The 45,501-nt window shown below is 38.1% G+C and carries 36 protein-coding genes; 21 read left to right on the forward strand and 15 right to left on the reverse strand.

Annotated elements, in window-relative coordinates; genetic code table 11:
- Positions 1-255 precede the first annotated feature (255 nt).
- From PHT93_RS08480 to rplT, 10 genes are all read left to right on the forward strand, one after another.
- A complete protein-coding gene (locus PHT93_RS08480) occupies positions 256-1,653 on the forward strand; it encodes an undecaprenyl-phosphate glucose phosphotransferase (protein ID WP_300241778.1) in 1,398 nt (465 codons plus the stop codon).
- 70 nt (positions 1,654-1,723) lie between these two features.
- Positions 1,724-2,152 carry a Holliday junction resolvase RuvX gene (gene ruvX / locus PHT93_RS08485; RefSeq protein ID WP_300241779.1) on the forward strand — a complete coding sequence of 143 codons (429 nt, stop codon included), beginning with the start codon at positions 1,724-1,726 and terminating at the stop codon, positions 2,150-2,152.
- Positions 2,149-2,706 carry a peptide deformylase gene (gene def / locus PHT93_RS08490; RefSeq protein WP_300241781.1) on the forward strand — a complete coding sequence of 186 codons (558 nt, stop codon included), beginning with the start codon at positions 2,149-2,151 and terminating at the stop codon, positions 2,704-2,706. The genes ruvX and def overlap by 4 nt, the downstream gene beginning before the upstream one ends.
- A 22-nt stretch (positions 2,707-2,728) precedes the next feature.
- Positions 2,729-4,276 carry an acyl-CoA carboxylase subunit beta gene (locus tag PHT93_RS08495; RefSeq protein WP_300241783.1) on the forward strand — a complete coding sequence of 516 codons (1,548 nt, stop codon included), beginning with the start codon at positions 2,729-2,731 and terminating at the stop codon, positions 4,274-4,276.
- Between the two features lie 20 nt (positions 4,277-4,296).
- Positions 4,297-4,623, forward strand: coding sequence for an acetyl-CoA carboxylase biotin carboxyl carrier protein subunit (locus tag PHT93_RS08500; RefSeq protein ID WP_300241786.1), 327 nt, complete (start codon positions 4,297-4,299; stop codon positions 4,621-4,623).
- Positions 4,624-4,663: 40 nt separating this feature from the next.
- On the forward strand, positions 4,664-6,766 hold the full coding sequence (locus PHT93_RS08505; protein ID WP_300241789.1) for a tetratricopeptide repeat protein: 2,103 nt from the start codon (positions 4,664-4,666) through the stop codon (positions 6,764-6,766).
- Between the two features lie 82 nt (positions 6,767-6,848).
- Positions 6,849-8,804 carry a threonine--tRNA ligase gene (gene thrS, locus PHT93_RS08510; RefSeq protein WP_300241792.1) on the forward strand — a complete coding sequence of 652 codons (1,956 nt, stop codon included), beginning with the start codon at positions 6,849-6,851 and terminating at the stop codon, positions 8,802-8,804.
- A 28-nt stretch (positions 8,805-8,832) separates the two neighbouring features.
- Entirely contained in the window at positions 8,833-9,444 is a 612-nt protein-coding gene (gene infC / locus PHT93_RS08515; protein ID WP_300241795.1) for a translation initiation factor IF-3, read from the forward strand.
- Between the two features lie 54 nt (positions 9,445-9,498).
- Positions 9,499-9,696: a 50S ribosomal protein L35 gene (gene rpmI / locus PHT93_RS08520; RefSeq protein WP_300241797.1), complete on the forward strand. Its 198-nt coding sequence runs from the start codon at positions 9,499-9,501 to the stop codon at positions 9,694-9,696.
- 99 nt (positions 9,697-9,795) lie between these two features.
- The gene (gene rplT / locus PHT93_RS08525; RefSeq protein WP_300241799.1) at positions 9,796-10,140 is read left to right on the forward strand and encodes a 50S ribosomal protein L20; all 345 of its coding nucleotides are present in this window, start codon (positions 9,796-9,798) and stop codon (positions 10,138-10,140) included.
- A gap of 83 nt (positions 10,141-10,223) precedes the next feature.
- Here the strand turns inward: rplT and PHT93_RS08530 are convergent, their stop codons facing one another.
- Positions 10,224-11,102, reverse strand: a complete 879-nt coding sequence (locus PHT93_RS08530) for a DUF4249 domain-containing protein (RefSeq protein WP_300241800.1) — start codon at positions 11,100-11,102, stop codon at positions 10,224-10,226.
- Between the two features lie 5 nt (positions 11,103-11,107).
- Entirely contained in the window at positions 11,108-13,360 is a 2,253-nt protein-coding gene (locus tag PHT93_RS08535) for a TonB-dependent receptor (RefSeq protein ID WP_300241802.1), read from the reverse strand.
- 312 nt (positions 13,361-13,672) lie between these two features.
- Between PHT93_RS08535 and PHT93_RS08540 the strand changes: the two genes are divergently transcribed.
- Together PHT93_RS08540 and PHT93_RS08545 are read left to right on the forward strand one after the other, a co-directional pair.
- Positions 13,673-13,885, forward strand: coding sequence for a hypothetical protein (locus tag PHT93_RS08540; RefSeq protein WP_300241804.1), 213 nt, complete (start codon positions 13,673-13,675; stop codon positions 13,883-13,885).
- A 105-nt stretch (positions 13,886-13,990) separates the two neighbouring features.
- Positions 13,991-15,259, forward strand: a complete 1,269-nt coding sequence (locus tag PHT93_RS08545; protein ID WP_300241806.1) for a mechanosensitive ion channel domain-containing protein — start codon at positions 13,991-13,993, stop codon at positions 15,257-15,259.
- Here PHT93_RS08545 and PHT93_RS08550 read toward each other — a convergent pair.
- From PHT93_RS08550 to PHT93_RS08560, 3 genes are all read right to left on the reverse strand, one after another.
- Positions 15,240-16,706 carry an MBOAT family O-acyltransferase gene (locus tag PHT93_RS08550; RefSeq protein ID WP_300241847.1) on the reverse strand — a complete coding sequence of 489 codons (1,467 nt, stop codon included), beginning with the start codon at positions 16,704-16,706 and terminating at the stop codon, positions 15,240-15,242. The genes PHT93_RS08545 and PHT93_RS08550 overlap by 20 nt on opposite strands.
- Before the next feature lie 92 nt (positions 16,707-16,798).
- The gene (locus PHT93_RS08555; protein WP_300241808.1) at positions 16,799-18,175 is read right to left on the reverse strand and encodes a GDSL-type esterase/lipase family protein; all 1,377 of its coding nucleotides are present in this window, start codon (positions 18,173-18,175) and stop codon (positions 16,799-16,801) included.
- Positions 18,147-19,589, reverse strand: a complete 1,443-nt coding sequence (locus tag PHT93_RS08560; protein WP_300241810.1) for a hypothetical protein — start codon at positions 19,587-19,589, stop codon at positions 18,147-18,149. The genes PHT93_RS08555 and PHT93_RS08560 overlap by 29 nt, the downstream gene beginning before the upstream one ends.
- Positions 19,590-19,715: 126 nt before the next feature.
- Between PHT93_RS08560 and PHT93_RS08565 the strand changes: the two genes are divergently transcribed.
- Entirely contained in the window at positions 19,716-20,366 is a 651-nt protein-coding gene (locus PHT93_RS08565; protein WP_300241812.1) for a superoxide dismutase, read from the forward strand.
- 112 nt (positions 20,367-20,478) lie between these two features.
- Here PHT93_RS08565 and PHT93_RS08570 read toward each other — a convergent pair whose 3' ends face one another.
- The 4 genes from PHT93_RS08570 to ald form a co-directional block, all read right to left on the reverse strand.
- Positions 20,479-21,798 carry a TldD/PmbA family protein gene (locus tag PHT93_RS08570; protein WP_300241814.1) on the reverse strand — a complete coding sequence of 440 codons (1,320 nt, stop codon included), beginning with the start codon at positions 21,796-21,798 and terminating at the stop codon, positions 20,479-20,481.
- Between the two features lies 1 nt (position 21,799).
- Entirely contained in the window at positions 21,800-23,332 is a 1,533-nt protein-coding gene (locus PHT93_RS08575) for a metallopeptidase TldD-related protein (protein WP_300241816.1), read from the reverse strand.
- A gap of 14 nt (positions 23,333-23,346) precedes the next feature.
- Complete coding sequence (locus tag PHT93_RS08580; protein ID WP_300241817.1) at positions 23,347-24,585, reverse strand: anaerobic sulfatase-maturation protein; 1,239 nt, start codon at positions 24,583-24,585, stop codon at positions 23,347-23,349.
- Positions 24,586-25,001: 416 nt separating this feature from the next.
- Positions 25,002-26,105, reverse strand: coding sequence for an alanine dehydrogenase (gene ald / locus PHT93_RS08585; protein WP_300241819.1), 1,104 nt, complete (start codon positions 26,103-26,105; stop codon positions 25,002-25,004).
- 184 nt (positions 26,106-26,289) lie between these two features.
- On the opposite strand from ald, the gene PHT93_RS08590 reads away from it, so the two are divergent.
- From PHT93_RS08590 to lipB, 7 genes are all read left to right on the forward strand, one after another.
- Complete coding sequence (locus tag PHT93_RS08590; protein WP_300241821.1) at positions 26,290-27,570, forward strand: hemolysin family protein; 1,281 nt, start codon at positions 26,290-26,292, stop codon at positions 27,568-27,570.
- Between the two features lie 169 nt (positions 27,571-27,739).
- Positions 27,740-28,477 carry an NUDIX domain-containing protein gene (locus PHT93_RS08595; RefSeq protein WP_300241823.1) on the forward strand — a complete coding sequence of 246 codons (738 nt, stop codon included), beginning with the start codon at positions 27,740-27,742 and terminating at the stop codon, positions 28,475-28,477.
- A gap of 20 nt (positions 28,478-28,497) precedes the next feature.
- Positions 28,498-30,003, forward strand: a complete 1,506-nt coding sequence (locus PHT93_RS08600) for an FGGY family carbohydrate kinase (protein ID WP_300241825.1) — start codon at positions 28,498-28,500, stop codon at positions 30,001-30,003.
- Positions 30,004-30,015: 12 nt separating this feature from the next.
- Positions 30,016-31,344, forward strand: coding sequence for a xylose isomerase (xylA, locus tag PHT93_RS08605; protein WP_300241827.1), 1,329 nt, complete (start codon positions 30,016-30,018; stop codon positions 31,342-31,344).
- A gap of 54 nt (positions 31,345-31,398) precedes the next feature.
- Positions 31,399-32,946: a D-xylose transporter XylE gene (gene xylE / locus PHT93_RS08610; protein ID WP_300241829.1), complete on the forward strand. Its 1,548-nt coding sequence runs from the start codon at positions 31,399-31,401 to the stop codon at positions 32,944-32,946.
- A 47-nt stretch (positions 32,947-32,993) separates the two neighbouring features.
- Positions 32,994-33,761, forward strand: coding sequence for a monofunctional biosynthetic peptidoglycan transglycosylase (mtgA, locus tag PHT93_RS08615; RefSeq protein ID WP_300241831.1), 768 nt, complete (start codon positions 32,994-32,996; stop codon positions 33,759-33,761).
- Positions 33,725-34,387 (forward strand): lipoyl(octanoyl) transferase LipB, encoded by a 663-nt coding sequence (gene lipB, locus PHT93_RS08620; RefSeq protein ID WP_300241833.1) that lies wholly within the window; start codon positions 33,725-33,727, stop codon positions 34,385-34,387. Before mtgA ends, lipB begins: the two co-directional genes overlap by 37 nt.
- On the opposite strand, the gene PHT93_RS08625 is transcribed toward lipB, so the two are convergent.
- The 6 genes from PHT93_RS08625 to PHT93_RS08650 all read right to left on the reverse strand — a co-directional run bounded on the left by PHT93_RS08625 (position 34,376) and on the right by PHT93_RS08650 (position 44,152).
- Entirely contained in the window at positions 34,376-38,533 is a 4,158-nt protein-coding gene (locus tag PHT93_RS08625; RefSeq protein ID WP_300241835.1) for a translocation/assembly module TamB domain-containing protein, read from the reverse strand. The two genes, lipB and PHT93_RS08625, sit on opposite strands and share 12 nt — an antisense overlap.
- A 539-nt stretch (positions 38,534-39,072) precedes the next feature.
- Entirely contained in the window at positions 39,073-40,242 is a 1,170-nt protein-coding gene (locus PHT93_RS08630) for an OmpA family protein (protein WP_300241837.1), read from the reverse strand.
- 109 nt (positions 40,243-40,351) lie between these two features.
- Positions 40,352-41,503, reverse strand: coding sequence for a GDP-mannose 4,6-dehydratase (gene gmd, locus PHT93_RS08635; RefSeq protein ID WP_300241839.1), 1,152 nt, complete (start codon positions 41,501-41,503; stop codon positions 40,352-40,354).
- A gap of 15 nt (positions 41,504-41,518) precedes the next feature.
- Entirely contained in the window at positions 41,519-42,601 is a 1,083-nt protein-coding gene (locus PHT93_RS08640) for a GDP-L-fucose synthase (RefSeq protein WP_300241841.1), read from the reverse strand.
- Positions 42,601-43,485 carry a glucose-1-phosphate thymidylyltransferase RfbA gene (rfbA, locus tag PHT93_RS08645; protein ID WP_300241843.1) on the reverse strand — a complete coding sequence of 295 codons (885 nt, stop codon included), beginning with the start codon at positions 43,483-43,485 and terminating at the stop codon, positions 42,601-42,603. The genes PHT93_RS08640 and rfbA overlap by 1 nt, the downstream gene beginning before the upstream one ends.
- 25 nt (positions 43,486-43,510) lie before the next feature.
- A complete protein-coding gene (locus PHT93_RS08650) occupies positions 43,511-44,152 on the reverse strand; it encodes a DedA family protein (protein WP_300241845.1) in 642 nt (213 codons plus the stop codon).
- Between the two features lie 110 nt (positions 44,153-44,262).
- On the opposite strand from PHT93_RS08650, the gene PHT93_RS08655 reads away from it, so the two are divergent.
- Positions 44,263-44,421, forward strand: coding sequence for a hypothetical protein (locus PHT93_RS08655; protein ID WP_300239172.1), 159 nt, complete (start codon positions 44,263-44,265; stop codon positions 44,419-44,421).
- Positions 44,422-45,501: the final 1,080 nt, after the last annotated feature.

Consider the following 45,501-nt stretch of genomic DNA (forward strand, 5'->3'; position numbering starts at 1 on the left):
GCCAACCTCTTCGGATTGACAGACGAGGATATCTATGATGCTATTATAAACAGGTCTGAAGAGATCAAGCATGTTTTTGATATTTACAAATTAAAACTGGCAAGTTGAACTTGCGAAACTTAAATTTGTATCTTGAAATGTGCTATTTAAAGATCATATTGGAATTGTCGTATTGTATAACGCTGTTTCTGGACGAGACACCTGTTCCGATTCAGATAAATTGATTATTTTTGTGTCGTTTTGACCCAAAGAAACATGGAGTGGAAAAAAAGGAATAGTTATTTTATTCAATGGTTTATAGGCATGGGGGACTTGATTGTAATCAACCTCATGTTTTTTGTTGTGTATTATTTGCTCGGAGAATCGTATGCCGGTGCAATAACTCCTGCTATGCGAGAAGTTGTATTGTTGCTAAATTTCTGCTATTTTTTCTCCTTGTATTTCGTGCCGATGCAATTGCACATGTCGGTTGTGTTTATTGATAAGATCGTACAACGTGCATTTCTGATGGTTACCTTTTTTATATTCTTCTTTGCTACCTGTCTGACTTTTCTGAATATTGGTGATCTACTTGCAACTTTTCTTATTGTCTATTATATAGCAACTGTTATTGTCTTTTCCTTTTGGCGCGTTTTAGTCCGTATTTGTTTGAAAGCGTATCGTAAGAAAGGCTTTAATTCTAAAAAAATTATAATTGTCGGTGCAGGGAAAAACGGTATGGAAATCTATAAAGTCATGAAGAACGATTTGACGTATGGATTTCGTATTATGGGATTTTTTGATGATAACATATCGTTGAGACATGTATTGCCTAATTACTTAGGTTTGACCAATGAGGTTGAAACTTATGTGTTAGAAAACGAAATTGATGAAATTTACTATACTTTGCCCGGAACACAGGATGAAAAACTGTTGAGAATGCTGAATTTTTCGGAGAAAAATATGATACGTTTCTATATTATACCTGAGTTTTATAGAAATGTAAAGAAAAGTTTAGTAATGGAAGTTATTGAATCTATCCCCTTGCTTTCGGTGAGGCGCGAACCATTACAGGCTACCTATAATCGTGTATTAAAACGTTCATTTGATATTGTTTTTTCTTTAGGAGTAATCGTTTTTGTTTTTCCTGTTTTGTATATGATTGTGGGAATAATGATAAAGCTTTCTTCTAAAGGACCTATTATATTTAAGCAAAGACGAACCGGACTGTATGGGCATGAGTTTGAATGTTATAAATTTCGAACAATGCGTGTGAACGTAGAGGCTGATGAAAAGCAGGCTGAAAAAAATGACCCAAGAACAACGAAAGTAGGAAATTTCCTTCGACGAACAAATCTGGATGAATTCCCTCAATTTTTCAATGTGCTTTATGGAGACATGTCGGTTGTTGGTCCGCGTCCGCATATGTTGAAACATACAGAACTTTATTCTGCAATAATAGATAAATACATGGTTCGTCACTTAGCAAAACCAGGAGTGACGGGCTGGGCGCAAGTCACCGGTTACCGTGGGGAGACAAAGACTCTGGAACAAATGGAAGGACGAGTGAGAAGGGACGTGTGGTATATTGAAAATTGGTCGTTCTTTTTGGATTTGAAGATTATTGTTGTCACCGTTATTAATATGTTTAAAGGAGAAAAGAACGCTTATTAACGCTGTTTTCTGCACACATTCTCTTCTTTTGTGTAGATGAGAGATAATTAATTGTATATTTGTACCCGTTATGGGAAGGATTTTAGCCATAGATTATGGACGTAAACGAACAGGTATTGCTGTGACTGATACTATGCAGATGATTGCAAATGGGTTGACTACGTTGCCCAGTGCTGAACTTGGATCATTCCTGTCGGATTATATAAAGAAAGAACCTGTCGAATTATTTGTTTTAGGACTTCCGAAGCAGATGAATAATCAACCATCTGAAAATATGAAATATGTTGAACAATTTGCGAAGAAGTTAAAACAACTTTTTCCAACGATTCCTGTTGAGTTTTATGACGAGAGGTTCACTTCCGTGCTTGCTCATAAGGCGATGCTTGAAGGAGGCTTGAAAAAACAAAAAAGGCAGGATAAGGCTCTTGTTGATGAAATAAGCGCCGTTATAATTCTTCAATCGTATTTAGAAAGTAAAAAATATCAATATAAACTATGATTTTACCAATATATCTATATGGCCAGCCGGTCTTAAGGGAAGAAACAAAAGACGTTCCTGTTGACTATCCGAATTTAAAAGAATTAGTCGCAAATATGTTCGAAACAATGTATAATGCTGATGGGGTAGGTCTGGCTGCACCGCAGATTGGATTGTCGCTTCGTTTACTTGTTATTGATGCCGATGTCTTATCAGACGATTTTCCGGAATGCAAAGGTTTTAAACGAGCAATGGTGAATCCTTGTATTGTAGAACGAAGTGATGAGACGGTGGCAATGGAAGAAGGGTGTCTGAGTTTTCCCGGTGTGCATGAAAAAGTATCCCGGGCAAAAATAATTCGTGTAACCTATTCAGATGAAAATGGGACTTCGCACGAAGAAGAATTAGACGGCTTTACTGCACGTGTAGTGCAACATGAATGCGAACACTTGGCCGGGGGCGTTTTTATAGATAATATCTCTCCGATACGGAAGCAATTAAACAAAGGCAGACTAAATAATATAATAAAAGGTACAGCTCGTTGTTCATACAGAACAAAGGCTGTAGGAAAATAATCAACTAATTAAATCAATCGTTATGACAGATTTAAGCAAAAACATTCAAGAACTGAGAAAGAAAAAAGAGGTTCTGAAGAAAGGTGGGGGCGATGCCGCTATCGAAAAACAAATAGCCATGGGAAAACTAACTGCCCGTGACCGAATTCTTTCTTTGGTTGACAAAGATTCTTTTCAGGAATTTGATATGTTTGTTAAACATGACGGCCGCGATTTCGGGTTGGATAAAAAAGACTTCCCTGGTGACGGTGTGATCACAGGTACAGGTACTATCTATGGTGCTCCTGTCTGTATTTATGCGCAAGACTTTACGGTAGCTGGTGGCTCTTTGGGGTTGCAACATGCCCGTAAGATTACCAAAATCATGGATCACGCATTAAAAATGAAATGCCCTGTAATTGGTATTAACGACTCGGGCGGAGCACGTATTCAGGAAGGTGTAGGTGCACTTGCCGGATATGGCGAAATTTTCTATCGCAATACAATTGCATCCGGAGTTATTCCTCAGATTTCATTAATACTTGGACCTTGTGCAGGAGGTGCTGTTTATTCTCCGGCTTTGACTGATTTCGTTTTTGTTGTTGAGAATATTTCAAAAATGTTTATCACAGGCCCGAATGTGATTAAAACTGTTTTAGGTGAAGATGTTTCGATGGAAGAATTAGGCGGAGCCCGTGTTCATGCAGAGATAACCGGTAATGCCCATTTTTATGCTAAATCAGAGCAGGAATGTTTCGGTCAGATCAAAGAGCTGATCAGCTTGATTCCCGCAAATAATTCGGCTAAGCCAATAATTGTAGAAAAAAAGAATCCTGCTACAAACTTAAATATAGAAGACGTTGTTCCGTCTGATCCCAAACAGCCTTATGATGTGCGTGATGTAATCAAATGCATTGCAGACGATTCTAAATTTTTAGAAGTACAAGAACTTTGGGCTGCTAATATTGTGATTGGTTTTGGACGTATTGGAGGAGAAACAGTTGGTTTTGTTGCCAACCAGGCGATGGTCTTAGCAGGAGTACTTGACTGTGATAGCGCAGATAAGGCCGCTCGTTTTATTCGTTTTTGCGACTCATTCAATATTCCTATTATTACTTTGGAAGATATGCCGGGTTATTTACCGGGTATAGATCAGGAACATGCCGGAGTTATTCGTCATGGAGCTAAAGTGCTTTATGCTTATTCTGAAGCTACAGTACCTAAGATTACGATCATTCTTCGTAAAGCTTATGGTGGTGGATATATAGCGATGAACTCCCGCCATTTAGGCGCTGATTTTGTGTTTGCATGGCCAAGTGCGGAAATTGCCGTAATGGGACCGGAAGGTGCTGCCAATATTATTTTCCGTAAGGAAATTGAAGAGGCGGAAGATAAAAACGCAATGCGTGAAGAAAAGGTGAAAGAATACATCGAGAAATTCGCGAATCCATACGTGGCTGCTTCAAAAGGATTTATAGACTCTGTTATCGAGCCTAAAGAAACTCGTGCGTTATTATTGCATGCCTTGAAACTTTCTATTCTGAAGGAAGAATACAGACCTAAAAAGAAACATGGACTTCCTCCATTTTAAATCTGTAATAACGAAGAAAAATGGAAACGAAGAAAATAGAATATGTTGATTTTGTCGTTACTGCACGTAAATACAAAACAACGCTGACAAAGAAATATCTTGATCGGAAGCCGTGGCAACCAGTGCAACCCGGAGATGTGAATTCTCACCTGCCGGGTACGATAGTGGAAATCATGGTGAAAGAAGGTGATCATGTAGAAAAGGGGCAATTATTATGCATTCATGAAGCTATGAAGATGCTAAATAGAATTGTGGCTCCTTTTGCAGGAATTGTAACTCAGGTAAATGTGAAAATTGGTGATAAAATAGCAAAAAATCATTTGATGATGAAAATTGAAGCAAGATAAGATAAAATCTCTTATTTTTGCCTTTCAATGAATAAAGCAAATGGTAAGGAAGGCAATACTCTCAATTTCACTTTTGATATTTTCACTTTTGGCTTTTGCTCAGATTAATACGGACAGAGTATTAACAATCGGACGTAACGCTTTGTATTTTGAAGATTACGTTCTCTCTATCCAGTATTTCAATCAGGTAATAAGATCAAAGCCCTGGATGGCAGAACCGTACTTCTATCGTGCGGTAGCAAAAGTGAATCTGGATGACTTTAAGGGGGCCGAAGAAGACTGTGATTTATGTCTTCAGCGGAACCCCTTTTTAGTACAGGCCTATTATGCCCGGGGGATAGCTCGTCAGAGTCAGGAAAATTATAGCGGAGCCATAACTGATTATGAGAAGGGACTCGAATTTAAACCGGGAGACAGGCAGATGTTGTCAAATATGGCTGTCGCTTATATCCAGAAGAAAGATTACGATGGAGCTGAGAAAGTCTTTGACGATATGATGAAAGCGTATCCCAAATACGCTATGGGGTATATGACACGCGGAGCAATGTATCTGGAAAAAGGAGATACGATCAAGGCACTTGAAGACTACAATAAATCAATAGAGATAGACCCTTACTATGCCTCTTCTTATGGTAATAGAGCATTAGTTTATTATCAGATGGATAAATTTGACGAGGCGCTGGCGGATTTAAATGAAGCCCTTCGTCTTAACACGCGTGAAAGCGGATATTACATTAATCGTGGGTTAGTGCGTTATCAGATGAAAGACCTGCGTGGAGCGATGGCAGATTATGATCAGGTTATCTCAATGGATAGTAATAATCTGATTGCTCGTTTTAACCGTGGACTGCTGCGGGCGCAGGTGGGTGATAACAACCGTGCAATAGAGGATTTTGATGTTGTGTTGAGTCTGGAGCCCGATAATTACATCGCTTATTATAACAGGGCATTGTTGAGGTTTGAAACAGGAGATTATTACGGATCAATAGCTGATTTTGATGTTGTGTTGGAGCAATATCCTAATTTTATAGCAGGCTATTATAGTCGGGCGGAGGCAAAACGGAAAATTCGTGATTTAGCGGGTGCAGATAGAGATGTTTGGACTGCTTACAAAAAAGAAGAAGGTAACGATAAGCCATCTGTTGCATCTACATCAACGAATACTTCTTCTAAAGATAGTTCGGCAGATAATAAAGAGAGCACGCGCGAAAAATCCGACAAGAATATCAATAAATTTAATCGTCTCGTTGTGTATGATAAAGAAGAAGAACGTAAAAGTAAATATCAGAGCGAGGTGCGAGGGCGTGTACAAGACAAAAATGTCCGTGTTGATATTGAACCGCAATTCGTGTTGACATATTATGAAAAACCTGATCCGGTAAAGAATCTGGTGTATTATAATAAAATAGTTGAGGATTATAATAGTAAGAAGCTTTTGCCCATGTTTCTTACCATCACAAATCAAGAGGCGGCATTGAATGAAGATCAGGTGTCTCAACATTTTACCTCAATCAATAACTTTTCAGCAAAAATAGATGCCAATCCAACTGATGCAAACCTATATTTTGGCCGGGCATTAGATTATATGTTAGTGCAGGATTTCATGGAGGCAATTAAAGACTACGATAAAGTGGTGACATTAGACCCCTCTTTTGTAATGGCTTATTTTAATCGAGCTATAGTACGCTATAAACAGTTAGAATATGATTTGTCCCATGATTCGAATCAGGATGATCTGTCTATGATCGATAAACAGCTAAGTGTAGGAACTAAAGGCAACCAGAATTTACCGCAGACAAGCCAGCAAAACCTACAGGCAGGGTTTAAAGATAACAAACGAGCCTATGAGCATGAAATGATAGTGCGAGATTACGACATGGTGATTAAGCTTAACCCGGATTTTATTTATGCGTACTTTAACAGAGGGAATTTGCGTTGCTCGCAAAAAGACTTCAGAGCGGCTATTCAGGATTACACAACAGCTATAACCAAAGATCCCGAATTTGCTGAAGCCTATTTTAATAGAGGATTAGCCCGACTTTCTTTAGGGGATACAAATCGAGGTATAGCCGATTTAAGTAAAGCCGGGGAATTAGGTATCATCAATGCGTATAATATTATTAAACGAATGACGAACAACTGATTTTTTTAGCTTAAAACTCTGTATATTACATAAAGAATCGTAAATTTGCACCTTGAATTTAAGTAAATTAGTGAAATAAGATATGATTAAAATAACATTTCCGGATAATTCCGTAAGAGAATATGCTGCTGGAACAACTTCGATGCAAATTGCTGAAAGTATTAGTTCCCGTTTAGCGCAGGATGTTTTGGCAGCAAGTGTGAATGGTGAAATTTGGGATCTTACCCGTCCTATCACGCAGGATGCTACGGTAAAATTATACAAATGGGAAGATGAAGAGGGAAAACATGCGTTTTGGCATTCAAGTGCTCACTTGATGGCTGAGGCACTGCAGATTCTTTATCCCGGTGTAAAATTCGGAATTGGACCGGCTATAGAAAATGGATTTTATTATGATGTTGATCCGGGAGAAGGAGTAACAATAAAGGAAGGCGATTTTCCTGCCATTGAAGCTAAGATGTTGGAATTAGTGGCTAACAAGGAAGAGATCAGACGTCAGGAGATTTCTAAGGCTGACGCTATGAAAATGTTTGGTGATAGGGGAGAGGTTTATAAAACAGAACTTATCAGCGAGCTGGAGGATGGGAAAATCACGACATATACGCAAGGAGAGTTTACGGATTTGTGCCGTGGCCCTCATCTTCCTAATACTTCTTACCTGAAGGCCGTTAAAATATTGAGCGTTGCCGGAGCATACTGGCGTGGAGATGAAAAAAGAAAACAGTTAGTTCGCCTTTATGGTATTACTTTCCCTAAAAAGAAAATGCTGGATGAATATCTGGTCTTATTAGAGGAAGCTAAAAAGAGAGACCACCGTAAGATTGGTAAAGAACTGGAATTGTTTACATTCTCTACTGCTGTTGGTGCCGGATTACCTCTTTGGTTACCAAGAGGAACGCAGCTAAGGTTAAAATTAGAAGATTTCCTGAAAAGAATTCAGAAGAAATATGGTTATCAGCAAGTGATAACTCCGCATATCGGAGCAAAACAGCTTTATGTAACATCCGGTCATTATGCTAAATATGGTAAGGATTCGTTTCAGCCGATTCATACGCCACAAGAAGGGGAAGAGTTCTTATTGAAACCAATGAACTGTCCTCATCACTGTGAGATATATAAAGCATTCCCGCGTTCATACAAAGATCTTCCTGTCCGTTTTGCGGAATTTGGCACGGTGTATCGTTATGAACAAAGTGGAGAGTTGCACGGGTTGACAAGGGTACGTGGCTTTACGCAGGATGATGCGCACTTGTTTTGCCGCCCCGATCAACTAAAGAATGAGTTCCTTAAAGTAATGGATATTATTTTTATCATATTTAAGGCTCTGGATTTTGAAAATTTTGAAGCTCAGATATCATTGAGAGATCCCAATAATAAAGAAAAATATATTGGCTCGGATGAGAACTGGGATAAGGCGGAGCAGGCAATTGTCGAAGCATGCCAGGAGAAAGGTCTTAAAGCGCGCATAGAATTGGGCGAGGCCGCCTTCTATGGTCCTAAACTGGATTTTATGGTTAAGGATGCACTCGGAAGAAGATGGCAGTTAGGTACAATTCAGGTGGACTATAATCTGCCGGAACGTTTTGAGTTGGAATACACGGGAGAGGATAATAAGAAACATCGTCCCGTAATGATTCATCGTGCTCCGTTTGGTTCTATGGAACGTTTTGTCGCAGTGCTTATTGAACATACAGGAGGTAAATTTCCTCTTTGGCTGACTCCGGATCAGGTATGTATTTTACCCGTTAGTGAGAAATTCAATGACTATGCATGGGAAGTTGCTAAAGTTTTAGGAGAGCAGGATATACGTGTTCTTGTAGATGACAGAAACGAAAAAGTAGGCCGTAAGATTCGTGATAATGAATTAAAACGAATACCCTTTATGCTGATAGTCGGTGAGAAAGAAGCCGAAAAAGGAGAAGTTTCTGTAAGAAAACAGGGTGAAGGTGATAAAGGTTCGATGGAAATTGCTACCTTTGCAGCTCTTTTGAGTGAAGAAGTGGAAAATATGATGAATCGTTGGCAAAATACAAATTAAATATATAGAGGAGAATAAAGCTTTTTGAATGAAGAATGATAGCCTAAAAGATCAGTACAGAATAAACGAGCGAATAAAAGTTCGTGAAGTTCGCTTGGTAGGTGATAATGTGGAAAATGGAGTTTTTCCAATCTCGCAAGCGTTGAAAATAGCGGAAGATTTAGACCTTGACTTGGTTGAAATTTCGCCAAATGCTGTACCCCCTGTTTGTAGAGTAACCGATTATCAGAAATTCCTTTATCAACAAAAGAAACGACAGAAAGAGCAAAAGGCTAAATCTGTTAAAGTAATTGTTAAAGAAATACGTTTTGGACCTCAAACGGACGACCATGATTACAATTTTAAATTGAAACATGCAAAAAGTTTTCTGGAAGAAGGAGCAAAAGTTAAAGCTTACGTGTTTTTTAAAGGACGTTCTATCTTGTTTAAAGAACAAGGTGAGGTTTTACTACTACGTTTTGCTAATGATTTGGAAGATTATGGGAAGGTGGAGCAATTGCCAGTCTTAGAAGGTAAAAGGATGATTATAATGTTATCTCCCAAAAAAGCTTCTGTACCCTCTGCTAAGCCTGTTAAGAAGGTTGTAGCACCTCCTGTTCAGAAGAAAACGGAAGAAAAAGAAAATAAAGATAAAGAATAAGATCAACCTGAAAAGGTTTGATATATGATGTATAATAATTAAATAAATTGGAAAATGCCTAAGATGAAGACTAATTCCGGTGCCAAAAAGAGGTTTGCCCTTACCGGAACAGGTAAAATCAAGAGAAAACATGCTTTTAAAAGTCATATCTTGACGAAAAAGACTAAAAAGCAAAAAAGAAATCTTACTCATACAGGTTTAGTAAATGCTGTAGATGTAAACAATGTTAAACTTTTGCTTTGTTTAAAGTAATTTTATCAGCAAGTTTTTTTATCGATTTTTATTAACCGAATGTTTTAGCAAAAAAGTTCATCAATAGATGGCGCTAACGTTCAAAAACAGATTAGAATTATGCCTAGATCAGTAAATCATGTTGCTTCAAGAGCAAAAAGAAAACGGATTTTAAAACTTACCCGTGGGTATTATGGTGCGCGTAAAAATGTGTGGACTGTAGCAAAGAATACTTGGGAAAAGGGATTAACTTATGCTTTCCGTGACCGTCGCAATAAAAAGCGTTCTTTCCGTGCATTATGGATTCAACGTATTAACGCTGCTGCACGTTTGGAAGGTTTATCTTATTCTCGCTTGATGGGAGCTTTACATGCTGCCGGTATCGAAATAAACCGTAAGGTTTTGGCCGATTTAGCAGTAAATCATCCTGAAGCTTTCAAAGCAATTGTAGAAAAAGTAAAATAAAAATATTTTTTTTATTTCTAAAATAAAGGAGAGTGTTGTTCGAGGTAAGAACAATCCTCTCCTTTGTTTTGTATAAATGATGTTTAAGGAGCGATTGCTCTTTTTTGAGAAGGGCTATAAGCTGTAAAATAGCCTACGCCGCCGTTGCTGATGTTTCCTTGTATATTTGATGGAGGGCCTCCGAACATCGGATTCTCTCCGTATTTCATGTCTTGAGCTTGTTCTATAAAATTAAAATATCCTTTTTCAACGCGACAATACTCAACGACCACTTCATCTCCCGAACTAATAAACGTCTGATATTTCAGGTCGTCTTCTGCATAATCATCTATCTCTGCTTTATCGGAAAAGTAGTAAACTAAAAAGCCATTCAGATATTCTCCGTCAGTCAATAGGTCTTTCATTAGCCCGAATTTACTTAGCTTTGTGGCTAAGGTGTCACAAACATAATATTTGCTGATATAGAAATCTTCTCCTTCCGGCTCTTGTGCAAACATGTTGACGGTAAATACATTGAACCCCATGTCATTCATTGTTCTTATCTCTACAGAATCTATGACAAACTTCCGGGACATTGTGGTTGATGCTTCGTATAATTCGCTCAGGCCATCTTGGTCAAAGTCATATTCAACAGTAAGATGATAACTCTCACCCGGTTTTCCTGCCTTTAGATCTTGCGTTTGATATCTTCCTTTTTCTGTATCACTCTCCAGTAAAGTCCATACTTCATTATCGGATGTTTTAATACTGACTTGCGCTCCTGAAATAGTCGGATTGTGCCCCTGATCAAAATAAGGCAGAGAACTGCTGATGGAAATATTTTGATAGGCTAATGTGTCGGTAATTGTACCGTAGATTACGATCTTGGAGTCGTCGCTATCTAAATCTAATTCGATGCGTTCTGTGCAGGCTGTCGTGAGTAAGGTGAAAAATGTAAGTAGATAAATATATGCTTTTCTCATGTCGATCAGAATTTGAAATTATACGTAATTGAAGGAACCATATTGAATAAATAAACACTTTCAGCATAAGGTATGCCTGTATCAGCTTCCTGGTCAAAAGTGATCATGTATGGATTTTTACGTCCATAGGCGTTATATATAGAAAAGCTCCATTCACTTTTCCAGCGTTTCTTAGAGTTTGGGTTAGGTACATAGGTGCATGACAAATCCAGGCGATGATAATCTGGCTTTCTATATTCATTTCTACCTGAATAAATCGGGAAATATTCTCCGTCAATTCCAAAACGACCTGAAGGATATGTTGCCGGAGTACCCGTGGCATATACCCATATGCCTGATAACGTGATTTTACGCGAAACTTCGTAATTGATAGCTATATTGATACTGTTTGTTTTATCATAAGGAGAAAGATAGGTTTTCCCCAGATTAATATCGGGAATCGTACGTTCTGCCCGTGAGAGAGTATAGTTAATGAATCCATTCAGGCGACCTTTATTCTTTCGTACCATAAACTCCGCCCCATACGCTTTCCCTTTTCCGGTTCTGACTTCGTCCTCAAGATTTTTGTTGAGAATGAGATCCGCATGATCTGCAAAATCGATTACGTTCTTTAATGATTTGTAGTAAAGCTCAACAGAAGTTTCATATGTATTGTCTTCAAGATTATGAAAATAACCGGCTGAAAGCATATCTACTTTTTGAGGTTTAATCTTTGGACTGGAAAGGAACCATACATCAAGTGGCGAATTGGATGATGAACTGTTTGCTAACTGGATATACTGCGTATTGTGTGCATAGTTAGCCTTTATAGATGAATGATCGCTTAGTTTATACACCGAACCCAAACGAGGTTCGAGGGTTTGATAAGTATTAAATATGTTCCCCTTTTTGATGTTTTGAAAAAGAGACCATCTTAGCCCGTATTTAATAGACCATCTATCATCTAATGATTGTTCGTTGGAAGCATACAAACTACTTTCAAGTGCATAAGTTTCGTCTATTTTATAGCGTCCATAATCAATGGATTTCACAGTGCCGGGAGTGAAACTGTGTAAGGTGGATGTCATACCGAAGTTTAGGTTCAAAAATGAATTATTAATGTAAGAATAATCAGCCCGTAGCATGATATCATTAATTGTCGATTCCCAAGTCATAACAGCCCCTTCGATATCAGAATTTAATTTATAATTGTATTGACTGATATTTACTCCAATCCGGGAATATAAATTTTCATTGTAACTATGTCCCCATGTTAATGAACTTGCTAAATTACCATATTTAAAGCCATAAAGCTTTGTCCCGAAATTATCCTGCCCATAATACATGTTGAGTGAAATATTGTCTTTGTTTGAAATGCGGTGTGTTATTTTTGCGTTTAAATCATAGAAATAGAGCGTCAATCCCTTCATGTCTTCATCGCTGGATAGTTTTAGGAAAAGATCAGCATAACTCCGTCTGCCACCAATCATCCACGATGTTTTTTTCCCGGTTTTTCCCTTTAAAACAAGTCGGCTGAGTATTAATCCCAGTCCTCCTGTTCCCGTTGTTTTGTCCGGTATATCATCAATTGTTTTTATATCTAATAAAGAAGATAAACGACCACCATGTTTCAGCGGTATATCTCCTTTATATAGTTCCAGATCACTGATGACATCATTGTTAAACACAGAAAAGAATCCCATTAGATGAGAGGCGTTATAAATAGTTGTGTTATCTAATAAAATCAGATTTTGATCAGGAGAACCACCTCGTACGCTGAAACCCGAACTACCTTCCGACGTAGCCTGTACTCCAGGTAATAACTGGATTGCTTTGATCACATCAACTTCACCCATTAATGCCGGTATTCTTTTTATTTCAGTCATTGAGAGTCTTTCTACACCCATTGATAAGTTTGTGATGTTTATATCTTTAGATCGTGCTGTTACTATAACTTCGTCTAAATCTGTATTGGAAGACAATACTATTTCCAACTTCTGATTTGTTGATGCAGAAATCTTTGTTTTGTTCGATTCGTAGCCAACAAAAGATGTAATAAGAGTGTAGTTTCCGGTAGGAGATGAAAATTTAAAATATCCCGATTCATCAGATATATACCCTTTGCCTATTTCTGCGATTGCAATAGTTGCTCCAGCTAATGGCGTTTTTGACGATTTTTCAAGTACAATTCCCTCAATGGTTACAGTTTGTTGTTGAGCTAAACTGTGAACTGTGATCAGAAATAAAAGAACAATAGAGAATAATATCCTATACAGCATGATTATATGTGTGATATCTGCGAAAACAGATTGATTCTTATACAAATTAAGAGAAAAGAAGATGTAATTCAAAATAAGTTTTAATGAATTATGCTTTTTTACGATGAAAGCACAATCTTGGTTTGAAACAAATCGGATTATTGAATGAAAGTTAATTAATATCCTGGTATATGATGTTTTACTTCTGTTATTACACTTTTTTTGAGATTTTTTTGAAAAAAAAGACCTATGTTGTACAACATGTCTCAAATATACATACATTTGCAATGTAATTTTATGAACATTATTATTGACACTAAAATTTGAATTGAAATGAAAAAGGTATTGGCATTTGTTGCTGTTGTTGCAGCTGTTTCTTTTACTTCTTGTGCAAATAAATCTGCAGAAACAACCTCTGAGGCTGTTGCAGAAACTGAAGCTGTTGTAGAAGAAGCAACTCCTGCTGTAGAAGAAGCTGTTGCTGATTCTACTGTTATTCCTGCTGACTCAACTGCTGTTCCAACAGAAACAGCTCCTGCAGAATAATACAGAGACTAAGAACGTTTTAAACGTATGAGGGTGTCCGATCAAGACACCCTTTTTTGTTATCTCATAAATCTTTATTTTTGCACTTCAAATAAATAAAAATATATGGATAACTTTAGAATATGGGTTTGTGGTTTGCTTGAACTATTTGGTGTTTCTACTGAAGCGGCTGAGCGTTTTGATAATTTTGTTGTGTTTGCTTTTATCATATTAATAGCCTATTTTATTGATATTATTTGTCGTAATATTATTCTTAAAATTTTTACACATATTGCGGCTAAAACAAAAAACTTATGGGATGATCTGATTATCGAACGAAAGATAATCCATAAGATGATCAATATTGTTCCTTCTATTTTTATTTATATCATGTTGCCGTTTGCTTTTCCTGAAAGTGAGCATGCGAATACGTTAGATTTTCTGATGCGATTGTGTGAAGTCTATATAATCGCGATTTCAACTCGTTTTGCATATGCTTCTCTCGGGCTTATCCACGAAGTATATATTCGTAAGCAGACAATGGGAAATAAGCCGGTAAAAGGTTTTGTCCAGATTCTACAGGTGATTGTCGTTCTTATCGGGGTTATTGCAATTATTGCAGTTCTCATAAATAAATCGGCCACTTCCTTATTGGCCGGACTTGGTGCTTCAGCAGCCATTCTAACGTTGGTGTTTAAGGATACAATATTAGGCTTTGTTGCCGGAATACAACTTTCGGTTAATGATATGCTTCGACCGGGCGATTGGATCACGATGGAAAAATATAATGCGGATGGGGTAGTGATTGAGGTTACCTTATATGCCGTTAAAGTAAGGAACTGGGATAATACTGTGACAACGATACCTCCTTATGCACTTATTAGTGATTCTTTTCAGAACTGGCGGAACATGTTTGAATCAGGCGGACGGCGCGTAAAGCGATCTGTCAATATTGACATGAATAGTGTGAAATTCTGTACTCCTGAAATGCTCCAGCGTTTTCGTAAAATTTCTTTGATAACAGACTATATTGATGGAAAAGAAGAAGAACTTTTAGCGTATAACACGACACATCATGTTGATTCTTCAATTTCGGTTAATGGTAGGAGACAAACAAATCTTGGAGTATTCAGAAATTATCTTTTTCGCTATTTAAGAAATCATCCGGCGATTAATCAGGATCTGACATGTATGGTACGCCATCTCCAACCAACTGATAAGGGAATCCCTATTGAATTATACTTCTTTTCTTCAGATAGAGCCTGGGTTGTTTATGAAGGTTTGCAGGCTGATGTTTTTGATCATGTGCTGGCGATTATCCCTGAGTTTGATCTCCATGTTTTTCAGAATGTATCAGGCTACGATATTCGGAATGTTAAAATTGAAAATAAATAAACGGTTGTACTCCGGCATTCTTAAACTGAACGACAATAAAGATCGTTATAATCAGCATTAATGCTTGTATAAAGAGAGGTGAACGGGTTACAATCCCTTGTACCCATTTATCTGCTGCTTTGGGCATGAAGTGAAATATATAGCCGATTGCCATTAGTGCGAAAACTATCGAATACCCAGATATGAACTGAAGAAATATTTCCGGATGAAAATTGGAGACTATCTGAGTAAGGACTTCTTTTACTGTCTGCATTGTGTTAGCCCGGAAAAATATCCAGCCGAAGCAAACAACATGAAAGGTGATAAACGTTTCAATGAATCTGCGGAAAAACGTCATTTCACTGCCCGTCTGTTTAAATCCTTTGAAACGTCCCATGATAAACTTATGGATAGCTAATGCTACTCCGTGAAGCGCGCCCCAAATAATAAAACGAACAGATGCCCCATGCCATAGCCCTCCTAATAACATGGTGATGAAGAGATTTATATATGTACGGAACTTTCCTTTACGGTTTCCGCCCAAAGAAATATAAAGATAGTCTTTTAACCAGGAAGATAAAGAAATGTGCCACCTACGCCAGAATTCTGTAATGGTTGCAGATTGGTAAGGAGAATCAAAGTTTATATTAAACCGAAAGCCAAGAAGGAGTGCGATACCAATTGCCATGTCTGAATAACCGGAAAAATCACAATAAATCTGTAAAGCATAACCATAAACAGCTAACAGGTTTTCTACTCCTGTATAAAGCAAAGGAGAATCGAATACGCGATCTACAAAGTTGAAACTGATATAATCGGATATAACACTTTTCTTTATTAAACCACACAATATTAAATACAATCCTTCTCCAAATTCAAGACGACTTAATGTTGGTTTTTTGTACATCTGCGGGATAAATTCACGTGCGCGTACGATTGGTCCGGCAACCAGCATAGGAAAGAATGATACATAGAATAGATAATCTATCCATCTATGCAAAACGGTTGTTTTACCTCTATAAATATCAATAATATAACTAATAGATTGAAAAGTGAAAAATGATAGACCAACCGGAAGGAAAATATCCATCTTTTCGAAATGTATTCGTTGAAGAGCTCCGTTTCCCATTAGATAGCCAATCTCATTGCAGGCAGAAACGGCTAATTCATACAGAAAATTGAAATATTTAAAATAGCCTAACATTCCAAGATTTACGCAAAGACTAAGTGTTACTAATAATCTTCGTTTCCACTGTACGGGTGTGTTTTCCATTATACGACCGATCAGGTAATCTGACGTTGCCGTAAAAATCAATAAGCCGAACCATAAACCACTGCTTTTGTAATAGAAATAGAGCGAAAACAACGTTACGTAAATTATGCGTGCTAAAGTATATTTTCTAAGGGACGCATAGATCATGAAGAATCCGATAAAAAGGAAAAAGAACAATCCGCTACTAAACAGCATAGGGGAGTCCTGCTGATAAGTTAACAGACCGACTGCCTTATCAAGCGAAAGTTGTGAAAAATATGTTTTTATTGATTCTATCCAGTTTTCCATCATTCTTTAGTTTCTTCTTGTTTGGTCGTTTCCCTTTTCGATAGTGTCTTCATCCAGGATATAAAAAACAGGTTTGCTTGTTCCTGATACCCACTCTTCGTGTAGTGGATTCTGTCTCGCCCTAAATATCCTCCATTATACCATTTCTTATATGACTCTCTTCCGCCACTTGCACCAAATAAATCCCAATAAGCTATATTTTCTTGTTTGGCCTGATTTCTAATTGCCGAAGCTGCTTTCTGAGTGTTTGTATTGCGTACATAGGTTCTTTTTTTGTTCACTCTTATTCGTTTATAGCATTCGGGCGGAGTCGTGAGTACTATTTTTGTATTGGGTATATACAGTCTTACCATATGTAGAAATTCCCGGATTTGTTGGCGGAATTCTCTTTCATTAAAGCAAGTGCCGAACGTTTCATTCGTTCCTAAGGATACGATTAGCAAATCCGGTTTAAGTACAGCCAAACGTTGCATGAAGTCGTGGTCGGTATAGTTTACATACATTGCTCCGTTGACTCCGATTGCATGGTATAAAATGCCCGGATTACTGTTTGACAGGCTGAAACCATAATAGATATTAGAAAAGGCAGATTCCGGTAATAGCGTGTCGGTTCCCGGTTTACGGCGTGTGCTATGCAATTGAAACATATCCGTTTGTTTCGATATTCTGAATGTATCCGTAACCAATCGAGGGGCTAATGTTTCGATACTGCGGGATGTTGTGACAAATTCTTTGAGTGATCCGGCCGGTAACATCGGAGTGGACTTATCTCCTCTGTATAGCACCGCTTGGTTAAATTCATAACCTGCTCCATTGTTCGGTGCAATGACTATGTCGAAATTTACAGAAGAGGATATCGTCTTAATCCCGATTCCACCTGGCCCTATCGGTGTTTTTTTCTGTCTCTGTATGATTCTTCCGGCAATCCATTCTTTAGCGGAAGAACGTAAGAAATAATCATCCGGTTCGTTTGTGCGGGTTAATTTAAAAGGGCTAATCCAACCACGTCCGGCATTGCCGAATTGTTGTTGTAATAAACGCATCATTCTTCCGCTGAAATGTCCCGCCTGTATATGGGAATCTCCAAGATGCACGATTGTCAATAACGTGTCTTTGCCGGAGCTTAACTCATCAATTACCTTGAAAACGGGTTCAAGATGGTTCGTTTCATCTTTTATCTCTAATAAGGAGTCAATAGCAAAACTTAACGTTACTCTTATTGTATCAGCTGGCTTTATAACCGTTTTGTTTTCGAACAGAAGAGGAGGTGTGAGCAGTGATTGCGCCCCCATCTTTCTATATGGTAAACATAAAACGATCAGACAAAGCAGAAAAAACAACGTACTACTAATGTAAGGATTCTTCAGCTTCATCATAAAATTCTTTTTCTAATAATAATGCATCAAATAATGCTTTTGCAATTTCTCTCCCTCCACGAAAACTTAAATGCGTATAATCTTTACTTGCCCAATTATTTTCTACGTATCGTGTCATACTATTTACTCCTCCCATCGCTCCGAATGTATTCCAGAATGTGATGCCTGTTCTTTTTGCCGTTTGCCGTTGAGCATGTAATAGTGCAAGTACGGCCGGCATCGTTTCGAATGAATCCTCTGTCTGATAAGCTCTGTCGGATACTCCCATGAGCAATATATCTGCATCAGGGAAACAAGCCTGCATATGTTTAACTACTTCGGTCATGCCTGATCTGTACCATCCATAATTTAAAACTTCTTCGCTCACCACATTCAGCCCGTATTGAAGAATGATTAAATCGTAAGGGCGTATGTCTGAAAAATCATGACACAACTCTATATTCAGACGATCAAGTATTAATCCTGAATTTCCCCTTAACGAATAATTGTCAACAACAATACCCTCATCTTCCTCTAAAGCAGTTCCAAATACTTGTGTATCTGTTCCCCCTGAGAATACAAAAGTTCCTTGATTGAAGTCTTTCTTTATTTCAATACAGGCTGGAGATGCCTTTGCCGGTAATGTTTTTATAACTGTATCCGGATTTATATCAGTTACGTACTTTATTGAACCCGGAGTCATTCCCGAATAGTAAAATTTTAACAAAGGAACATTTGATAAGTCCGGATATTTCTCTGCCTTTTTTATCGTTAATGATGCATTATGGCCAGGATTAAAAAGCATTCCTGAAAGCATAAATGCGTGAGTTGTATCTTTTAATAACGAATATGACTTCCAGCCTTCAGCCTTTTGATTAATCGTAGGACGGAACTGATCCGTAACGGTAAAAACAGGAACAAAGCCGACACCTTGTCCGCCGAATTTTTTCTGCAAAGCCGCTCTCAGGTCTGCTACAAGGATATCTCCTTCAATAAAAGAATCTCCCAACACGGCAATTCGTACAGGCCGTTTAAGAGTCTTTCGCTTGTTGAGTGCCGAAAAGAAACGATTAAGTCCTAAATGACCGATAGAATAGTCTTCGATATGGGTTCCTAAAGAATCTGCACCATCAGCAGTATAAATTGTTTTATATAAAGAATCTCTTAGCGCTAAGTTTGCAGAGTCTATTTTTAGAGAAAGAGAAAGTGTATCCGGGTTTTCTATACTATCCGGGATCGTATCCTGCTCTTCAAGTTGTTTAATCAAAGAATCTAAAGATAGAGGTTCCGGTTTTATTCGTATATCTGATAATAAATCAACTTTTTTTAATTGATGCCCCCATATTGTTTCGGGCAGCCAGTATAAACTTATTCCTCCCAATAAGGTGATAAATAATAAGATAAGTAATCTCCCGAAGTTATTCTCTTTGTTCATCTCAGTTTGATCTTGGATGCAAAGATACGTATTCATAAATATTTTTTATCTCTATATTATAGGATTTAGAAAACAAAACAAAAAGATGGTTTGTTACATTAGTAGAAATTCAAAAATACAATCTATATGATAGCACTTATAGCAAGTATATTTTTATTACTATCAACAAATAATGAAATAATAAGTAAAAAGGAGAATGTTATGAAATTCGAATTAGTAAAATTACCTTATGAGACCAATGGGTTAGAACCTGTAATCAGTAAACAAACAATTGAATTACATCATGGCAAACACCTGCAAGCCTATGTAAACAATTTAAACAATCTTATCCCGGGAACAAAGTTCGAGAATGCAGATATTGAAACAATAATTCGTGAGTCTGATGGCGCTATTTTTAATAATGCAGGACAAGTACTTAACCACGATTTATATTTTACTCAATTCTCTCCGAAAGGGGGAGGAGAACCTACCGGTAAATTAGCTGAAGCTATTAATGCTACTTGGGGTTCTTTTGAGAAGTTCAAATCTGAATTCGAGGCTGCAGGTGTTTCTCTGTTTGGTTCCGGTTGGGCATGGCTTGCAAAAGATAAAGATGGAAAATTAGTGATTACCAAAGAAGCCAATGGTAGTAATCCTGTGAAGAACGGGTTAACTCCAATACTTGGTTTCGATGTTTGGGAGCACTCATACTATCTGGACTACCAAAACCGTCGTGCAGACCATATCAAAGCACTATGGCAGATCATTGACTGGGAAGTAGTAGGTAAAAGATATTAAGAAATAGAATAGAGTTAAGTTTTTAGTTATTTAGTTGGAGAGAGTATCTGTTTGCAAGATACTCTCTCTCTTTTTTGGGGGGAGACGCGCTGCCGTGCGCCTCCGTAATTATTTACAATCCACTGAAGTCAACTTCTTCAAATGCCAATGACGGCACTTTCCAGCTGGACGACGGACGCGGATCGTTTCCTACTTCCAGTAAATTGCTCCATAACGTTAACATATTCCCTGTGATGTTCATCTCAGAAATAGGCTGAGTCAGTTTTCCGTTTTCAATCAGGAATCCTTCCACACCGTAGGAGAAATCTCCAGTGGTGCTGTTGCTGTTACCGCCATTGAATCCCGTAATCAGAATTCCTTTTGACGTAGCAGCCACTAATGCGTCTGTATCTTTGTTACCCATATTTAGCGAAAGAATAGACGGACCGCTGATGGTTGGCTGTACTTCCATTTTGTTCGCACTGTAGGTGTCGATATAATATGTTTTCAAGAAACCGGCATCAAATACGGAAAGTTCTTTGGTGGCAACCCCTTCTCCGTCAAAATAACGTGCACCCGGCGATTTCTTCAGATGAGGCGTATCAGTTATCACTAATTTATCGCTTACTATTTTCTGATCTAATTTATCAATCAAAAAAGAATTCTTCTGCTGGATTGCCGATCCATAAATAGCGTTGATCAGAGGGGAGAGTAAACGCGATGAGTTCATATTGTCCACGATCATCGTATATTTGCCTGAGGCAACCTTTTTCTGTCCTAATTTGCGGATAACACGTTCAAGGGCTTTCACGCCGATTCCTTTTTTTATCAGGCTGTCATAAAATAATGTAGAATCATACCAGTAGGAAGAAGGACGTGCATCGCCTTCGCCTTTAATACTGACACTTGCTACCAAAGAAAATGACGAAGAGGAACTTTCTCCTTCAAAACCGTTGCTCGCTACCATATAACGGAATGACGTGTCATCACCATATGAGGATTCAGCAGAGATAATCCGATCGTCTTTACCCATTACTTCCTCACAGGTATTCATGGCAAGGCTCACCTTGTCGTCCGGATTTACATTTTCTGCTTTTGGATCATATAATTCCAGATCCGGTTGGCCTCCTTTATAATATAATGAAGCATCCGGCAACGTGCGCGCCTTATCCTCTGCCAGATAACGGGTAGAATCAATGCCGTTCTTAATAAAACTCTCCAGTTCCTTTTTGTCTATACGGTTTGTGGAGAAAGAACCATAACGTCCGTCAACGAATAGATGGATAACTAAACTACTTTCAGACGCTTGCTGCAATTTGTCTATTTTCATATTGCGCACCTCAAGTGAGCTGCTTGATCCATTATAAAGACTAACCCTTGATGCCTGGCATCCGTTTTTCAGGGCAAAGTCCATTGCCCATTGTGCTAATTTTTTATTCTCGTTCGTTATCATATCAGCTTTCTCCTCCTACTGTAAGTTTGCTAACTAAGGCAGAGGGCATGCCACAGGTAACCGGACAAGATTGTCCGTCTTTTCCACAAGTCCAAGTGCCGTTATCCATTTTATAATTATTACCAACCATCGTTATATCCGCCAAAGCTTTTGGCCCGTTACCGATAATGTTGATATCTTTTATTGGTTGAGTTAGTTTTCCGTTTTCAATAAGGTAACCATCTTTAACGAAGAATGTAAAATCACCGGCACCAATCTGAACCTGTCCGTTGGTGAAACTGGAGGCATATATGCCTTTTTTTACAGTAGAGATTATCTCTTCTTCAGTTACGTTACCTGCTTCCATATAGGTTGCGCGCATACGTGGTATAGGCATCATGCGGAAAGACTCACGACGTCCGTTTCCGGTGGACTCAATTCCATAGTGCTTTGCGCTAAGACGGTCGTGCAGATAACTGGTAAGTATTCCTTCTTTTACAATGTACGTTTTTTGTCCATCAATCCCTTCGTCGTCAATATTTACCGAACCGCGATTAAACGGAATCGTTCCGTCGTCAACAACATTGATATGTTCGTTACACACTTTTTTATTCAACTGATCCGCAAAAATAGATGTGTTCTTTCTGTTGAAATCAGCTTCAAAAGCATGTCCGATCGCTTCATGCAATAAAATACCCGAACCTCCGGCACCCATTACTACAGGCATCTCCCCACCTTTCGGTTTGATTGCCTGGAAGAGGATAGATGTTTTTTCGATGGCCTCCTTTGCTATTTCATTGATTACCTCGTCAGACAAAAACTCAGCTCCCATACGGAATGAACGGGCTGCATAAGAGTTCTCAATCTTTCCGTTTTCTTCCATAATGCAAACCGCACCCAATGTTACCATCGGACGATAGTCATAATACATTTGTCCTTCGGAATTGCAAAAGAAAATATGAGACGTAGAATCACCCAATGAGGCACTAACTTTGTTCACTCTTTTGTCGAGTTCGAAAATTTTGTCATTCAATTTTTGCAGATAAGGCATTTTCTCCTTTACAGCTATCTCGTCCCAAGCCGTCTGAACTGTATAGTAATTGTTTGTTACAGGCGTTTCCGTCAGATTTATTGCGGTGTTGTTTTTACTTCCATTCGCAATTCTGGCAGCCGTGCGAGCTGCTTTCAGCATTTCATCTAACGTGATGCTTTCAACGTAAGCATACCCTGTCTGATCTCCTGATAAAACACGAACACCCATCCCGAAATCGATATTAGATGCCGCGCGATTTACCGCACCGTCTTGCAGCCCGATGCTATTTCTATAAGTGTGTTCGAAAAACAGATCGGCATAATCGCCTCCCTTTTCGAGTGCCGCAGTAAGTACTTTCTTCAAATCCTGCTCACTCACACCAAAATGATTCTGAGCAAAAGAGATACCGGCTACTTTATCGGCTGCGCCACCGGTACAACTTCCTAAAAAGGAAGGAGCAGCCAATGAACCGATCATAACCATACCTCCTGTTTTAATAAAATCTCGTCTGTTAAACTTCATATTTTGAATCTCTGTTATAATGATCTATTTTGTTTCAGCCACTCCATAATGTTGGCCGGTGCACGTTTAGCCATTAGTTCTTTTTTCATAAAGTCCATGTATGGCGCTACATGATTAAAGAATTGCTTATAGCCTTTGCACAAGTAATTCAACCCGAATTCACCGTCTGGTGTGTAAAGAAAACGATTTTTCGGACATTCTCCGTTACACGCAAAAAGAAATTCACATTCTTTACATTGACGGGGTAGTTTGTCGTGTTTATCCTGGCCGAATTTGATTTGTTCGGGGCTGTACATCATTTCTGTAATAGATTTTGTACGTATGTTTCCTAACTTATATTCCGGAAATACGTAGTGATCACAAGAATATACATCACCGTTGAATTCCATAACACCGGCATGTCCGCAAGTTTTTGCGAGGGTGCAAATTCCCGGTTGTTCTCCCACCCAGTTGGCCAATGTAGAATCAAACAGTTGGATGTAAAAAGTACCTACATCTTTTCTTACCCATTCGTCAAATATGGTACACAGGAAAGTGCCCCATTGTTCCGCCGAAACCGAGAAAGGAGCCAGTTCTATCTGTTTGTTCTGTTCTTCAGGGGTGGTCAGTCGTATTTTGGGATTGCTTTTATTTATTCGTTCAACAATCGGTGCAAATTGTATATAATGACAATCTATTTCTTTGAAAAAATTATAAAAGTCCAACGGGTAATCTGCGTTGTAATCATTTACTACAGCCATGCCATTATATTCGACCTGATGCTTCTTCAACAGCTCAATCCCTTTCATGACTTTATAAAACGAAGGCAAACCCTGTTTGTTTCTTCTGTATTCATCATGAAACTCCTGCGGACCGTCAATTGAAATTCCGACTAAGAAATTGTTTTCTTTAAAAAAACGACACCATTCATCCGTCAGCAAGGTTCCGTTAGTCTGTATGCAATTATCAATCTGCCGACCTCGGCTATACTTGCGTTGTAGTTCAATCGCCTTTTTGTAGAAAGACAAAGGACGCATCAGTGTCTCCCCGCCGTGCCATGTGAAAAGTATTTCGTTTGTAGTCTGGCATTCAATATATTCCTTAATGAACTTTTCCAATAGTTCATCCGTCAGAATATGATTTTTAACTTCAGGATAAAAACCGGCTTTTTCAAGATAATAACAATACTCACAAGCCAGATTACATACTGAACCAATCGGCTTCAACATAACATAGACTGGTTTTGCAAAAGGAGAAATGACTGTATTTTTCATGAATGAACCTTGTTTGAGGCAAAAATACAAAAAATGGCTTAACTTCTCTTCATTTATCTGACTAACCAGCAGTAGTATATTATGCCGTAATATATACTATTGTATAGCCAATAATTAATCAACTAAAAACAAGGTTTGATTACCTGAAAAAAGGCTGTTTTTTAGGTGTTGAAAATCAACTAAAAAATAGGGGTAAAAATATAAAGGTTATTTTTCCAATTATAAAGGATATTTTTGCAAAAATATCCTTTATAATTTTTTATGCAATAGAATGAATAAAAAATGAGATTTGTTGGCGCTACATTTTAGGAATAATACAACCGTAGAGTTTTATCTTTTGGCCGCCGTCAAAAGATAAAACTCTACGATGTTAGGGAAAGATCATCCCGATATTTTTAAGATATCAGGTCGTCTTTTTAATCCAAAGCTTTGTAAGGTAAGTTGTATAATTCAGCTACAGGTTGGAATACCACCTCTCCTTTAATTATGTTTAAGCCTGAGGCCAAACCCTTGTCCTCCTTGCAGGCTTCTTTCCATCCTTTGTTTGCCAATGTGATAACATAAGGAAGAGTCGCATGCGTCAAAGCTAAAGTAGAGGTCTTGGGAACGGCTCCGGGTATATTGGCAACACAATAATGAATTACATCGTCCACTTCGTATGTGGGTTCAGCATGTGTGGTCGGATGAGAAGTTTCGAAACAACCACCCTGATCAATGGCTACGTCAACCATTACGCTTCCTTTTTTCAGTAATTTCAACATGGGTTTCGTGATCACGTATGGTGCTTTGTCACCGGGAATAAGCACGGCTCCGATTACTAAATCCGTTGACGGTAATTCTTGCTCAATATTATGCATTGAAGAGAAAAGAGTGTTGATATTAGCCGGCATAACTTCACTTAAATAACGAAGTCTTGCTAAGGACACATCTGCTATTGTCACATTTGCTCCTGAGCCTGCAGCCATAAGCGCTGCGTGATAACCTACTATTCCTCCGCCAAGCACTAATACCTTTGCGGGTTTAACTCCCGGTACGCCGCCCAACAGAATACCTTTGCCTCCCTGAGGCTTTTCAAGAAAACGGGCTCCTTCCTGAATTGCCATACGTCCGGCTACTTCACTCATCGGGATAAGTAAGGGGAGCTTACCGTTTATGTCTTTGACAGTCTCATAGGCCAGACAAATCGCTTTGCTCTTGATCATGGCGTGGGTTAATTTTTCGTCAGATGCGAAATGAAAATACGTAAATAATAGTTGACCTTCACGAATAAGAGGATATTCGGGAGCAATCGGCTCTTTTACTTTTACAATCATTTCAGCAATGTTATAGACTTCTTCAATCGTAGGCAGAATTTTGGCTCCTGCTTTTTCGTAATCAGAATCGGGAAATCCACTGTTTTCTCCGGCTGTATGCTGAATATAAACTGTGTGACCATAGTTGATTAACTCTTTTGTGCCTGCTGGTGTAAGTGCCACCCGGTTCTCGTTGTTTTTGATTTCTTTGGGTACTCCGATAATCATAGATATTCTTATTTATTAAGTGTATTTATGCATGCAAAGTAGAAAAATATTTTTCTTGCTGTTTTTGATCTACCTATGTTTATTAAAAGACAAAAGAACTTTGTATCAATTTAAAACATATCACTGCATTTATTCTTTGTTTTTATATTATCTTCGCTCTATAAAATATCATTTTACACACAGGATGGAAATAGTCATAATTATTGGATTGATTCTATTAAACGGACTTCTCTCAATGTCGGAAATTGCCCTTGTTTCGGCACGTAAATCTAAATTAGAACTTGAAGCTAAAAAAGGAGGGAAGGCGGCACAATCTGCTTTGCAACTGATGAGTAAACCGGATACGTTTTTTTCTACTATTCAGATTGGAATTACCTTAATTGGTATTCTGACGGGGTTGTATTCCGGTGAAGCCTTTGCGTACGATCTGGCAGAAAGCTTGAAACAAATACCTGTTTTTGAGCCTTATGCCTTGCTTGTTTCGAAAACATTGATTGTTATTATTGTAACGTATGCCACGTTAATACTTGGGGAGCTTGTTCCAAAACGAGTGGGGATGGGAAAGTCTGAACAAATAGCTAAAATCATGTCCAGACCGATGTCTTTTCTTTCGGTAATAACTTCTCCTTTTGTTTGGTTCCTTTCTGTCAGTACAAACTTTGTGTTGAGTGTGCTCGGGATGAAGACTATGGATGATAGTAAAGTGACGGAAGAGGAAATAAAAGCTATTGTGAAAGAAGGCCTGGATGATGGCGAAGTTCAGGAAGTTGAGCAAGATATTGTAGAACGCGTGTTCAATCTTGGTGATCGCAATATCGGAACGATTATGACGCATAGAGCTGATTTAGTGTGGTTGGACGTTTCAGATTCTCAGGAATCAATCAAGGAAAAGGTGAAAGAACACTTATTTAATACGTATCCCGTTGCTTCTGATAAATTCGATAATATAATGGGAGTTGTATATCTGAAAGATCTTTTCTTGAAACTTGACTCCCCTGATTTTTCCCTTGCACAGGTAATCAGGCCTGCACAATTTCTGCCGGAGAATCTGAGTGTGTATAATGCGTTGGAACAATTCAAACAGGCTCGTGTAAAATATGGATTAGTTACCGATGAGTTCGGTGGTATTCAAGGGATCGTAACCCTTAAAGATATTATGGAAGCTTTGATCGGGCAATTACCGGAACTTGGAGAAGAATTAGAGATCGTTCAGCGGGAGGATGGAACATGGTTGGTTGATGGTCAGTTTTCTTTTTATGACTTTCTGGACTATTTTGAAATGGAAGATCTCTATGCCGAACATGATTATAATACTTTGGCCGGTTTGATTCTGGAACAACTGGAGCGAGTGCCGAGAACAGGTGAACGTCTGACATGGCTGAATTTTGAATTTGAAATTGTCGATATGGATGGAGTGCGTATCGACAAGGTATTGGTAAAAAAAATAGATAAAGAAAATGAGTAGAATCTATATATTGTTATTTGTACATTAAGTATTTACATCTTCCTGTATAATGTACGATAATAAATGTTCAGATATATAAGGTGTTATCATTGTTGAATAACACCTTTTTTTTGTTGCATGTTTTAAAATAATGTGTTTATATTTGTGTCCTTCATTAGAAGATGGTACAATGAAAACACAAAAAATAAATACAGAAATTCTTTATCCGCACGTCTCTGTGGACTGTGTGTTGTTGAGTATTGTTGATGATAAACTCTGTGTTTTGTTAGCCGAACTTACGCGTGAGAATGATGTTAAGGGATTTAAATTACCCGGAAGTTTGATTTATGAGACGGAAGATTTAGATCAGGCCGCATCACGTATCTTGAAAGAATCTACCGGATTAACCCGTATTCCTCTGAAACAATTCAAAAGCTTTGGCGACCCGGCACGTACGACGAATAAAGATGATGTGCATTGGTTGGAGAATGCTTCAAAACTAAAAGTCGGGAGGATCGTTACTGTGGCTTATCTGGCTCTCTGTAAGGTGAGAAAACGACAGAATACGAATGAAAAATATAATACCGCTCATTGGATGCCCGTAGATGAACTTCCACGGTTGCTGTTTGACCACGAACATATTATAAAAGCGGCAGTACAGGAAATAAGACGTTGGGTGGATCGTGAACCTAAGATTGTCTTTGATTACCTGCCGGCTAAATTTACGGCAACAGAACTGCGCCGTACATACGAACTTATATATAATAAGAAATTTGATGTGCGTAATTTCCACAAGAAAATGAATTCATTTGGTTATATCGTTGCCACAGATGAAATGGAAGAGGGGGTGCCTCATCGTTCGGCTCGCTTTTATTCTTTTGATAAAGTGAAGTACAAGAAGATTTATGCAAAATTGAGTAATAACTAACTATTAATAAGACAATATTTATGTATCTGTTAGGATGTGATATCGGCAGTTCGTCGGTAAAAGCCTCAGTTGTGAACGCAGAGACGGGACAAACTGTGGGATCGGATTTTTTTCCGAAAGAAGAAGCCTTTATAAAAGCCGTAAAACCCGGATGGGCGGAACAGAATCCCGAGGATTGGTGGGCGTATTTGAAACTGGCTATTGCAGGAGCTATACGGTCGGCTACTATTGATGGTGCCGACGTAAAAGCTATTGGTATTTCATATCAAATGCATGGTTTAGTGCTGGTTGATAAGAAACAGGAGGTTTTGCGTCCTTCCATAATCTGGTGTGATAGTCGCGCTGTATCTTTAGGGGAACGTGCTTTTCGTTCTATTGGAAAAGAAGAATGCCTTTCTCATTTATTGAATTCACCGGGCAACTTTACTGCGGCAAAATTGGCTTGGGTGAAAGAGAATGAACCGGACTTGTTTAAGCAGGTCGATAAGTTTATGTTGCCCGGAGATTATATTGCCATGCGAATGACAGGGGAAGTAAATACTACCGTATCCGGACTGTCGGAAGGTATCTTCTGGGATTTCAAGAATAACTGTATTTCTTCTGAACTGATGTCCTTTTTTGGATTTGATGAAGTTCTTGTTCCTCAGATACGTCCCACGTTCGCTAATCAAGGTGAATTGCAATCTTCCGTAGCGGATGAATTAGGACTTAAAAAAGGAACGCCTGTAACTTATCGCGCAGGAGATCAGCCGAATAATGCCTTGTCGTTAAATGTTTTGAATCCTGGAGAAATTGCTGCAACGGGAGGAACTTCCGGAGTAGTATATGGTGTGAACGGCCATGTGAATTACGATACTCTTTCCCGGGTGAATACATTTGCTCACGTAAACCATACAGCAGAAGATCCGCGTCTTGGCGTTTTGCTCTGTATCAATGGGGTGGGCATACTTAATTCCTGGATTAAAAAGAACGTAGCTCCTGAAGGAATCAGCTATGAGAAGCTTAATGACCTGGCTGCGACTGTTCCTATCGGTGCCGAAGGGTTATCTATTCTTCCTTTTGGAAATGGCGTGGAGCGTATGCTGGAAAATAAAGAGAGTAGTTGTATTATTAACGGACTTAATTTCAATATTCATACCAAAGCACATCTGGCACGTGCAGCGCAGGAAGGTATTGTTTATGCTTTTAAATACGGTATGGATATTATGAATGATATGGGTATTCGTATCGATGTTATCCGTGCCGGTAATGCAAACTTGTTCCTTAGTCCGATATTCAGGAATGCGCTGGCCGGTGTCACCGGAGCGGTAATTGAACTGTATGATACAAATGGAGCCGTAGGTGCAGCTAAGGGAGCAGGTCTTGGAGCCGGTATTTATAAAACAGCGGAAGAGGCATTTGCTTCACTCAAGAAAATTGATGTGATTGAACCGGATGGATTAGTCGCCGATAAATATTGTGGAGCTTATGAACTATGGAAAGATAAATTGACTAATGAAATTAACAGAAATATACAAACCATTTAAATTACAAAGATTATGAGTGCATTTAAAAGTGGAAAAGAATTTTTTCCTGGAATAGGAAAGATTCAGTTTGAAGGACGTGAATCAAAAAATCCGTTAGCTTTTCATTATTATGATGAAAACAAAGTGGTTATGGGTAAAACATTAAAAGACCACCTTCGTTTTTCAATGGCTTACTGGCACACATTGTGTGCTGAGGGCGGTGATCCTTTTGGTGGTGGAACAAAAACATTTCCATGGAACGACAGTACTGATGCTGTAACAAGAGGTAAATATAAAATGGATGCCGCTTTTGAATTTATGACAAAATGCAGTATTCCTTATTATTGTTTCCATGATGTTGATTTAGTGGATGAAGCTCCTACAATGGCGGAATTCGAAAAACGTCTTCAGACAATGGTAGAACATGCGAAAGCACATCAGGCAGAATCCGGTAAAAAATTACTTTGGGGTACGGCTAATGTGTTCAGTAACAAACGTTATATGAATGGTGCGGCTACGAATCCTGATTTTGCTGCAGTTGCTTTTGCGGGCACGCAGATCAAAAACGCGATTGATGCTACAATCGCTCTGGGTGGTGAAAATTATGTATTCTGGGGCGGTCGTGAAGGCTATATGAGTTTGCTGAACACGAATATGAAACGTGAGAAAGACCATCTTGCTCAAATGTTGACCATAGCGCGTGATTATGCGCGTAAGAATGGGTTTAAGGGTACATTCCTGATTGAACCGAAACCAATGGAACCAACTAAACATCAATATGATGTGGATACTGAAACCGTGATCGGATTCCTTCGCCATTATGGTTTGGATAAAGATTTTGCAGTAAATATTGAAGTGAATCATGCTACTTTGGCGGGTCATACATTCGAGCATGAATTGCAGGCTGCCGCTGATGCTGGTATGCTTTGCAGTATTGATGCAAACCGCGGTGATTATCAGAATGGTTGGGATACTGACCAATTCCCTATCGACATCTATGAATTAACACAAGCCTGGCTGGTTATTCTGGAAGCGGGAGGTTTAACTACCGGAGGTACGAATTTTGATGCAAAAACAAGACGTAACTCGACTGATCTGGAAGATATTTTCTTTGCACATATCAGTGGTATGGATGCTTTTGCCCGTGCTTTAATTACGGCTGCAGATATTCTGGAAAACTCTCCTTACCGTAAAATGCGTGCTGAACGTTATGCCAGCTTTGATAAAGGGGATGGAAAAGCCTTTGAAGATGGCAAATTGACTTTAGAAGATTTACGTACGATTGCATTGAAGTCTGGTGAACCTGCTCAGATAAGCGGAAAACAAGAACTTTACGAATTGATCATCAATCAGTATATTTAATTAAGTATAGGGGCACGAGATAGTGCCCCTTATTGCCTCCAATCTATATTATACATGAAAAATAGTAACAGTTATATATTAGGTATTACATTAGTCGCCACGCTTGGGGGCTTATTGTTTGGGTATGATACGGCCGTAATCTCCGGTACAGTAGAATCACTAAGAAGATTTTTTATAGATCCGCAAGGGTTACCTGTAGATCAGGCAAATGCTTTGGAGGGTTTTGTGGTTAGTAGCGCCTTGATTGGTTGTATTTTAGGAGCATCGGTAGCCGGATGGATCAGTCAGCGGTTTGGGCGTAAGCCGTCATTGATTATTGCTGCTGTTTTGTTTGCCTTATCGGCTGTGGGTTCAGCCTGGCCTGAGTTGTTTGTCGGAATGCCGGGAAGTGGAAATCACACGTTTATCAACTTATTTGTTGCTTATCGTATTGTCGGAGGAATTGGTGTTGGACTTGCTTCGATGATTTCTCCAATGTATATTGCCGAAATAGCTCCAGCCAACAGGAGAGGTAATTTGGTTTCCTGGAATCAGTTTGCTATTATTTTCGGTATGCTTCTTGTCTATTTCGTTAATTATTCCATTGCATTACAAGGCGATTTTGAATGGTTGCATAGTTATGGGTGGCGATGGATGTTTGCTTCTGAATTGATTCCTGCTGTTTTATTCCTGCTTTTCTTATGGTTCGTTCCGGAAACACCTCGTTATTTGGTGATGAAGGGGAAAAATGATCAGGCAAATTATATTTTATCCCGACTGTTAGGAGAAACTGCTGCAGCAAAAGAGCTTAGCTCTATAAAAGAAAGCTTTAAAGAAAAAGTTCCTTCAACGCGTCCTTATTTTCAATTTATGGGGATATGGCTCGTGTTGTTTGCGATCTTATATGGGCTTCTTAAATTAATCGGAAATTCGAATGCAATAGAACTTGCTTTGATCTTTAGCTTTGTAGCCTCGTTGTTATCTCCCATAAAATCCTATGGTGTTAAGATTATTATAATAGGCGTCCTGTTATCCGGATTTCAGCAATTTGTCGGGATTAATGTGGTGCTTTATTATGCTCCGGAAATATTTAAAACGATGGGAGCAGAGACCGATGCTGCTTTATTGCAACAAATAATTGTAGGTGCAGTTAATCTGTCATTTACTGTATTGGCTATTCTGACAGTTGATCGCTTCGGGCGTCGTCCGTTGATGATAATCGGAGCATTAATTATGGCTGTTTCGATGATCTTGCTCGGTACAACATTTTACACGTACAGTGTCGGTTTGGGTTCTTTGATTTGTATGTTGGTTTACACAGCCGGTTTTGCCATGTCATGGGGACCGGTTTGCTGGGTATTACTGGCTGAAATCTTCCCGAATTCTATTCGTTCGGTTGTAATGAGTATCGCTGTTGCTGCTCAATGGATTGCTAATTTTATGGTTTCATGGACATTTCCGATGTTGGATAAGAACCAGTATCTGACGGAAACATTCAATCATGGGGTAGCTTATTGGATCTATGGAGCTATGGGTATATTGGCAGCTTTGTTTATCTGGAAGTTCGTTCCGGAAACAAAAGGAAAGACGTTGGAACAAATGGAGGGCTATTGGCGTAAATAAATGACGTAAAAAAAGTATCTTTGATACCGGATCGGTAAATAAATCATATGCAGATACTGAAACGTCTTTTGATTTGGGCAAGAAATCTATTGATTTTTCTATTTATATCCAGTATTCTTGCCGTTGTAGCTTATAAGTATATACCAGTTTATTATACTCCACTGATGATTGTTCGTTTATATGAACAAAAGAAGGTGGGTAAGAAATTTAATCTAAAACATCGTTGGGTGTCTTTATCACAGATTGCGCAACCGTTAGTTCAAGCGGTTGTTGCGTCTGAGGATAACCTGTTCCTTGAACATAATGGCTTCGATATAGAACAGATTCAGAAAGCCCGTGAAGAAGCAGAACAAGGAAAACGGGTAAGAGGAGCCAGTACTATCTCACAGCAGACTGCTAAAAATGTATTTCTTCTGCCTGCAAAATCTTATTTTCGGAAAGGGATTGAAGTCTATTTTACGTTCCTGATAGAATGGATATGGGGAAAAGAACGTATTATGGAGGTTTATCTGAACTCAATTGAAATGGGGGATGGTATCTATGGGGCTGAAGCTGTAGCTAATTTGCATTTTGATAAACAAGCTTATCAATTGACGAAGGCTGAGGCTGCTTTGATTGCGGCCACTTTACCTAATCCAAGGAAATTTAATTCGGCTAAACCTTCTGCTTATATGCAAAAAAGACAGGCGCAGATCATCTCATTAATGGGGAAGATGTTTCAGATAGATATGGGGTATAGAAAAGAGGATGGAAAATTACCTACTAAAAAGAGAAAGAAATGGAGAGCTTCAGTTTTATTGATTGGGGAAAGATAGATTACGAAGAAGGCTTTGAACGTCAGACAATGCTCTTTAACGCATTAATTGAAGCCAAAATTAAGGGTAATCCAAGTGTAAATCAATTGATATTTTGTGAACATAATCCGGTTTTTACGATCGGGAAAAGTGGTAAAGAGAATAATCTGCTTGTTCCGGAGGAGATACTGAAACAACGGGGAGCAACATATTATCATACAAATCGGGGAGGAGATATAACATATCATGGTCCCGGACAAATTACCGGATATCCTATTTTCGATCTGGAATATTGGGGGTTAGGTTTGAAACAGTATATCCATTTAATGGAAGAGGTCGTTATTCGTTTTTTGAATCTGTACGGTATTCCGGCAGAACGTTTGGATGGAGCTACTGGAGTATGGTTAGAAGCAAACAAGAAAACAGCTCGTAAAATATGTGCTATCGGGGTGAAAAGTAGTCGCTATGTGACCATGCACGGTTTTGCATTAAATATAAATACGGATCTTTCTTTTTATTCACTGATTAATCCTTGTGGCTTTGTGGATAAAGGTGTTACTTCATTAGCGAAAGAATTAGGCGAACCGCAGGACTTTGACTTAGCTAAAGAGCGGTTAAAGATGCTGTTTCGTGAGTTATTCCCCTGATTGAATCAGGTTTTCTTTTTCTTCTCTTATGGTTGCTGCAGAATCGGTTTTCAATACCGGAGCAGGAAGTGGAAATCTTTTCTTCGAGCGGAATATCTCGGAGAAGTTCGTGAAATCTTTTCTATACATAATCCCAAGCCCTTGTGTGGTCAGAGACTGTCTTTGGTAACGATACATGTCGTTTGCATGGTTGTACGCTTTAAGTCGTATTTCTCCCGTTGGTGTTAATTTATATTCCAGATCAAACTCTCCAATAAAAGTACTTTCCTGATTCTGATAAGGGTTGTTTCTTACTCCGAAATTACCGTTAAATAATAATCTGTTATCTAATAATTGGCTTGATAGTAACATTTCAAATTCCGTGTCGGATACGCCATCTTGACTTGTGCGGATATTTGTTCCGATTTGTACTTTATCAGTCAGACTATTCAATATACCGGAAAGCTGTGATGATAAGGCGGAAGAGGCAACTGCATTTAATTCGTTTGAATTATCTCCCATATAAGAAGGAGTATAGAATTTATTTAAGACCAAAAGGTAAATAATCTGCAATGTCATCATCTCATCTGTATCCACCAAGCCTTTTACTAAACGTTCCAGTTCTGCATTCGACCCAGGCAATTCAATGTCGAACTTAACCATCGGATTCCGCAGTTGTCCGTCAATCTGCAGAATACAATTGACCGGAATATTCGCACGTCCGCTTTGTTCAATCAAGCTGGGATCTAAGTCTCCGATATTCGCTGTTAGATTATAAATTGCGTTAATATCCATCACCGCATCAAAAGGATCTCCACGGAAATCGACCGTACTCCCTTCTCCAATTTTAAAACCTTTATGAATAAGTTGTTGTAAACTGAAATTATAACTTCCGCTGTTTATATTTACTCCACCATACATTCGCAGATCAGATTTCGTTCCGTATTCAATCTGCATACTACCGCTTCCGGTTGCTTTTAGCTTATCTCCCGCTACAGGATCCATCACAAGTTCAATGTTAGCATCGGGGGTGATATCTAATAGCATATTCATTTTTATTTCTGTGCCATCATCAAGATCCGTTGTTTCATTGTTTTCGTTAGTCGATGACGAATCTGTTGTTGCCAATACCGCTTGTTCAGCCAGTTTCTTTTTATCGATAAACGTGATGAAATCATATTCTGTCGCCTTTGATCCACTCATGAAATTAAATGAAAGAGCAGTTTTCGGTGCGCTCTGCATATTAATGTCGAAATTGATCACTTTCTCATTCCCTGCTATCTTCGTAGAACCGGTGCCGAATACGGAACCGAATATCATCGGATTCTGTTTCTCGGCTACATCATAGACTAACATGTTGTTTGCATTAACATCGGCTGAAAATTTAAAATTACGAAAGTGTTCATGAGCAATATCTAAGGTAACTTGTCCTTTATTTCCATACTTATCTTCAATCGTTAGTCCTTTTGCTCTAATATTGTTTTTAGTCAGGAAAAGTGAATCTGAAAATGTATATTGCGTATTCAGAAAGTCAATGCCAATACGTCCATCTTTCACGAAAGCATTTCCTTCTACGGATATGTTTTTAAAAGAACCATATAGTCGTACTAATCCGAAACCATGCCCTTCCACTGTGGATGTGATATTTTCCATGAACGGTTGAAGAAAGGCTAAATTAATATCGTTTGCATCAAAATATAATGAGAGTCCCGCTTTCTCTCCAACAGGATAAATATAGCCATTCACGTCAGTCCATGTACTATCGTTCTTGTAAATAGTACCCAACATCAAAATACCTTGTTGCGTATCGTCCCATTCACTGAATAAATTAAGTTGCCCGAGCTCGACCTGGTTGAATGAAAAGTTCTTTATTTCGAGATCTGTATTCAGCATTCTGCTATTGAATACATCCTGTACATTTACAGTTCCTGTGGCTTTACCTCCAAATCTTAAAACTTCGATATTGACGGTGTTAAAAATATAGCTAAGCTCAATATCCTTAAGGTCAAGTAGTAATATATCGTTTGGATCTTTTGATATTGTCCCGTCAATAAGTAAGTGCTCATCCCCATGCGATGCATAAAAATTATCAATACTAATGCGCCCGTTTTCAACACTGACTACACTTGGTAATACTTGCCAGGTGGAATCATTGATCATTAAATACTCCGGAGTAATAGATGTTTCTACCCGTTTAGAAAGTGAACCTTGTTGGTCTTTCTCCTCAGTAAATACGGTAGAAGTTCTGAAACTCGCTCTGTACTTATTCTCTTTATTGTTGGCCCAAGTAAACAATGTGTTGATTTTGTCCTCATTCGCATCAGCTTGTAAGTCGAAATAATTTCTAACCTCTTGTTTCTTGTGATTGATTATCTTAAGATTTAGGTCTATTTGTCCGGACTGATTGCTACAAATAAGATAACCGGATTCAAAGATGGTTTTGTCCATACTAAACTTCGGCATATAGGCTTCAATCTGAAATTTATCATATAGATTGTTATAAAAACCGGTTATTCGGGTTTGCGTCAGAATTGTTATCGGAAGTTTGAGCGTTTTTGACAACGCTTCCGTATTCTCTACGGTTAATAACACAGAAAAATTATTTTCTTCTGTTTCACGGTGTCTGCTCTGTTTGGTTTTAACCAAAGAAGGAATGTGTTTTTGAAGCGTACTGATAAACTCGGGAATGATCGTTGCAAAAGAATAAGCCCCGTTTACTTCTCCATTCAGTATGTCCGATTGAATCTGCAGTTTTCTGTCCGACGTATGTCCGGAAGCAGTGATAAGTAGTTTGTCTAAGGAGAATTGCGATGGCGCTGTGACAAAACTAAGGCTATCTATTCTTATTTCACCTTCAATATTGTCAATTGTATTCCCTGTGAAATCAGCATTCATCGAAAAAGAGAGATTTGGATTCTCATATTTGGGAGTGAGGTTCAGAACATCCGGTCGTATATCTTTTGCTTTTGCCGTGAAATTAAAGAGCGAATTTTTCCCTTGATGAATAAATGTCCCTTCAGCATGTAACGATCCGTTCGGGTCATCAATATTGATTTTGCCATTAAATCCGTTTTTCTTGAAATCTCCTGAGAACAATAAGTTCTTATAGTTATATCCTAAATAGTCTATATTAAGAATTTTTGCTTCAATTAAACCTGAAAAATCTCCGTTAATCGGTCGAATGGCATCTAATGTAATGTTAAAACGGGCTTTACCATAGGGATTACCCTCGTCGAAAAGGCGACTGATTTCCAAATCTGAACTACCAATATGTCCTTTTATGAATGTTCCGACTTGTTGTTCTTTATTATGTCCGAAATTCAGGTCTGTTTCTAAAGTCCCAATGGCAGAGGTTAATTTACCATACGCAATGAGGTTGTCTAAGAAACCGGATATCTCACCTGCAAAATGAAGACTACCCAACTTTTTTAGTTGATCAGGTAGTTCCACTGCTTTTTCACTGAAATTGTTTACAATTCCACTAAGACCTTCATTCGTTATCTGCATTTTGTTAACCTGTCCAAATAAATAAGCTTCTTCCGGAGTTGTGATTCCTTTAAGCTCCATCCTGCCTACGAATTGCGCCTTATTACTATAATTAAGAGATAATCTTTTTAAATTTATATTGTTAATGTAGCCCGATGCCTCTGCTGAAACATCAATAATGTCTTTAAAATTTGTAAATGCAGGAACAAAGGCTTTTAAATCACTAAGGCGTATCTGAGAAGGATCAATTGTTAATGTAATGGGAGCGTTGTTAACCAACTCTTCCATGCTGTTTATATTGGCCAAATCTATTTTAGCTTCCGGAATTTTAAAATCTGTTCCGGGTAACTTAACTCTTAGGTCATTAATAAATGCACTGTCTTTATCTGCTTGTACATGAAGGGATAGTTTGTTTAAAGAAAGACCTGAATGTTCGTCAAAACTTAGTTTCTTAATTTGAGCTTTAAGTGTGTTTTCCGTTAATGCCTTGACCGAGATACTTGCACTCAGATTCTCTATTGCTATATGATTTTTGTTAAACTTCTTGCGGGTTTGTGATTCGGAAAAGACATCATAAGACAGGTTTCCTCTTCTTAGCAACACCGATTGTAATCTAATATCGAAATTAGGTTTTTTCTTTATAGAATCTTTACTGGAAAATGCATCGATAAGAAATTGCATATTCAGTTCATCCTTGGGCGTTTTCCTATTAAGTTTTAAGTCAAACCCAAAAAGCCGGACTGAGTTAAATACAAATTTCTTTTCTAATAAAGAGTAGGGTTGGAACCCAACAGAAATGTGAGCGGCTTTAAATAAAGTATCTCCTTTCTGATCTTTAAGATCGATGTCTTCTAAGACTATTCGGTTAAACCATTCTATGTCTACTCTACCTATTTTTACGGGTACACCTAAATAGTTGGATAATTCCGATGTGACTTTTCGGGTTACACCTTTTTGAATATATGGAATATTTAGTGATATAACCGGAATGACATAGAATACCCAAAGTAAAATGAAGAGACTAACAACTATGTATTTTAACCCTCTGATAACTTTTTGTTTTACTGCAAAACTACAATATAATCGTGATAGAAATGGTTAAATAAGCCGAAAAATAGGATGACTATTGGCATATAAACAAAAAAAGAGTAGTAAGAAAATGCTCTTACTACTCTTTTATATATTCTTTAATTAAAGTAAGCCTTAGCTTAGTCTTTTAATTAGTTGTTAGCTCTCATGATAACAACACGGTTCCAATTGTTTTCGCTGTATGGTTGTTCGTCAGAACCCTTCCACTCGATAGTGATTTGGTTAGAAGAAACACCATATTTTTCGATCAATTCTTTTGCAACCGCTCTTGCACGTTTTTCAGAAAGGCCTAAGTTGTAACCAGAAGTACCTGTTTTCTTATCAGCATATCCAATAACTTTAATAGGAGCGCCTTTTTCTTTAACAAATTCAGCTGTGTTGTAAATGTTGATTTGTTGATTCTTGTCAATCTTAGAGCTGTTCAAACGGAAGTAAACAACGTTTTCAGAATAGTTGTTTACGATAGTAGGAGCAACTTCTTCACATTCAGGACAAGAAACCGGACGTTTGCTTAATTCATCGTTTTCAGCACGTAAAGCATTGATCTGGCTGTTCAAATCGTTTAACAAAGCATAATCCATTGGTTGAAGAACTTCGAAGTCTGTTTTTCCTAATTTGAAATTCAAACCTGCAGTTACCTGACCTACGCGATCTGTAGTGTGACCTTTAGTTACACGGTTGAAATGTTCTTGCAATAATACATATTGACCTTCAATGTTCAAGTCAACACGTTTGCTTAAACGGAAAGACATGATAGCACCTAAGTTGATAGAAGGAGATTCAGATCTTTTATAAACTGTGTTTACTCCAGCCATTTTTACACCTTCTACTGTTTTTCCAGAACGTACAGCATAACCGATACCTGCGAAAGGAATGAAACGGAATACTTTACTTTCTTTATAAGGAGCCCAATAGTTTGTGATGTCCCACATAAAGTCCAAGTGTGGATTCAACCAATATGCTTTCAATTCTGTTGTCCCGTTAGGATCTACAAAACTTTTCATCGGACCACCATTCAATTGTAAACGAGCACCCCAATATGGATTGTACCATTTACCGAATGATATTTGAGGGGCAATATTAATTCTGTCTCCAAAATCAGCTTCAGCATTGTCATCTCCAAATAATACATTTCCTCCAACTCCTAAAGTGATAAACCAGTTATCACCGGCTTTATTTTTCTTGAAATTAGTTTTTGAGCCATTTTCTGTGCTATAGCCAATCTGAGGTTGATATTCCTGAGCTGTAGCAGAAAAAGCGAAAACTGTTAACAAAGCCAATACAAAAATCTTTGTTTTCATATTCTTAAACATTTTAATTAAACAATCTATATTCCCTTATACCACATAAAACGTAGCAAAATTAACGCTTTTTTGTATTAAAACAAACAAAAAACCTAAAAAGTTTATTCTATTCAAAATAGTTAAGCGTCTTGTAGCCCCCATTTTTCAAAAAAGACTCCTTTTTCATTAATTTTATGTCAGAGCTTATCATATCAGACACAAGGGCTTGCAGATTATACGTAGGCTCCCAGCCCAATTGTTTTCTTGCTTTGCCGGCGTCTCCAATAAGAAGATCAACTTCTGTAGGACGGAAATATTGTGGGTCAACTCCAACAACTTGTTTGCCTATTTTCTTACCTATTTCTTCGATATAATCTTTGCCTACTTTTTCATTAAATAAGCCTTCATTTATACCTTTTAATACTGCTATCTCATCAACTCCTTCATTGCGGAATTCTACTTCCAAACCTATTTCTTCAAAACTTTTTGTTATGAAGTCACGGATTGTTGTTGTATGCCCTGTTGCTATCACATAATCATCCGGTTTATCTTGCTGGAGTATCAAATACATTGCTTTTATGTAGTCTTTAGCATGCCCCCAGTCTCGTTTGGATGAAAGATTTCCCATAAATAAGTTCTCCTGCATGCCTAATGCTATACGAGATACTGCACGCGTCACTTTTCGGGTAACAAATGTTTCTCCTCTTAACGGGGATTCATGATTGAACAGAATTCCGTTGGATGCGTGCATATTATAGGCTTCACGATAGTTGACCGTAATCCAGTATCCGTACAATTTCGCCACGGCATATGGGCTTCTGGGATAAAATGGGGTTGTCTCTTTTTGAGGTACTTCCTGAACTAAGCCGTATAATTCAGAAGTCGAGGCCTGATATATTCTGGTCTTAGTTTTCAGATTTAATAGTCGAACAGCTTCAAGGATTCTCAATACCCCTAATCCATCCGCATTTGCCGTGTATTCCGGTGTGTCGAAACTTACCTTAACATGGCTCATTGCAGCTAAATTATATATTTCATCCGGTTGAGTTTCTCCAATGATACGTGTCAGATTCAAACTGTCGGTCAGGTCTCCATAATGTAAGACAAAGTTTCTGTTCTCTATATGAGGATCCTGATATAAATGATCTATTCGCTCAGTATTAAACATTGAAGATCTTCTTTTAACACCGTGAACCGTGTAACCTTTTTTTATTAAGTATTCTGCAAGATAAGCTCCGTCTTGTCCGGTTATACCTGTTATTAATGCAACCTTTCCCATTTTATATATGTATTATTACTTCGATAAAGTGCTGTCAGAGTACCATTTGTAGAGACGTTTTACGCCTTCTTCTATTTCTATAGAATGCTGCCACCCTAATTTATTTAGTTTGGTCACATCTGTTAATTTCCTCAATGTCCCATCCGGTTTGTCAGAGTTGAATTTTAGTTCACCAGTATATCCAACGGTCTTTTTGATCAACTCAGCGACATCCTTGATCGAAATATCTTTACCGGTACCTATATTTATATGTGTATTTCGTACTTCTTTTTCTGATGTTTTCAGATCGTTGAAATCTACTTTTTGCATAACAAAAACACAGGCGTCGGCCATTTCTTCGCTCCAAAGGAATTCACGCGTTGGTTTTCCTGTTCCCCATATTTCTACCTGACTGTCGTTTACTCCATATTTACCAAGAATCTTTCGTATTTCATCTTCAGACGAGTTGCCGTTTATACCTTCAATAGGACGTATGTTTAAATCCTTTTTCAATGCTTCCCCGTTCCCGGATTTAAGGCAATGTGCTAAATGCATTTTTCTTATAATAGCCGGAAGAACATGAGACGTTTCCAGGTTGAAATTATCATTAGGACCATATAAATTGGTCGGCATAACTGCTATGAAATTTGTCCCAAATTGCAGATTATAACTTTCGCACATCTTTATACCTGCAATTTTGGCAATTGCATATGGCTCATTTGTGTACTCCAGCGGGGAGGTCAGTAAACACGACTCAGGCATTGGTTGAGGAGCTTCGCCCGGATAAATACAGGTACTACCCAAGAAAAGAAGTTTCTTTACATCATGGATGTATGCCGCGTGGATTACATTATTCTGTATCATCAAATTGCGATAAATGAAATCTCCTCTGTAGGTGTTGTTGGCCATAATACCTCCGACATAGGCTGCTGAAAGAAAGACATATTCCGGCTTTTCTTCGGAGAAAAACTGATTAACAGCTTGCTGGTTGGTTAGGTCTAATTCTTTGTGAGTTCTAAGTGCAAAATTAGTAAAGCCTCTTTCTTTTAGATTCTTCAGTATAGCTGAACCGACTAATCCACGATGCCCAGCTACAAATATCTTATTTTTCAAGTCCATTATTTATTCTGTTTTTTTAAGAAATGCATCAGGTATTGTCCATATTGATTTTTAGACATAACAGATGCGACTTCTTTTAATTTTTCGTCATTGATCCATCCTTTATTGTACGCTATTTCTTCAAGACAGGCTACTTTTAACCCTTGTCTTTTTTCGATTACTTCAATAAATGTGGACGCTTCGGATAAAGAGTCGTGCGTTCCCGTATCCAACCAGGCAAATCCTCTTCCTAATATTTCAACCTTTAAGTCCCCTTTATTCAAAAACATCTGATTGACTGTCGTTATTTCCAGTTCTCCGCGTGCAGAAGGTTGAATGTTCTGCGCTACGTCAATTACTGTGTTGGGGTAGAAGTAGAGTCCCACAACAGCATAGTTTGATTTAGGTTCAGCAGGCTTTTCTTCAATACTCAAAACGTTTCCTTCTTTATCAAATTCCGCCACTCCATACCGTTCGGGATCATTTACATAATATCCGAAAACAGTTGCTTTATTTTCCTCCTCCACATTTTTCACTGCTTTTTTTAGCATTGCTGTGAAGTTTTGTCCATAAAAGATATTGTCTCCGAGAACTAAACAGGCAGAATCATTACCAATAAAATCAGCTCCGATAATGAATGCCTGAGCTAATCCGTCCGGAGAAGGTTGTTCTGCATATTCAAACCGTACCCCATAATCTGATCCATCTCCCAATAATCGTTGGAATCCCGGCAGGTCGTAAGGTGTTGAGATAATTAGTATTTCCCGTATCCCGGCCAGCATCAATACCGATATCGGATAATAAATCATCGGCTTGTCGTAAACAGGCAATAATTGTTTTGACACTCCCTTTGTGATAGGATATAGACGGGTTCCTGACCCTCCGGCTAATACAATTCCTTTCATAATCAGATTGTTTTTTAAGATAATCTTATTTTTTTCTATTCCTCAATACTTCTATAACTCCCGGTAAAACAGAAATCAGAATTATTAAAACAATAAGTAATTTGAGGTTTTTCTGAACAAACTCTAACCCTCCGAAAAAGTAGCCTGCATACATGAATAATGCAACCCAGCAGATGCCTCCTATAATATTATAGAAACCAAACTGTTTATAACACATTTTCCCCATACCTGCTACAAAAGGTGCGAATGTTCTTACTATCGGTACAAATCGAGCTAAAATAATCGTTTTGCCACCGTGTTTCTCGTAAAATTTGTGTGTTTTATCCAGATAGCTCTGCTTAAATATTTTAGAATCAGGGTTGCTGAATAATTTTTCGCCGAAATACTTACCAATAAGATAATTGGTTAAGTCTCCCAAAATTGCTGCACTGATAAGCAGTAGAACCATTAGATGAACATTGATGTCATTATCTCCTAACGACGCAAGAGCACCGGCAACGAAAAGGAGAGAATCGCCTGGTAAAAAGGGCGTTACTACCAAACCTGTTTCACAGAAAATAATCAAAAATAAAATAGCATATATCCATATACCATAATTAGCTACAAGTTCTGCTAAGTGAACGTCAATGTGAAGGATAAAATCAAAAAGAAACTGGATTGCTTCCATGAGCTTTATTAATATTATTTACGAGTACAAACATAAGAAAAAACAAAAAACAATTCACCTTTAAAAACGATTATTCGATTATTATGGATCAGGCAAAATATCGGGTTGTTATGGTAATAATCCATCGTGATACGTCTATACTGCAAACTGGCATTTTAGAGACCAATGTCATCAACTCAAACTTCTTGCTCCACTTTAGTCTTACTATTCATCGAATAATTCCGGCTGAAAGCCGAGTATATATCAGCCCAACACAACGTGTTGGGTAATAGGACACCCTTCCTTTGCGGCCTGAAAGGACAGTATAAACCTACCCTAACATCTGCTATGTTGCCCCTTCAGGGCGCGAGCCTCGTTCTACATCCTTCCCAACGCGTTGCGTAGGGCTATAATATAGCAGGCTTTCAGCCTTAAAACCAAACTGTATAGCTTAAGTTGATGACATTGGTTTAGAAACTACGCTGAGCAGAGGCTTCCAATAAAATCAATCCCGCTCATATTGCTGATTTACAATACATTAAAATCAATCGAATAGTTTTTATTTTTGTGTTTTGTTTTGACAAATAGATACTTTTTTCGTTCTTTTGCTTACGCGTAAAAAATGCCCATCCTTGTTTTTTTGATTTATAGCATCGTTTTAGACCAATAAATATTGTATTTAGACTAAAACAGCCCGTTTTTTACCGAAAATATAAAGGTTATTTTTTGAAAAATATCCTTTATATTCAAAAAAAGAATAGAATCTTTTTCCAAAAAGAATAGGGAGATTTTATCCATTGCCTTTTTTTGTTCAATTTTGTACATTCAAAAAAACGAGCATGCCGTATCGTGCGGTTTAAGTGCGGTTTTTTGGTGTTTGTTTTTCGGGTACATATATTGTCATTTTATTAAATAAAGCGTGTTAAAACAACGCCGTTAAAGCCGACGACAATTTGTCTGAAAATGACAAATTTTGCTGTTATTTTGTTTTTTTTATTTCACTTTTTTATATTTGCTGTCCACGATTTGTTTTAACCTATCGAGGTAATCCCATTAAAAACGACATAATCTAAGTGTAATAACAACCGGGGTTTCGGACTGATCCATTATTACCATGACTAATTCAATGGGTTGCTTCTTATTTGGTATTTTGTACTGCGAAAAAAATAAAGGCTCTTCGGCAAACCAGTTTAAGCTCTTCGGCAAACTAAACCAAGCTCTTTTAAATTGTGCTGCAAAGAAGTTTTTCCCGACTTTGACGGTCGTATTGATTTTACATATAAAATACCCGTTGAATAGCAATGGTTCATGTTTGATTTTATCAGAAATCGTTTTGTAGTGTCTATGGAGATAAAGTGTTCAGGATCTTT

It is taken from the genome of Massilibacteroides sp. (assembly GCF_028705895.1).
Taxonomy (GTDB): Bacteria; Bacteroidota; Bacteroidia; order Bacteroidales; family Tannerellaceae; genus Massilibacteroides.

What these genes read in the sequence shown, in the direction of transcription:
- PHT93_RS08480 (WP_300241778.1), top strand. Translation starts at nt 256, where the DNA reads ATGGAGTGGAAAAAAAGGAATAGTTATTTTATTCAATGGTTTATAGGC.
- ruvX (WP_300241779.1), top strand. Translation starts at nt 1,724, where the DNA reads ATGGGAAGGATTTTAGCCATAGATTATGGACGTAAACGAACAGGTATT.
- def (WP_300241781.1), top strand. Translation starts at nt 2,149, where the DNA reads ATGATTTTACCAATATATCTATATGGCCAGCCGGTCTTAAGGGAAGAA.
- PHT93_RS08495 (WP_300241783.1), top strand. Translation starts at nt 2,729, where the DNA reads ATGACAGATTTAAGCAAAAACATTCAAGAACTGAGAAAGAAAAAAGAG.
- PHT93_RS08500 (WP_300241786.1), top strand. Translation starts at nt 4,297, where the DNA reads ATGGAAACGAAGAAAATAGAATATGTTGATTTTGTCGTTACTGCACGT.
- PHT93_RS08505 (WP_300241789.1), top strand. Translation starts at nt 4,664, where the DNA reads ATGGTAAGGAAGGCAATACTCTCAATTTCACTTTTGATATTTTCACTT.
- thrS (WP_300241792.1), top strand. Translation starts at nt 6,849, where the DNA reads ATGATTAAAATAACATTTCCGGATAATTCCGTAAGAGAATATGCTGCT.
- infC (WP_300241795.1), top strand. Translation starts at nt 8,833, where the DNA reads ATGAAGAATGATAGCCTAAAAGATCAGTACAGAATAAACGAGCGAATA.
- rpmI (WP_300241797.1), top strand. Translation starts at nt 9,499, where the DNA reads ATGCCTAAGATGAAGACTAATTCCGGTGCCAAAAAGAGGTTTGCCCTT.
- rplT (WP_300241799.1), top strand. Translation starts at nt 9,796, where the DNA reads ATGCCTAGATCAGTAAATCATGTTGCTTCAAGAGCAAAAAGAAAACGG.
- PHT93_RS08530 (WP_300241800.1), bottom strand. Translation starts at nt 11,102, where the DNA reads ATGAGAAAAGCATATATTTATCTACTTACATTTTTCACCTTACTCACG.
- PHT93_RS08535 (WP_300241802.1), bottom strand. Translation starts at nt 13,360, where the DNA reads ATGCTGTATAGGATATTATTCTCTATTGTTCTTTTATTTCTGATCACA.
- PHT93_RS08540 (WP_300241804.1), top strand. Translation starts at nt 13,673, where the DNA reads ATGAAAAAGGTATTGGCATTTGTTGCTGTTGTTGCAGCTGTTTCTTTT.
- PHT93_RS08545 (WP_300241806.1), top strand. Translation starts at nt 13,991, where the DNA reads ATGGATAACTTTAGAATATGGGTTTGTGGTTTGCTTGAACTATTTGGT.
- PHT93_RS08550 (WP_300241847.1), bottom strand. Translation starts at nt 16,706, where the DNA reads ATGCTGTTTAGTAGCGGATTGTTCTTTTTCCTTTTTATCGGATTCTTC.
- PHT93_RS08555 (WP_300241808.1), bottom strand. Translation starts at nt 18,175, where the DNA reads ATGATGAAGCTGAAGAATCCTTACATTAGTAGTACGTTGTTTTTTCTG.
- PHT93_RS08560 (WP_300241810.1), bottom strand. Translation starts at nt 19,589, where the DNA reads ATGAACAAAGAGAATAACTTCGGGAGATTACTTATCTTATTATTTATC.
- PHT93_RS08565 (WP_300241812.1), top strand. Translation starts at nt 19,716, where the DNA reads ATGATAGCACTTATAGCAAGTATATTTTTATTACTATCAACAAATAAT.
- PHT93_RS08570 (WP_300241814.1), bottom strand. Translation starts at nt 21,798, where the DNA reads ATGATAACGAACGAGAATAAAAAATTAGCACAATGGGCAATGGACTTT.
- PHT93_RS08575 (WP_300241816.1), bottom strand. Translation starts at nt 23,332, where the DNA reads ATGAAGTTTAACAGACGAGATTTTATTAAAACAGGAGGTATGGTTATG.
- PHT93_RS08580 (WP_300241817.1), bottom strand. Translation starts at nt 24,585, where the DNA reads ATGAAAAATACAGTCATTTCTCCTTTTGCAAAACCAGTCTATGTTATG.
- ald (WP_300241819.1), bottom strand. Translation starts at nt 26,105, where the DNA reads ATGATTATCGGAGTACCCAAAGAAATCAAAAACAACGAGAACCGGGTG.
- PHT93_RS08590 (WP_300241821.1), top strand. Translation starts at nt 26,290, where the DNA reads ATGGAAATAGTCATAATTATTGGATTGATTCTATTAAACGGACTTCTC.
- PHT93_RS08595 (WP_300241823.1), top strand. Translation starts at nt 27,740, where the DNA reads ATGAAAACACAAAAAATAAATACAGAAATTCTTTATCCGCACGTCTCT.
- PHT93_RS08600 (WP_300241825.1), top strand. Translation starts at nt 28,498, where the DNA reads ATGTATCTGTTAGGATGTGATATCGGCAGTTCGTCGGTAAAAGCCTCA.
- xylA (WP_300241827.1), top strand. Translation starts at nt 30,016, where the DNA reads ATGAGTGCATTTAAAAGTGGAAAAGAATTTTTTCCTGGAATAGGAAAG.
- xylE (WP_300241829.1), top strand. Translation starts at nt 31,399, where the DNA reads ATGAAAAATAGTAACAGTTATATATTAGGTATTACATTAGTCGCCACG.
- mtgA (WP_300241831.1), top strand. Translation starts at nt 32,994, where the DNA reads ATGCAGATACTGAAACGTCTTTTGATTTGGGCAAGAAATCTATTGATT.
- lipB (WP_300241833.1), top strand. Translation starts at nt 33,725, where the DNA reads ATGGAGAGCTTCAGTTTTATTGATTGGGGAAAGATAGATTACGAAGAA.
- PHT93_RS08625 (WP_300241835.1), bottom strand. Translation starts at nt 38,533, where the DNA reads ATGCAATTTCTTATCGATGCATTTTCCAGTAAAGATTCTATAAAGAAA.
- PHT93_RS08630 (WP_300241837.1), bottom strand. Translation starts at nt 40,242, where the DNA reads ATGAAAACAAAGATTTTTGTATTGGCTTTGTTAACAGTTTTCGCTTTT.
- gmd (WP_300241839.1), bottom strand. Translation starts at nt 41,503, where the DNA reads ATGGGAAAGGTTGCATTAATAACAGGTATAACCGGACAAGACGGAGCT.
- PHT93_RS08640 (WP_300241841.1), bottom strand. Translation starts at nt 42,601, where the DNA reads ATGGACTTGAAAAATAAGATATTTGTAGCTGGGCATCGTGGATTAGTC.
- rfbA (WP_300241843.1), bottom strand. Translation starts at nt 43,485, where the DNA reads ATGAAAGGAATTGTATTAGCCGGAGGGTCAGGAACCCGTCTATATCCT.
- PHT93_RS08650 (WP_300241845.1), bottom strand. Translation starts at nt 44,152, where the DNA reads ATGGAAGCAATCCAGTTTCTTTTTGATTTTATCCTTCACATTGACGTT.
- PHT93_RS08655 (WP_300239172.1), top strand. Translation starts at nt 44,263, where the DNA reads ATGGTAATAATCCATCGTGATACGTCTATACTGCAAACTGGCATTTTA.